This window comes from Clostridium sp., assembly GCF_036569345.1.
GTDB lineage: Bacteria > Bacillota > Clostridia > Clostridiales > Clostridiaceae > Clostridium_AD.
Window position 1 is genome coordinate 1 of record NZ_DATCQT010000070.1, and the last position, 57,671, is coordinate 57,671.

The window sequence follows — 57,671 nt, forward strand, 5'->3', positions numbered from 1 at the left end:
ATTTTATATTTAATTATTTTAAAAAAAATTAATATTTATTAATACGAAGAGGTGAACTTATGAAAAAATGGAATAAATCATTAAAAAATATATTTAGTGTTATTCTAGTTGTTATTATGTTGGTTAGCTTACCATCTTGCAAATCTAATAAAGAAACAAAATCTAATCAAAAGGATTTAAACATATTTATAGATACAACTGATGAATATTCTTCCGAAGTAATTAAGTTTTTGATAGAAGATTTTAAAAAAGACAATCCGGATTTTGAAATAAAACTTAATGATACATTAGGTGATAAAACTGATATTATGGAAAAAATTAATATAGGTACAAAAATTGATGTGATTTTTAGTGATAGGAATACTCTTATTGAACTTAATAAAAGAGGGGTTTTAAGTGATTTGCAAGACACTTATTCCAGTAATGCTATAAGTGATAGATATTATAAAATTATGGGTTCTTATGGAAGAATAGGAGATAAGTATTATGGTATAGGAGTTGTACCATATTCTATAGAGTTACTTTATAATAAAGCAAATCTAGAAAAACTAAAAATATCAAATCCTAAGAATTCAGAGGAATGGTTAAATATATTAAAACAAATTAATGATAAGGGAATAAAAACTCCAGTTGTGCTTACAGAAAATATTGATGCCAATGGATATATATTTTCATTACTTGGGAGCAAAATGATAAACATTCATGAGGTTGAGCAGAGTTATGATAGTGGTGAGGAATCCTATAAAAAATTAACAAATGTGCAGGGAATATTTAATGAATTCAACGACCTTACAAAAAATAATACAATTACTAAAAATAGTTTTGAGTTAGGTAATCAACAAACTATTAGTAACTTTAATAGTAGTGATTCACCGCTTCTAATATGTACTTCTTATTTTAACACTAAGCTCACCGGAAGTAATATTGGTTTAATAGAAAATTATGATAACGGTTCTAATGTGCCTATTATAATCAATTCCATATTAAGTGTTCCTTTAAATGCAAAAAATGCGGATAACGCCAATGCTTTTATTAAATATATATACAATGATGAGGTTCAAGCGAAAATTGTCCAAAAGGGTATTATAAGTGGAAATAAAATTGCAAATAATAAAATATCCGGTATTGGTAAATTAATGGTGCAACATATGTATAAAGCCAATGATAATAGCATGGTTATATTATATAATTTACCTAAAATTATTAAAAATAATGTGCTTATAACTTTGAAGCGAATTTTAGATGGTGGTTATAACTCTAAAGAATGGGAAAATATAATAAAAGAAAGTTATAAATAAACACACAAAAGGAGCATGAATAAATTTCATGCTCCTTTTGTGTTTTAAATATTTTTTAGTAAATTATTTTTTGCACTTTTCACACAAACCATAAAAATATATTTTACTATCTAAAACTTCATAGCTGGTATACTGTTTTACATCTTCATTTATATTTGAAAAACGTATGCCTTCTATGTCATCAACCCTACCACAACTTAAACATTGTATATGAGGGTGAGTTACCATATTTCCATCATATCTAAAATTACCTTCACCTACGTTAAGTTCTATTATTAATTCAACTTCTACAAGTGTTTTTAATGCCTTATAAACTGTAGCCAAACTCATAGTAGGATATGTTGGTTGTAGGGCATTGTAAATTACTTCTGCGCATGGGTGTTCTTTTGTTGACTGAAGATACTTATAAACAGCGATACGCTGAGGTGTAAGTTTTAATTTTTTTTCTTTAAACACTGCCGTAATGTTATTCATATACACCATCCTATAATATTATTAATCTTATAGTTTTTATTATATAATAAAAATTATTACTTGTCAAAAAAATAATTGAACAAAATTAATAAAAATATTAAATTTTTTTTTGTTTTTAATTCATTTATAGATTAAGTTACATATATTAGTATTAGAGAGAGGGGCGCTGATATTTTGAAAAAAACCTACGTATTGGACACCAATGTTATTCTATATTCACCCAGTGCTATATTATCTTTTGGAGATAATGATGTAATAATACCCGAAGTTGTATTAGAGGAATTAGATAGTTTTAAGAAAGATAAAAGTGATTTAGGAGCTAATGCCAGATATGCATCAAGACTTATTGATAAACTTCGCAAGCAAGGGAAACTAAATGAGGGTATTGATTTAGAAAGTGGGGGAAGACTTAGAGTAGAAATGAACCACTATGATACTAAAATTCCTGCTTCTTGGAATAGTGAAAAAGCAGACAATAGAATATTGCAGGTATGTAAAGCGCTTAAAGAGCAAGGCGAAGATGTATGGCTAATAACTAAAGATATATTTCAACGTATAAAGGCAGATGCTTTAGATATAAGTGTTGAAGATTATTATGAAAAATTTGTACCAGAATATGATAATCAGTATACAGGAAGATTGGAGGTATTTGTATCTCCAGAAAAACTTCAGGAGTTTTATAGCAATAGAAGTTTAGAAATTAGTGCCTTACTTAAATATGATGAGGAAACAGGTGAATATACGACTCCGTTTTTATATATAAATCAATTTTTAATAATTCATTCAATGGAAAATTTAAAACAAACCGCATTAGGTAGATATGACGGGAAAAATGTAGTACCACTTTATTATAAAGATAGTAATCCTTTAGGAGTAATGCCAAGAAATGTAGGGCAGAGATTTATGCTGGAAGCTTTAAGTACCAACGCAATAAAAGCTCCACTCGTAATTGTTAAAGGTCCCGCAGGAACAGCTAAAACACTATTTTCACTAGCAGTAGGGCTTCAAAAAATATTACAGGGAAATGATGAACACCACCCTGGTGGTGAGCACCACCTTGGTGGTGAACATTACAGAAGAATTTTAATTTGTAGACCTAATATTACTCTGGATGAGGAGATTGGATTCTTACCTGGGACAGAGCAAGAAAAAATATCACCATTTATGAGGCCGATATTCGATAATTTAGAGATACTTGTGGAATCTGATGAAAAGGAACGTTACAAAAATGAGAAGCAATTATTAGATAAGATAAAAGACTTGTTTGATAGGAGAATTATAACCACTGAAGCTGTTGCTTATCTTAGAGGTAGATCAATAGTGAAAAATTGGGTAATTATAGATGAAGCACAAAATTTGTCGCCAAAACAAGTTAAAGCAATAATAACTAGAGTTGGTGAGGGGACTAAGTTAATTCTTATTGGTGACCCAGAACAAATAGATCATCCTTTCCTTGATTCAAGATCAAATGGATTGTGTTATGCCTCTGAAAAAATGAAGGGCAGTGATTTGTGTTATCAAGTAACACTAAAATATGATGAATGTGAGAGATCTCCTCTGGCATATGAAGCATCAAAAATATTATAAATAACGATTTTAGTCAAGAGAGTATAGAATTTATACTCTCTTTTTCCATATAATTATCATAAAATTGCACTATTCACAAAAATTACATTTAAATTTTGTATTCAAACAATAAGTTTTAATGTACAATGTGATAGTACATAATAAAGAAAAGGATGGGTAACATGAGAAAAATAAAAAAAAGTAAAAGAAACAAAACACGTACAAGCACACTTGTTTTATTATTTATAGTATTTGAAATTACTTTTACAGCAATTACTGGCCCATTTATGGTTTATTATGGTCCCTTTAAAAATGTAAAGACTACTGTAGTAGGTGCAGCAATGACTACCCTCACATTACAGTGGATGGCAACAACATTTTTATCGGCTGATAAAATAAAAGAAATTATGAGTGGACAAACGGTAGCAGCTTTAGTTCAAGATAATTCGAATTCTGCAGTAACCATAGAAAATAAAAATGATAATAGTATTGAAAGATATGAGGTAACAGGAGCTAAATTCAGAGGATATGCACTAATAATTAAGGACCCAACTAGGTTAAAAGTAGGTTATAGTAGTAAACTTGGTCAAGAAGGGCAGATAACTAGTGATATTGCAAAAGACAATAATGCTATTGCGGCCATTAATGGTGGTGGATTTGTAGATCAAGATTCTGGGTCAAAATGGACAGGCACGGGAGCTAACCCAACTGGAATTATAATGACCAATGGAAAAACTATTTTTAATAATATAAAAAATGTAAATGCAAAAACAGCTATTGTAGCATTAACTAAAAAGGGGAATTTGTTAGTTGGTCCTCATAGTCTTAAAGAGATGAAAGCAGCTGGAGTAACTGAAGCTGTATCTTTTGGACCAGCGCTTATAGTTAATGGACAGAAAACTATAACTAATGGTGATGGTGGCTGGGGAATAGCACCTAGAACAGCAATTGCACAAAGAAAAGATGGAGCGATAATATTATTAGTTATTGACGGTAGACAAAGGACCAGTCTAGGGGCTACACTTCGAGAGGTTCAAGATAGATTGTTTGATCTTGGTGCGGTTAATGCTTCGAACTTAGATGGTGGTTCTTCTTCTACATTGTATTATAACGATGAAATTATAAACAGCCCATCAGATAGCCTAGGTGAAAGATCTGTGCCATCAATTATGTATATAGAAAAGAGAGAATAAATTGAAATTTTAGCTCAGGATATTTTAAATTAAAGGAGAAACTTTATGAAATGGTGGAAAAGAATAAGTATATGGATATTAGTATCTTTAACTGTGCAGTGTTTAGGACTCTTTTATATTGATCATTATTTTTTAGCTACTGATTCAAAAGTGGTTACTAAAAAGGTTGTAGAAGATAAAAACGTGCAAGAAAAAAGCATTGATATTACAGTTCCAACAGACGCAGAAAAAACATTAGTGTCGTATGATGCTAAATATTTATCATATTTTCAAGATGAACAATTAAAAATTGTTAATTGTAAGGATGGAAAGGTTAAAACTATAAAGGCGGAGGATGGAGCTAAAATTTGTTTTTCTGAATGGCTTCCAGATAGAAACAGAATGTTATTGGTAGAGAAAAAAAGCAGTGATAATTCTAGTAACTTAATATTATATTCTTATGATGTATCAAAAGATGAAAAAGTAAAGTCAAAAGATCTAGCTTGGGGTGGCACAAACGCTTTGGTAGAAGATATTCAATTATCAACTTTAACGGGAGTTACATACGTAAAGGTTTCAAGTGACAATGAGGGCAGTATTATATATAGAATTGATAGAAATGCAGATATGTCAAAAATTAATACAATACCTAAATTTGTGAGTAATATAGCATTAGTGCGTCATGAAGATAAACTTATTTATGAGGGATCAGTTTATAATAAAATATACGTTACGAGTCGCCAAGAACCTATAAGTATTAATGGCGTAGATAAGCTTAAGTTAATTGGTACTGATAGTGATGATAATGTGTATATTGGGCAATTAAAAGATGATTTGGTAAGCAAAGTTTATTACGGTAAAACATCTCAAGATATTAACAAATGGAAATCAGTTAATCTGAAGATACCTTGTAGTAAAGAGAATTTATTTATATCTTCTGATGATAAAGTCTATCAAAATGATGAGCTTAGAGGTGTATTAAAAGATATTAAATCTGGCTCTCAAACTACTTATAAAGGAAAGCTATTACAGTTATCTACTAAAGGCGTAGTATCCTTAGTAGATAATAAAATATCTTTTATTCCATTTAAGTAAAAGAAATTTTGAACTATGCCTTTGGCATAGTTTTTTATTTGCTAAGAACATTTAAATAATATATTATTTTATTTTAATAATATTAAATTCAAAATAACAATAAACTTTGTTATAATAGGTAATAGACTTCAAAAAAATAAAGATCAAAAATATCTTAGCAGAGAAAGTAACAATAAGTTGTTATATATGAGGCATTAATATGAGGAGGAATAAATATGGATACACAACAAATATTAGATAAGATTTTGATGATACCAGCAATTTTATTAGCATTTACTTTTCATGAGTATGCACATGCAATAACAGCAGATAGGTTAGGCGATAAGACTCCCAGATTTCAAGGAAGACTTACGCTAAATCCAATTGTTCATATAGATCCAATAGGATTTATTTTAATTTTAATAATGGGGTTCGGATGGGCAAAACCTATACAGACAAATCCCAGTGCATTTAAAAATTATTATAAGGATGACTTAAAAGTTTCAGTGGCGGGTCCACTGGCCAATTTAATTCTAGGTTTTATATTTGCGATTTTGACAGTATTATTTTCTAATTTCATGCCAAATAATGAAGGAATATATATGATTATTCAACAGATACTAATGATTACTTCGTATCTAAATTGTATATTATTTTTTCTTAATTTAGTACCAGTTCCAGGCTTTGATGGATTCCATATAATTAGGGATTTGTTCCCAAAGTTTTTTTATAATTTATCAGATTCTATTATTAGATATCAATTTCTTATATTTATGGTGTTAATATTGCCTATATTACCTAATGGACAATCAGTTTTCACTTATCTTGTTCAAGTGCCAGGGTTGTGGTTATTTACTCGCTTTACAGATATTGCAGGAATGTTATAATAATAAAGTGAATTTTATAGAAATTAATATTTTAAATATTTTGAATTAAGGAGAAAATATATGCGTTTAAGAAAAAAATATTGGGCTAGGCCAGAGCTAGAGTCTAGTCATATTGTAATAACAGATCAATATGCTTATACAGGAAAATGGAGTGAAGAATTTAAAAATGGAAATGAAATACATTTAGAACTTGGCTGTGGTAAAGGCAAATTTATAGCGGAAAAGTCTAAAAAAAATCCTAATATTAATTTTATAGGTATGGATTTAAAAGATGAAGTGTTAGTGTTTGCGCTTAGAAAAGTATTAGAAGTAAGAGAAGTTCAAGGAGTGCAGAATATAAATGTACGGCTTATGCCAATAAACATTGCGTTTATTGATGATGTATTCCAAAAGGATGAGATAAGTAGAATCTATATAAATTTCTGCAATCCTTGGCCAAAAGACAGGCATAACAAAAGGAGATTAACTCATACTAAGTTCTTAACGAATTACAAGAAATTCTTAAAACCAGGATCTGAAATATGGTTCAAAACAGATGATGTAGAATTATTTGAAAACTCATTAGAATATTTTAAAGAATCTGGGTTCAAAATATTATTTTCAACCTATGACCTTCATAACAGTGATTTTAAAGATAATGTAGTTACAGAATACGAAGCAAAATTTGCAGGGTTAGGCATGAAAGCTATGTTTTTGCAGGCTAAATTAATTGAAGATAATTAATGCAATCAGTATGAAATTTCTCCTGCTTGACGTGAAATAAAAACTTGAAACGTGAAATCCCATTAAGGAATTCTAATCTTTTACAAATATAAAATTCTCTACCTCTGGGTCGTTCTCTGGGGGACATAACAATTATTAATTGTTATGCGCTCACACTCGACGTCCTGTCTCGGGTTCGCTAGACTGACTTCCTGTCAGTCTTACGAGAATTTTATATTGGTAAAAGAAGAATTTCTAAATAGGATTTCAATTGTTTCTGCGCTTCTTATTTCACGTCACTCCCGGAGAAACTTCATACTATATCGTATTTACGCTAATATGTATCTATTATGGATAGTGACTATAAAAAAAATTATCCACATTGTTTTCCGCATACTTTTTCCTATATAATTAAAAACAATTACAAATATAATTAAAAATAACTACTAAACACTGGAAATTCTTATTTATTGACATAGTTAATATAATGTTATAAACTTAATTGTATAAAACTACATTAAACTAGAGTATATTAGATATTATTAATTTGAATAAATTTTGTTTTATATTAGCATATTATCATAAAATTGAATATATGTTTTTAGGTGCCTTTTATTAATCCAGCTACTTTAGTAGATCAGCTACTTTAGTAGATGAATTGATAGGGTGAAAAGGGAATGTGGTGTAAGTCCACAGCAGCCCCCGCTACTGTAATTGATTTCGACCTTTTATAACACCCGTAAGGGCATGGATAAAAGAGAAGGCAGAAATCAAAAGCCAGGAGACCTGCCTAAAATCAGTAATATTAAGCTTTCGGCGGGAAAGAACTTGTAGAATTAAAGTTAGTGCAATGAAAAATTGTACTTAACAGCAGGTGCTAAAGCCTGCTGTTTTTTATTTTGAAAAAAACATATAAGCAAAAGAATACATAAAGGAAGAAAGGAGAATAAGTAATGGCTAAGATAATGGTTCAAGGAACCGCTTCATCTGTAGGAAAGAGTATATTAGTGACAGCGCTTTGCAGAATTTTTGTTCAAGATGGGTTTTCTGTATGTCCTTTTAAGTCACAGAACATGTCTCTTAATTCCTATATTACATTGGATGGAAAAGAAATGGGACGTGCACAGGTCCTTCAAGCTTATGCAGCTGGCATTGAGCCAGAGGTTTTTATGAACCCAATATTATTAAAACCTACATCAGACAAAAAATGCCAAATTATCGTTAATGGAAAAGTTTTTGGAAATAGTACAGCAATGGAATATCATAATATGAAATTAGAATTTAAAGATATGTTAAAAAAGCAGTTTTCGAAGCTTGAAAAAAACTTTGATATTATAGTAATGGAAGGAGCAGGTAGCCCTGCTGAAATTAATTTAAGAGATAGAGATATAGTAAATATGGGAATGGCAGAACTTATAGATGCTCCTGTAATACTTGCGGGAGATATAGATAAAGGTGGAGTATTTGCATCACTTGCAGGAACTATGCTTTTACTTAGCGATAACGAGAAAAAAAGAGTTAAAGCAACTATTATAAATAAATTTAGAGGTGATGTAGAAATATTAAAGCCAGGGCTTACCATGCTTGAGGACATTATACATATTCCTTGCATTGGTGTAGTACCTTACTTTAGATTGGATTTAGAGGATGAAGACGGTGCAGTAGAATTTAATAAAAAAATAACAGCACCTATTGATGTTGTTGTAATAAAGCTTCCGCATATATCAAATTTCACAGATTTAGATGCCTTAAAGGGTGAAGAGGATGTATCAGTTAGATTTGTTACAAATAAATCAGAACTAGGGAATCCAGACTTACTTATATTACCGGGAACTAAAAATACTATAAATGACTTAATTACTTTAAGAGATTCAGGGCTTGAAGATGCTATAAAGAAATATAGCTTTGATGGCAATATATTAGGCATTTGTGGAGGATATCAAATGCTTGGAAACAGCTTAAGTGATCCAGAAGGTCTTGAGGGAAGTTTTGAAAAAATAGAAGGTATGAAGCTTTTAGACATAGATACTGTATTTGAAAATGAAAAAATAACTACAAGAGTTAAGGCTAAGAGCATTAATATGGGTGTTGAAACCTATGGTTATGAAATTCATATGGGTAAATGTATCTATGGGAATAAGGCAGAGACACTATTTGAGATATATGATAGAAAAGGTGGAAGCCCCTCTCTTGAAGGTGATAATATTTCATCATTTGATGGTGCAATTAATGCAAGTGGAAATGTTATGGGTACATATATTCATGGAGTCTTTGATGGGGTAGAGTTTAGAGAATATATGATTAACAATTTAAGAATAAAAAAAGGATTTGAACCTAAAAAATCTAAGCCCTATGAAAGTATAAGAGAAAAAGAACTAGACAAGTTAGCAGACATAGTTAGAGATAGTATTGACATGGATGCCATCTATAAAATCATTGGATTAAAAAGCAAGAAAAGTTAGGGACACTTAAGAACAATTGTCCTTTTGGAAAAAATTAGAGCAATATAAGATTGTGAGGAATTAATATGGAAATACTATTTAAGGCAAACATAATAGATTTAATATTAGCAGTTATGTTAGATTTATTAATTGGAGACCCATATTGGTTTCCTCATCCAGTGATTTATATAGGAAAACTTATTTCTAAATTAGATAAGTTAGGAAGAAACATATGTAAAACTAATAAGCAGATTAAAGTTTTTGGAGGAGCTATTGTAGTTATAGTAGCATTTTCTAGCTTTTTAGTACCATTTTTAATTTTACAAATTTCTAAAGAGGTTTTTTGGTTATACCATATTCTAAATATAATATTAATTTGGACAACAATAGCGGCGAAATGCCTCCACACGGAAGGTTTAAAGGTATATGATTCTTTGGTTAAAAATGATATTTATGATGCAAGATTAAAATTATCCTACATAGTAGGGAGAGATACAAAAAACCTTAGTGAATATGAAATAATAAGAGCGGATGTAGAAACTATTGCAGAGAATACATCGGATGGGGTTGTTGCTCCGATTCTTTATGCAATACTAGGGGGAGCTCCTTTAGCTATGATGTACAAGGGTATAAATACCATGGATTCAATGCTTGGATATATGAATAAAAAATATAAATATATTGGATTCTTTCCAGCTAAAACGGATGACGTATTTAATTTTGTGCCTGCGAGAATAACAGGTTTTTTAATTTGTTTATCAGCGCCAATTGTAAAGGGAAATATTATGGATAGTTTAAAAGTAATGTTGAGAGATAGAAAAAATCATAAAAGTCCTAATTGTGCCTATCCAGAAGGAGCAGTAGCAGGTGCTATGAAAGTTCAATTAGGGGGTACAAATGTATATTTTGGGGAAAAAATGTATAAACCAACTATAGGAAATAAAATTAAGGATTTGGGTCAAGAGCATATAATAGATACAATAAAATTAATGTATGGGGCAATGTTTTGTTTATTGATAATATATATATTATATGAAATGTGTCTAATTTTAAAATATAAAATATAAAATATAAAAATATACGTAAAAGTTAAGTATTTTGGAGATGATATTATGATACAGCTTATAGGACTAAAACATGATGTAAAGATAGAAATTAGAGAAAAACTTTCTATTATACCAAAACGTCAAGAAAGATGTTTAGAGGCTCTTTTAAATATTTGTGAAGAGGCAGTTATTTTAAGCACCTGTAATAGGACGGAGATTTATTTTAAATCCACTGACGAGGATATTATAAATAAGATTTTTAAAGCGCTAAATTGGGATGAATCTTTAATAAAGTATGTAGTAAGTTATAAGGACGAAAAAGCAATAGAACACCTAATGGAGGTGGTCTGCGGCTTTGATTCACTATTACTTGGAGAGGATCAAATTTTAGGGCAAGTTAGGGATGCTTATGAAATGTCAAAAGCTTTGAAATCAAATAAAAAACAACTTCAAAGACTATTTGAAAGTGCTATCGCTTGTGGCAAGCAATTTAGAACTATATCTAAGATAAGTGAAATTCCTGTTTCATCATCATCAATGGTAGTTAAAAATGCAATAGACAGGGGTCACAAAAATTTTATGATTTTAGGTTATGGAGCGGTAGGGGAATTAACCTCAAAATATATACTAGAAGGTCAAATAGATATATTATATATTGCTGTTAGAGATGCGCTAAAGGTTAATATAGAAGACCCAAGGGTTAAAATAATACCATTTATAGATATAAATAAATATTATGCAAATGTAGATTGTGTTATATCTTGTACCTCGGCTCCCCATACTGTTATTCATTTAAATGAGTTACCTAATAAGTCTTTATTATTATTCGATTTAGCAGTACCAAGGGATATTGAACAAGAGGTAAATGAAAATCCACTCTACGAAGTATATGACATAGATATGCTAGGAGACATCCATGATATAAATTATAAAAGAAGAAAATCCTCAATGAAAAATAATAGGTTCATTGTGGATAAAGCCATAAAAGAATATATAGAGTGGAAAGCTATAGAGGAGTTATCACCTTTTATAAAAAGGATAAAATCAAATGGTGAAGATGTTTATAAAGAAAGACTAGAGACTTTTAAGCATAAGAAAAAGACTAAGGACAATGAAAAATTAGCAGAGGTACTACTAAAAAGCACTTCAAATGCCTTTGTAAACAGAGCTATAGTTGTATTAAAGGAGGAACATTTGAAGGGGAGGTCTAAAGAATGCGAGGACATATTAAGCAGGATTTTCCAGCTTTAAATTATACAATGATTTCACTTCTCTCAAATAAAGTTAATATACTTATTATTGGTGGAGGAGAAGCAGCTTTTATAAAATGTAGAACTTTTTCAAATGGAGGCTGTAATATTACAGTAGTGTCAAAAGAATTCTGCCTAGATTTTGAAAAGCTTAATGATATGCCAAATGTAAAACTAATAAAAGCTGAATATGAAAAGAGTTATGTGGACAATAATCATATTGTTATTATTGCTACAGATAATAAACTTACAAATAAGGCTATAAAAAAATATTGTGATGATAAAAGTAAGTTATATTTAAACTGTGAGGATTATAAACAGGGTCTATTTGTAACCCCTGTTCAAAAGAATACATCTAATATGAAATTTGCATTACATACTAAAAACGGTAGCCCCAAAACTACACTTTTCATGTCTAAAGTTATAGAAGATAAACTTAGAGAATATGAAGATTTTATAGATTATACTTGTAGTATAAGAAACATGGTTAAATTTATGAATTGCAAAAAAGAGATTATGAGTTTTGTATGTAGTGAAGATTTCAACTTTTTTTATATTAAGGGAGCACAAAATGGTATTTTAGAAATGTTTTATGGAACTGAAACTTAGAAAGTTTGGAGTCAAAGGTGATGTTAGCAACAAAGTTGATGGCAGCAACAAAGTTGATATCAGCAACAAAGTTGATCAGCAACAAGGTTGCTGTCAGCAACGAAGTTGATCAGCAACAAGGTTGCTGAGTAAAGGAGTGAGAGGTTTTGAAAATTAATATAGGGACTAGAAGAAGTGAGCTGGCACAGGTTCAAGCGAATACCATTATTGCTTTAATCAAAGAAAAGTTTGATTTAGATGGTGAAAAGGTACTTATTGAAACTAAGGGAGATAAGATTTTAAATGTCACTTTAGATAAAATAGGGGGAAAGGGACTTTTTGTAAAGGAAATAGAAGTTGCAATGTTAGATCAAAAAGCTGATATGGCAGTACATAGCATGAAAGATGTGCCCTATGATGTACCTGAGGAGTTTGAAATAGTGGCTATACCACTTAGAGAAGATGTTCGTGATGCATTTGTTGCATTTAACAACATTAGCTTTTACGACCTACCTAAGGGCGCAAGAATAGGTACTAGTAGTATAAGACGTGCCACTCAAATTAAGCTAATAAGGCCAGATGTAGAAATCGTACCTATAAGGGGTAATGTTCAAACTAGAATATCAAAAATAGAAAAGGAAAATCTTGACGGTATAATACTGGCAGCGGCAGGGCTTAAAAGGCTTGGAATGGAAAAGATAATTACTAATTATTTTGACGTAATGGAGATTGTACCAGCAATAGCCCAAGGAGCTCTCGGAATTGAAATGGTTAAAAGTCATCCGCAAATATCATTAATTAGAAAACTAGATAACTATGATGCTAGAATTTGTGTAGATGCAGAAAGAAGTTTTATGGCGACTCTAAATGGAGATTGTCATGATTGTATAGGCGCATATGCGTATCTTGATAACGACCTTATGCACATGCTTGGAGTGTACAGAGTTAGTGGAAAAATAGTTAAGAAGCAACTATCTGGAGATAAAAATAGCTATATAAAGCTAGGCGAGTTACTAGCTAAAAAGATATTAAAGGATAATTAAAAAACGCAAAACAGAAAGGGGATACCAATGGGAGAGGTTTATTTAATGGGAGTCGGTCCAGGAGATGCAGAACTTATAACCCTAAAAGCAATAAGATTGCTTGGAAAATGTACAGCAGTTATGTATGATAGGTTAGCAAGCACTAGTGTACTTAAATATTTAAAAGAAGATTGTGAAATATATTATTGTGGAAAAGAGCCAGGATGCCATTATAAAACTCAAGAAGAAATAAATGAAATGCTAGTGTTATTAGCTAAAAAAGGGCACGTAGTTGGAAGAATAAAAGGTGGAGATCCCTTTGTATTCGGGCGTGGTGGCGAGGAAGCAATAGCTCTTATAGAAGAAAATATAGAATTTGAAGTTATACCTGGAATAACATCACCAATAGCAGTACTAAATTATGCGGGAATACCTATCACTCACAGAGGTATAGCACAAAGTTTCCACGTTTTTACAGCAATGACGGCAGAAAAACTTAATATAGACTGGGATGCAGTGTCAAGGCTAACCGGAACTTTAGTTTTTATGATGGGTTTTAAAAACTTAGAAAAGATAACAGAAAATCTTATATCTAATGGAAAAAGCCAAGATACCCCCTGCGCGGTAATAATGAGAGGAACTACATCAAAACAAAAAAAAGTAGTAGGTACTCTAGAAGATATTTTAATTAAGGTGCAAAAGTCAGAAATATCATCTCCTTGTATTATTGTAGTTGGAGAAGTAGTTAAATTTAATGATAAATTTAACTGGTACGAGAAGAAACCATTGTTTGGTAAAAATATTTGTATAACTAGGTCCATTGCTCAATCAAAGGAATTAAGGGAAACATTAACAGATCTAGGAGCAGAAGTTCTTGAGATAAATTCCATTGAATTTAAGAATACTACATATAACCTAGATGATTACAGAGCAAAGTTTATGGAATATGATTTTTTAACTTTAACCAGTGTAAATGGAGTGAATTTCTTTTTTGATTATTTAAAAGATATGGAATTTGATTTGAGAGATCTTAAAGTTAAAATTGCAGCCATTGGTCCAGCTACTGCAAAGGCTATTAAAAATCGAGGTGTTATGCCGGCCATCGTAGCTGACCATTTTGTCGCCGAGAGTTTGTTTGATAAAATGAAGACCTTTGTAAAAGCAGGAGACAAAGTGCTTGTACCTAGGTCAAAAGGTTCAAGGCCTTATTTGGTAGAAGCATTAAGAGATTTTGGATGTTATGTTGATGAAGTGTTTACTTATCAAACATTATGTGGCAAATTACAAACTGGAAATGAAATTAAAGATGTGGATTTAATAGTCTTTACTTCACCTTCAACAGTTAAAAACATGATTACATTGGTAGGGCTTGATCTTATAAAATCAAAAACATCACTTGCTATAGGACCTATAACTGCAAAGGAACTTAAAGGTAATGGAATAGATGCAACTATTTGTGATGTTTATAGCGTCCAGGGAGTTATAGAAAAACTTTTGAAAATGTAAAACTAGATTAGTGGATATTTATTAACATTAAAGATGATAATTAATAATAAATTGTGGATAAGTATAAAATATATTTAACTAGGAGTGGATAACTATGTTCAAAAGAAATAGAAGATTAAGAGAAACAAGTAATATAAGAGATTTAGTAAGAGAGACTGTATTAACGTCAGCTGACTTTATATTTCCTATCTTTGTAATGGAAGGTGAAAATATTAAAGAAGAAATATCTTCAATGCCAGGAAATTATCATTTTTCTTTAGATAGGCTTCATGAAATTATCGAAGAAGTTGAAGAAGTGGGTCTACGTGGAGTAATTCTATTTGGACTTCCAGAACATAAAGATGAAGTTGGATGTGGGGCATATGACGCAAACGGGATTGTACAAAAGGCAGTTAGAAAGATACGTGAGATGTCAAAAGATTTAATTATAATAACGGATGTATGTATGTGTGAATATACCAGTCATGGACACTGCGGAATAGTAGAAGATGGGAAAGTAGATAATGATAAGAGTTTAAAATATATAGCAGACATAGCACTATCTCACGCAATGGCTGGCGCGGACATGATAGCACCATCTGACATGATGGATGGACATGTAGAAGCTATAAGAAATATTTTAGATAAAAATGGGTTTAAACATATATCTATAATGGCTTATAGTGCAAAATACTCCTCAGCATTTTATGGTCCATTTAGAGAGGCAGCAAACTCGACTCCACAATTTGGAGATAGGAAAACATATCAAATGGATCCAGCAAATATTAGAGAAGCAATGAGAGAAATAGAAGCTGATATAGAAGAGGGCGCAGATATTGTTATGGTAAAACCAGCTTTATCATATTTAGATGTAATAAGATGGGTTCGTGATAGACATGATGTTCCAATAGCAGCTTACAGTGTTAGTGGAGAATTCGCTATGGTAAAAGCGGCTGCAAAGATGGGTTTAATTGATGAGAGGGCAATAGCTATGGAAATGCATATGTCTATGAAAAGAGCAGGAGCAGATATGATAATTACCTATTATGCACTTGATTTATGTAGATGGCTCAAGGAATATTTATAAATAGCTTGAAAGAGCTGGGACGGTTAACAACTATTTGGAATATAAAACTTTACATTAAGAAAAGAGGGAATTACTATGAGAAATTTAGATATATTTAATGAATCCGAGAAATATATGCCTGGTGGAGTTAATAGCCCCGTTAGAGCATTTAAAGGTGTAGCGGTAAATCCACCAATTATTAAAAAAGGTAAAGGCGCATATATTTACGATGAAGAGGGTAATAAATACATAGATTTTGTATACGCATGGGGACCTATGATACTTGGACATTGTGATGATGATGTAGTAAAAGCTATACAAAACACCGCAGCGGATGCAATTGCCTTCGGTGCACCTACGGAAATAGAACTAAAACTTGCAAGACATATTTGCACTACTGTAGATAATGTAGAAATGGTTAGAATGGTTAACTCAGGTACAGAAGCTACAATGAGCGCGGTTAAGCTTGCAAGAGGGTACACAGGAAAAAATAAGATAGTTAAATTTGCAGGGTGTTACCATGGACATTTTGAAAGCTTTCTAGTTGAGGCTGGTTCAGGAGTAATGACCGCGGGCATAGCTGGCTCTGCTGGTATTCCGAAAGAAAGCATTTTAAACACATTAATTGCAAATTATAATGATATAGATAGTGTAAAAAAATTATTTGAGAAATATGGTGATGATATTGCCTGCATAATTATTGAGCCAGTAGCAGGAAATATGGGAGTTATCCCAGCTGATAAAGAGTTTTTATTGGGACTTAGAGAACTATGTGATAAATATAAAAGCCTACTTATATTTGATGAAGTAATGAGTGGATTTAGAGTAGCATATAAAGGAGCACAAAGTATTTATAAAATAACTCCCGATTTAATAACCTTTGCAAAAATCATGGGAGGGGGACTTCCTTGTGGCGTCTTTGGTGGTAAAAAAGAGATAATGGAGTTATTGTCACCTATGGGACCGGTTTATCAAGCTGGTACTATGTCTGGAAACCCTGTAGTAATGGCGGCCGGTTATGCAACCTTAACTAAACTTTATAATAACCCTAATCTTTATGAACATCTTGAGAGATTAGCCGCAAAACTTCAAAAGGGATTAATTGATATTGCTAAAGAAAAAGGTATACCTATGGTAGTTAATAGGTGTGGTTCAATGCTTACTGCTTTCTTTACAGATAAATTGGAAGTTAAAAATTATTCAGATGCTAAAAGTTGCGATACACTTATGTATGCAAAATATTTTGAGCATATGATAAAAAGTGGAATAAATATTTCACCATCTCAATTTGAAGCAGTATTTTTATGCGTTAAACATACAGATGAGGACATTGAGAAATTCTTAGAAGCATTTAAAGGGTTTACTTTATAAAAATCCAGCATGTAAAAAGTAATCTTTTTTCTTATAGGATGCTATAACTAAAAGTATATATCACTAGAGATGCGTTCGCGTCGCCAAGTAATTCTAAAATTTATTTTATATTCAGCTGCTAAAAAACACAAACTCGCTATCGCTCAAACATGTGTTTTTCGTAACGCATCTGAAAATAAAATAAATTAAGAATTTCTAAAGCTTGCTCAAACGCATCTTACGCGATATATACTTTTGTTAGCATCCTATGAGAAAAATAAATAGATTATCATATGTTTTATCACAACAGATTAATAAACATCAATGAACCTACGGATATGCTAGATCTTATTATGAGGGAAATTAAAATGAACTTTCAACAGTGTTAGAATTGTTTCTACTTTATATGAGGATAAGCATGCAGAAAGTGAAAGATAGTATATAGGAAGTTTACAGTGTCTTAGTCTATGGAGTATAAAATTCCCGTAAGCGGACCACGGATGGGGAGCGCGGAACCCTGAGACAGGACGTCGAATGGTTCCCATAGGGAATTTTATATGGAATAAACTTAGACACTGTTAACGAACGCTCTACTATCCTAACTTTCTACATGCTGGCGTTTATAAAGTAGAATCACATTTGAAAACCGTTATATTAGAAGAAAATTACATAAGGAGGTGCGAAATATGAGATTTATAAAGGATCACGAATTTATAAGGGGTAATTGCCCAATGACTAAGGAAGAAGTAAGAATATTAAGTGTTGTAAAACTAGAACTTGAAGAGGATTATAGGGTACTAGATATCGGAGCTGGAACTGGATCTGTAAGCATTCAGATGGCTGAGATATGTAAAAATGGAGAAGTAATAGCTATAGAAAAAGATATTGATGCTTTAGAGATTATAAAACAAAACAAAGAAAAATTTAAGACAAGTAACTTAGAAATAATAGATGCAGAAGCAATAGAAATAGAGCCAAAAATAGTAGGAGAATTTGATGCTATATTTGTAGGTGGAAGTGGCGGGAATATAGCTGATATTATTATGAGTTATGGGAAAAAACTTAAAAAAGGTAAATATATTGTTCTAAACTTTATAACCATAAATAATGTATATAAAGCAATGGAAGGTTTAAAAGGATTAAAATATGAAGTAGAATGTGTACAAATTCAAGTAAGCAAAACCAAAGGTCAAAGTTATATGTTAATGGCTAATAATCCTATATTTATAGTTAGCGCAAAAAAACAGTGAAAAAAGTATATATTACGCGTATTGCAATACGACTAATGCTTCATCTTCGCTAAGAACTCCTAAATTTATTTTTAATTAATCTGCTAAAAAACATAAACTCGCTACAAGCGTAGGATATAAATTCGCTAGCGCTCAAGCATATGTTTTTCTTAACGCAAATTAATTAAAAATAAATATGGAGTTCTAAAGCTTGATTCAATGCATTATACGTAATATATACTTTTTTTTGCGCTTAATGGGTACTATATTTTATAGTTCATTAAAAATATAATGACAATTTTTCATAGAAATAAAAAATAAGACTATTTAAAGAATAATGTTAATTTCGAATGGAGGTATAATATGATAAACAAAAATGTAATTAAATTAACTAAAGAGAAAAAGGAAGAAATGATTTCTGAAATAAAGAACTATTTTTTAAACGAAAGGGAAGAAGAATTGGGTGATTTATCTTCAAATCTGATGTTAAATTTTATAATAGAAGAATTAGCACCAGAATTTTATAATCAAGGAGTTTATGATTCTTATAAATATATGTGTGATAGAAATGAAGATCTATTGTCGATTCAAAAATATTAACTTATAATTATTTTAAATTTCATAATTAACACCTTCTTCCTCATTTTTTTCATTAATTTTTTAATTTACAGGGAGATTATAACATTTAGTACTGTGTTTGTATAATTTAATTTCTAGAGAATGCGGATATTTCGTACATTAATAAAATTAAAACTCAATAAATGTAAACGTTACTTGCTAAGTAAAGGAAATAATGTTACAATTAAACAAATGTTAAATAATTAACAAATGACTATATATTGGCATACCTTATATGGATAAAATAAAAATAAAATTGATCAATAGTGATAAAATCTTTTTAATCGCTTATATGCTTATTTAGAAAAAAGATTAATAAAATTATAACTCCATAAATGTAAACGTTACTTGTTAAGCAAAGGTAATAATGTTATAATTAAACAAATGTTAAATAATTAACAAAAGATGGTATATTGGCATACTGTATATGAATAGAATAAAAGTGAAATTGATTAAAATAACAAAGGATATTCTTTGTTAATGTGGAATAAGAGAAAGGAAGTGATAATGATGAATATTAAGGTGATTATGAACAACGGAACAGAATATTGTCAATCACAAAATAATTATTTGGATATAAGAAATTTTATTGAAGACAATTTGATTGGAAAAAATTTTGATAATGGAATGACGAAAGTTGATTTTAATGGTAAAACTGTATATTTAAATCCAGCTAATGTAAGTAGTGTTGTAGAAGTATAAATTTAAAAAAGATAATCAATTTGTATTTCCTGGATTATCTTTAAAGTACTATAAGGGATAGCATACGCAAAAATGATATTTCGTACATTAATGAAATTAAAACCCCATAAATGCAATTACGTGCTTGTTAAATAACGGCAATAATGTTTTTTAAAAACAAATGTTAAATAATTAACAAAAGATTGCATATTGGCATACTGTGTATGCATAGAATAAAAGTGAAATTGATTAAAATAATAAAGGATATTCTTTATTAATGTGGAATAAAAGAAAGGAAGTGATAATGATGAATATTAAGGTGATTATGAACAACGGAACAGAATACTGTCAATCACAAAATAATTATTTGGATATAAGAAGTTTTATTGAAGACAATTTGATTGGAACAAATTTTGATAATGGAATGACGAAAGTTGATTTTGATGGTAAAACTGTATATCTAAATCCAATTAATGTAAGCAGTATTGTAGAATTATAAATTTGAAGAAGATTAGTGATAAGCTTTTTTTAAAATACAAAGGCATTTAAGATAATTATATTATATATTATCTTGAATGCCTTTGTATTGCTTATGTAAGATGTCATTAAAGTCTATTTCCACGTAATTTATTAATAAAAAGCAGCTTAATTACTTTAGGGAGGCCTATATGAAGATTATAAATAATCCTAATTCCGTAATCATAGTGTTACATGAAATATATGGTATTAATCAACATATTAAGTTGGTCTGTAAGAAGTTTTCTATGGCTGGATATGATATTATTTGCCCTAATTTAATTAATCTAAATCATCCTTTTAATTACGATCAACAAGATGAAGCCTATCATCATTTCATAAATAAGGTCGGGTTTGATTTAGCATTTAAGCAAGTAAAACAGCTAATAATACAAGCAAAAAAGCAATATAGGCACGTGTATTTATTAGGTTATAGTATAGGTGCAACAATTGCATGGTTATGTAGCGGTGAAGATATTATGTGTGATGGTATCATAGGGTACTATGGTTCACGGATTAGAGACTATATGAGTATTACTCCCAAATGTCCAGTTTTACTGATTTTTCCTACTGAAGAGAAATCATTCAATGTGAAAGAACTAGTTATTTCTTTGAAAAAATGGAACGTCACTGTTCATATGTTAAGAGGTAAACATGGGTTTAGTGACCCATTTTCTAAGAACTATTGTACACAGTCATTTGAAGAAGCCGAAATATTAGTAAATAGCTTTTTAAAGAAGATAAATTATATTTCTACATAGGGCTTGTTGCTTCACAATTTTTATATATGTCGTCGCAACTACTAAATAACAGAAAAGAACTAAGAATAAAAAAGATAAGCAGAGGCTATGTTCAAACCTCCTGCTTATCTTTTATATTGTTAAAATATATACCTTAAGGGATGTAATATTAATCTGAGCCGAAAGGCCTCAGTTTTTCCCTACCATTGTTTTTAAAAATATTTGGGTTTACCCCCGCTCTTCGATTTCATTTCCAAGAAATGAAGAGCTCTTCCCTTCAATGATATTTATACATAGCAGAATGAACTTTCTCCGGAAGTGGCTTGAAATAAGAAGAGCAGAACCATTGAAATTCCATTTAGAAATTCTTGTTTTGCTTATATAAAATTCTCGTAAGCCTGCCAGGACGGCTATAATCTGAGCCGAAAGGCCTCAGATCTTCCCTACCATTGTTTTTAAGAATTTATGTCTTTACCCCGCCCTCCCGATTTCATTTCCACGAAATGAAGAGCCCTTCTCTTCAATGATATCTATACATAGCAGAATGAACTTTCTCCGGAAGTGGCTTGAAATAAGAAGAGCAGAAACATTGAAATTCCATCTAGAAATTCTTGTTTTGTAAATGTAAAATTCTCGTGAGCCTCACAGGAAGTGAGGCTAGCGAACCTGAAGCAGGACGCCGAATGTGAGCGGCAGAGAATTTTATATTTTCAAAATATTAGAATTCTAAATGGAATTTCACGTTTCAATCTCTTATTTCAAGTCCACGCAGGAGAAAGTTCATAGATTGCACTTTTTTATTTTGAAGTTAAGAACCCTTCTTTGAATAGAAGTTCAGCTGATAACACAGCTCCACCGGCTGCACCACGAAGTGTATTATGTGATAAACAAACAAACTTATAGTCAAATATTTTATCCTCGCGAAGTCTACCAAGTGATATTCCCATTCCTTTTTCAATATTTCTATCAAGTTTAGTTTGAGGTCTATCATTTTGCTCGAAGTAGGTTAAAAATTGCTTAGGAGCATTTGGAAGTTCTAATTCTTGTGGTTTGCCTTTATAATTTGCCCAATGTTCTAAGATAGCTTCTTTTGATGGTTTTTTCTCAAAGGAAACAAACACTGCAGCTAAGTGACCATCTGCTACTGGAACACGTATGCATTGAGTTGAAATTATAGGAAGCTTAGCGTTAACTATTTTATCGTCTTCAATATGGCCCCAAATTTTTAGAGGTTCCTGTTCACTCTTTTCCTCTTCTCCACCTATATATGGTATAACATTATCAATAATTTCTGGCCAATCAGAAAATATTTTACCTGATCCAGATATAGCTTGATATGTGCAAACCAATATCTTAGTAGGTTTATATTCTAGTAGAGCACTCATAGCAGGAACATAACTTTGAATTGAACAGTTGGGTTTAACTGCAATAAATCCTCTTTTAGTGCCAAGGCGTTTACGTTGTGCGTTAATTAATTGAAAATGATCAGCATTTATTTCTGGAATAACCATTGGTACATCAGGAGTTCCACGGTTTGCAGAGTTATTTGAAACTACAGGAGTTTCAGCTTTTGCATACTTTTCTTCAATTTTTCTTATTTCATCTGCACTCATATTAACGGCGCAGAAGACAAAATCCACCAGACTGCTTATTACGTCTATTTCATCAATATTTTTTATTACCATGTTTTTGACGTTTTCAGGCATAGGTACGTCTAATTTCCATCTATTATTTACTGCCTCAAAATAAGTTTTACCCACAGAGTTCTCACTAGCAGCAATAACAGCTATTTCAAAATAAGGGTGATTTTCAAGTAGTGTAACAAGACGTTGTCCAACAAATCCTGTTCCACCTAATAATCCGACTTTTAGTTTTTTATCCATTGTATTAATACCTCCAATTCTAATGATATCCTTTTGTGGAATAATATAAATATTATACTTAAATATATTTATATTAAGGCTACAAAGAGAATAGTAATAATAAACATAAAACTGTGTATGTTACTATTGTAAGTAATTATAATGTTAAAGAGTACATACTTCAAGCTATATATTATATAATATGATAAGGGGTCGTAAAAATACGTCTTGACATTGGTACGGTAAGTTATATAATTTTTTATGAGAAGTATATGAGAAGTATATAGAAGTATATGAGAAATGGGGAATCAAGTTGGCTAAAAATGACAAAAATAAAATAAAACTATATGGATTTAACAACTTAACAAAATCATTAAGTTTTAATATTTATGATATTTGCTACACAAAAACTAAAGAAGATCGCGAAAAATATATTGAGTATATTGATGAGCAATATAATGCTGAGAGGTTAACAAAAATTCTTACAAATGTTACGCAGATGATAGGGGCTTGTGTGCTAAATATTGCAAAGCAGGACTATGATCCCCAAGGAGCAAGCGTAACGTTGCTTATTTCAGAAGAAGAAATTCCTTTATATGTGGTAGATCCTTCTTGCAATAGAGGAATCCTAACACCAGTACGCGAGAATATTGTTGGACATTTGGATAAGAGCCATGTAACAGTACATACCTATCCTGAAAGTCATCCAGAAAATGACATAAGCACATTTAGGGTAGATATAGATGTAGCAACTTGTGGAACTATATCTCCATTAAAAGCTCTAAATTATTTAATAGGTAGCTTTGATTCTGATGTTATTACTATTGATTATAGGGTTAGAGGATTTACTAGAGATATGGATGGTAAAAAACATTTTATAGATCATGATATTAGTTCTATACAAAATTACATTGCTGAAAAAACTATAAATAGATACAATTTAATTGATATGAATATATATCAATCTAATATATTCCATACAAAAATGAAATTAAACGATTTTGAGCTTGATAACTATTTATTTGAAATTAAACAAGAAGATTTAAATGAAGATGAGAAATGCAGTATTATACAAAAACTAGAAAAAGAAATGGAAGAAATATTTTATGGAATGGATATTTATAGTGAGTAGAATTAAAGTTTGTTAATATTGTTATTTATTAAAGTAGGCCTAAGAATAATTATTATTCTTAGGCCTACTTTTTATAACGTTTTTAACTATAAAAAAGAGTTTACAAATACTATAAATAAAATTTATTTTTACATTTTATTCCTCATTTTTATTGGATAATATGATATAATTTAATATATGAAGTAATTATAAAATTAACAATATTATAACAAATGATATAAAAATAAAGTTATTTCCCATTTTCAATAAATGTTTGAAATTCTAAAATATAATTAGCTGAATAGTGATAAGAACTAGTATAGTTAACAATTAATTTATAGTTAGACGAAAAAGATATAATGAAATTATAAAGATATAATGAAATTATAAAAATATAATGAAATTATTAAGGTATAGAAAGGGGAGACCAAGAATGATAAAAAAAGAAATGATAGCTATGATACTCGCAGGAGGACAAGGTTCAAGGTTAAAACAACTGACGAAAACGATAGCAAAACCTGCAGTACCTTTTGGTGGAAAGTATAAAATTATAGATTTTTCTTTAAGTAATTGTTCTAATTCAGATTTGGATACAGTAGGGGTTCTTACTCAATATCAGCCATTGTCTTTAAACTCTCATATAGGTATCGGTGCTCCATGGGATTTAGATAGGAGAAATGCAGGTGTGAGTTTGCTTCCACCTTACCAAAGTGAAGACGGAGGGAATTGGTATAATGGCACAGCAGATGCTATATATCAAAATACCAATTATATAGATAGTTATGATCCGGAATATGTGCTTATTTTATCAGGAGACCATATTTATAAAATGGATTATTCTAAAATGCTGGATTATCACAAAGAAAAAGGCGGAGATGTTACTATTGCGGTAATTGAAGTGCCAAGGGAAGAAGCTAGTAGATTTGGAATAATGAACACTCGCGAAGATGACAGCATATTTGAATTTGAAGAAAAGCCAGAAGATCCTAAAAGTAATTTAGCATCTATGGGAGTTTATATTTTTAACTGGTCAACCCTTAAACATCTATTAAAAGAGGACAACCTAGATAAGAAATCAAGTAATGATTTCGGAAAAAATATAATACCAAAAATGCTTCAGAATAGCAATAAATTATTTGCATATCCTTTTAAAGGTTATTGGAGAGATGTTGGTACTATTGAAAGTTTGTGGGAAGCTAATATGGATTTACTTTCCGATGATAATGAACTAAATATATATGATACTAATTGGAGAATATATACAGTTAATCCTATGTTGCCACCACAATATATAGGGCCGGAGGCGAGTATTAACAATGCAATGCTCAATGAGGGGTGTACTGTTTTTGGAGAGGTAAACAATTGTGTACTTTTCAATGGAGTACATGTAGGGAAAAATTCTAAAATAACTAATTCAGTTATTCTGCCAAATACTAAAATAGGGAACAATGTAATTATAGATAAAGCTATTATAGGAAGCGATGTTGTTATAAGACGTAATTCTGTAATTGGTAATGGACGGGATATTATTGTTGTAGAAAAAGGACGCGATATTAAAGTTGATTCAGAGATATCCACTAAACTATAAAATAGGAGGGGTCATAATATGCTTAAAAATTATATAGGAATATTAATGCTTAATGAGCAAGAAGATAACATTAAAAGTCTCACAAAATCAAGAACTATAGCGTCTATTCCTATAGGTGGAAGATACAGAATAATTGATTTCGTGCTTTCTAATATGGTCAATTCTGGTATTCATAATATAGGTATATTTACTAACACAAAATCTAGGTCCTTAGTAGATCATGTAGGCTCAGGTAAACCTTGGGATTTAGATAGAAAAATAAATGGATTATTTTTATTTAATCTGACTTCAGAAAGAGCACATTTAAGGGATATAGATGTATTAAGTGGTAATATGGAATATATATATAGAACAAAGCAAGATTATGTAATAATCGCTCCATCATATATGTTATGTAACATGGATTTCAATGAGGCTGCTAAATATCACGAGGAATCTGGTAGTGATATAACTTTATTATATAAAAAAACAAACAATGGTAAGAGGCATTATCGAGATTGTAGTACTTTATATATAGATGAAGAAAATAAAGTAAAAAGTATTGGAAAAAACATAGGAGCAGAGGATAAATTAAATATATCTATGGAAATGTTTATAATGAAAAAAACAACTCTTATAAGTATTGTGAATAAATGCGTCCAGACAGGTTATGATAATTCATTAAATGCAGCTATTTATAATCACGTTTCACAACTTAATGTAAATGCATTTGAATTTAAGGGATATCTTCAATGCATAAATTCTATTAAAAATTATTATAAAACCAGTATGGATATGCTTAATGGTAAAGTAACCAAGGAATTATTCTTTAGTAATGGGTTAATTTTTACTAAAAGTAAAGATGAGGCTCCAACTAAATACGTTAATGGATCAAAGGTAAAGAATTCTTTGATTTCCAATGGATGTATTTTGAAAGGAAGCATTGAGAGGAGCGTAATTTCAAGAAGAGTATTGGTAGATGAAGGTGCAGAAATTAAGAATTGCATAATATTTCAAAATTGTGAAATCAAAAAAGGATGCAAACTTACTAATGTTATAATTGATAAAAATACTATTATAAATGAAAATACAGTACTCGAGGGAGATGTAGAGTTCCCAGTGGTTATAGAAAAAAAATTAAGAACATAATTAAGGAGGTTAGTATGAAAGTATTATTTGTAGCTTCTGAAGCTTATCCTTTTATAAAAACTGGAGGACTTGGGGATGTGGCATATGCGTTACCTAAAGCATTAAGAAAGTTGGGAATAGACGCAAGGGTCATTATACCAAAATACAGTGGTATCCCATTGTCTTTTAGAAATTGTATGGAGAATGTAGCAACTTTCAATGTGAAAGTTGGATGGAGAGATCAATATTGTGGACTAGAATATTTAACTTATGATGATGTGCCTTATTATTTTGTAGATAATGAATATTATTTTAAAAGACCTGAAATATATGGATCTTATGATGATGGAGAGAGATTTTCTTTTTTCTCAAAAGCAGTGCTTGAATCAATAAAATACATTGGAGATTTTGCGCCAGATATAATTCACTGTAATGATTGGTTTTGTGGCATGATACCAGTTTTGCTTAAAGAAAACTATAGTGATGATGATAGGTTTAATAAAATAAAGAGTGTATTCACTATACACAATTTACAATATCAAGGAATATTCTCAAAAGAAGTACTAGGTAATTTATTGAATTTAGATGACAAGTATTTTAATGATGATGCACTAAAATTTTATGATGCTGTATCCTTTATGAAGGGTGGAATTGTTTTCTCAGATGCTGTAACTACTGTAAGTAATACTTATGCAAGGGAAATTCAAACTCCATTTTATGGAGAAAAACTAGATGGATTATTATCTGCGAAAGCAGGTAATTTACATGGAATAGTAAATGGTATAGATTATGAACTCTATAATCCCTTAGTTGATAAAAAAATATTTTACAATTACGGTGTTAAAAATATAAAGCAAAAGGTTAAAAATAAATTAAAGCTTCAAGAAAAATTAGGGTTTACTGTAACTGAAGGTATACCAATGATAGGAATTGTAACAAGACTTGTTAAGCAAAAGGGATTAGACCTAATTGTGGAGAAATTACAGGAATTGCTTAGCCTTCCTATTCAAATTGTATTGCTTGGTAATGGCGACGAATATTATGAAGATATATTTCAGTATTATGCATCTATTTATCCAAGTAGAATATCAACAAACATTATTTTTGATGAGGGACTCGCACAACAAATATATGCTGCATCAGATATGTTTTTGATGCCTTCACTTTTTGAACCATGTGGTATTGGTCAGCTTATAGCCTTAAAATATGGAAGCATTCCTATTGTTCGTGAAACTGGAGGGTTAAAAGACACAATTATACCCTATAATAAATATACTGGTAAAGGAAACGGATTTTCTTTTAGTAATTATAGTAGTAAAGAATTACTAGATACAGTAAATAGATCACTCGATTTATACAAAGATAAAAGCTTATGGGATAAATTAGTTCTAAATGCAATGCTCTCAAATAATAGTTGGGAGAATTCTGCTAAAAACTATGTGAGCTTATATAGTGATATTCAAAAATAAGTTTTTAATCATAGTTAATTCTAAAATTGCTAGGTGGGGAATTTATGGTAATTGATAAAGAGATATTTAAAATAGATTATATAGAAAAGTTACAAACGATGTTTGCAGAAGAAGCAATTGATGCGTCGCCGCTTCATCAGTATTATGCTTTAGGGGCATTGATAAAAGATTATTGCGCTAGACCTTGGATAGAAAGCAATAAAGAATATGGAAAAAATAGTGTGAAACAAGTATATTACTTTTCCATGGAATTCTTAGTAGGTAGATTATTAAATAGTAATTTAGTTAATCTAGGTATAAAGGATGTTTGCACAGAGGCCCTTAAGGATTTAGGAATTAGTTTGATTGAGGTAGAGGATATAGAAGTAGATGCAGCACTTGGAAATGGCGGACTTGGAAGATTAGCAGCATGTTTCTTAGATTCCATGGCGTCGACTCAGGTGCCAGGTCATGGTTGTGGAATAAGGTATAAATATGGATTATTTAAACAAAAAATAGAATGCGGATATCAAGTAGAAGTTCCTGATAATTGGTTAAAAAACGGTAATGCCTGGGAAATAAGAAAAGAAAGTAAATCTGTAGAAGTAAGATTTTCAGGAGATGTACATTTAATCGATGAAAATGGGAGAATGAAAGTTATTCATGAAAATTATGAAACAGTGCGAGCGGTGCCTTATGATACCCCTGTAAAAGGATATGACAATAATACAGTGAACACCTTAAGGCTTTGGAGTGCTGAAACTATGGAGGATGATTTCGATTTTTCATCTTTTAGTCAAGGAGATTATGCAAAAGCAGGTGAGAAAAAATATTCAGTGGAAGCTATCTCACAAGTTTTATATCCAGATGATAGCTATGAGAAAGGTAAATTACTAAGGCTTAAGCAGGAATATTTTTTTGTAAGTGCTGGACTTCAAAGTATTCTAAAAGATTACAAAAAAAAGGGGATTTCCATTAGTGAGTTTCATAAATACATTGCGGTTCAAATAAATGATACCCATCCGGCTGTAGCAATAGCGGAGCTAATGAGATTACTAATTGATGAGGAAAATTTATCTTGGGGTGATGCTTGGAATGTTACGACTCTCACAATGGCCTATACTAATCATACAATTATGTCAGAAGCATTAGAAAAATGGCCTGTAGAAATGTTTAAAAAACTACTTCCACGTATTTATATGATTATAGAAGAAATAAATAGGCGTTTTTGTAATGAAGTGTATCATAGGTATAATGGTGATTGGAATAAAGTAAATAGTATGTCCATTATTCAGAATGGATATGTGAGGATGGCATATCTTGCTATTGTAGGAGGTCATTCTGTTAATGGGGTTGCGAAACTTCATACAGAATTATTAAAACATCAAGAACTATCTGATTTCTATGAATTTTTTCCTGAAAAATTTAATAATCAAACAAATGGTATAACTCATAGAAGATGGCTGTTAAATTCTAATGACCAGCTTGCAAAACTTATAACGGAAACTATAAGTGATAAGTGGATAAAACATCCAAATTCGCTCCAAAAACTAATGGAATTTGCAAAGGATACAACTTTTCAAGAAAAAACACATAATATAAAAACAAATAATAAGATAAATTTTTCGAATTATATATCAAGAAATTACGGAACTTCAATTGACCCTAATTCCATATTTGATGTTCATGTAAAAAGAATGCATTCATACAAAAGACAACTTTTAAATGTGCTTAATATAATGAATTTATATAACCAGCTTCGTGAAAATCCAAGTTTAGATATAGTTCCAAGGACGTTTATATTTGGTGCGAAAGCGTCCCCAAGCTATTATATAGCAAAACAAACTATTAAACTTATTAATACAATAGCTTCTAAGATAAATAATGATCCTATAGTTAAAGGAAAAATAAAGATACTATTTATTGAAAACTATGGAGTATCATTAGCTGAGAAAATTATTCCTTGTGCTGATGTTAGTGAGCAAATATCTACTGCATCTAAAGAAGCATCTGGAACTGGTAACATGAAATTCATGATGAATGGCGCTATAACAATAGCTACTTTAGACGGCGCAAATGTAGAAATATTTGATGCTGTAGGAAAAGAAAATATTATCTTATTTGGATTAACATCTAAAGAAGTAATAGAGTATTACAAGAATAGAAGTTATAATTCTTTTGATATATATGATAGTGATCAAAGGATAAAAACCATATTACATCAACTGGTAGATGGATTTTTAGAAACTCCTACAATGGAATTTAGGAGCATTTATGATAGCTTGCTTATGCATAATGATGAATATTTTGTACTTAAAGATTTTGATGCTTATGTAAAGGCTCAGAATGAAGTTGATAGGTTATATAGACAAAAATCTATTTGGCAACAAATGTCCATTATAAATATAGCGAAATCAGGTATATTTTCAAGTGATAACACTATAGGGAAATATGCAAAAGAAATTTGGGCAACTTCACCTATAAATATTAAAATATAAATTATAACTTTATAAAAATGCGGTACTAATAAATTTAGTATCGCATTTTTAAAAATATTTATTGATTAAATAAAAAAAATGTTGTAATATAGCTATATGATGTAAACACGAACAATTATAGCAAAAATAAAACTTAATATTCGCAAACTCATATATGCTTAGAAATATGGTCTAAGTGTTTCTACCAAGTAGCCGTAAAATACTTGACTATGGGCGTTTTAATAAATATAGTGAAATAATTGGAAATCAATTATTTTATTAAAGATTTTTATTATAAGCTCCCTAGTTAACGGTTTAACTCGTTATCTAGGGAGTTTTTCGTTGCGAAGGTATAGCTTAAATACAATTTACAAAGGAGAAGATGGATGTTAGAACTAAAGAATAAAATATTATCAGAAGGCAGAGTAATAGGTGGCGAGATTTTAAAGGTTGATAGTTTCCTTAATCATCAAATTGATATAAAACTTTTAAATGATATTGGTGGAGAGTTCAAAGAAAGATTTGATAACCGTGAAATTACAAAGATATTAACAGTTGAAGCATCTGGTATAGGAATAGCCTGTATTGTAGCACAATACTTTGGTAACATCCCAGTAGTTTTTGCTAAAAAACATGAAGCTACCAATTTGGATAAAGATGCATATGAAACAGATGTGTTTTCTTTTACTAAAAATAAGAATTATAGGATAAGAACTAGTAAAAAATATATAAATAAAGAAGACAAAATTTTAATAATTGATGATTTTTTAGCAAATGGGAATGCAGCATTAGGACTTATAGAAATTGTGCGCCAAGCTGAAGCTTCTGTTGTGGGAGTTGGGATTGTAATTGAAAAAGCATTTCAACATGGACGAGCTTGTATAGAAAAGGAGGGTGTAAAAGTAGAATCATTAGCAATAATAAAGTCCTTGCAAGATAATAAGATAGTTTTCAAATAAGAGTTTAAGAATTACATATAAATAGGGGGGCAATTAATAATGAAGAAAAAATTAGGAAGTATATTAGTAGCATTAACAATGATTATGCCATTAATTCTTACAGGATGTAGCAGCGCAGCAAAAACTCCGACAAAAACAGCTACAAAACCTGTGGCACCAGTAGTAGTAGGGTTTTTATACGTAGGACCTATAGGCGATGAAGGCTATACATATGCACATGATGTGGGAAGGAAATATCTTGAAAAAACAACTGGAGTAAAAACCATATATAAGGAGTCTGTAAAAGAGGACTTAGCAGAAGTTGATAAAGCATGTGAAGAAATGATTAATCAAGGAGCAACGGTTATTGTAGGAACAAGTTTCGGATTTATGGACGGAATGGTAGCATCAGCTGCGAAACATCTTGATGTTAAATATCTACATGCATCTGGATATAAATCTTCAGTAAATATGACTAACTATTATGGACGTATGTACGAAGTAAGATACCTTTCAGGTATAGTTGCTGGATTGAAGACAAAAACTAATAAAATAGGTTATGTAGCAGCTTTTCCAATTCCGGAAGTTATAAGAGGAATAAATGCTTTTACCCTAGGAGTGCAATCTGTTAAACCAGATGCAGTTGTAAAGGTAAGATGGACTAATACTTGGTATGATCCAACTAAAGAAAAAGAAGCAGGAAAAGCACTAATTGCAGAAGGCGTAGATGTAATGGCTCAACACCAAGATACTGCAGGCCCACTACAAGCAGCAGAAGAAGCAGGCATATCAGCTATTGGATATAACACAGATATGGCAGCTAAAGCACCAAAGGCATATATGACAGCACCAATTTGGAATTGGGGACCATATTATGTAGACCAAATAAATGCTATTAAAGCCGGTACTTGGAAATCAGCAAGTTATTGGACAGGAATAGAAACTGGAATAGTTAAACTTGCTCCACTTACAGCTAATGCACCAGCTGGAGCACAAGCAGCCGTAGACAAAGCAAAGGCTGATATACTCTCAGGCAAAAATAAAATATTTGTAGGACCAATAACAGATCAAGCTGGAGCTATTAAAGTAGCAAAAGGTATAGTAATGACGGATAAAGAGTTACTAGCATTTAACTGGTTTGTTAAAGGAGTAGAAGGTACAATACCAAAATAAAAATAGAGCAAATAGCATATTATTAAATATATAGAGTTACTTAAATATAGTAAGTATGATAAATCATACTTACTATATTTGTTAGATTTTGTTTTTAGATTTTGTGTTTAGTTTAAAAAAATATGGTAGAGAGGAGGGTTCATTTATGGATAAAATACCTTATGTATCTATAGAGAATATTAGTAAAACCTTTGGAAAAGTAATAGCTAATAAGAATATGAATTTAACTATATATGGTGGAGAAATCCATGCACTCTTAGGTGAAAATGGAGCAGGTAAAAGTACTCTCATGAATATGTTATCGGGAGTTTACATGCCGGATGGTGGTTCAATTTTTATTCATGGGAAAAGTATGAAATTCACTTCTCCAAAGGATGCTATAAAAGCAGGTATAGGAATGATTTATCAACATTTTAAATTAGTTGAGGAAATGACTGCTAAGCAAAATATATTGTTGGGACAAAACAGAGGGCTATTTTTTAATGATAAATTAGAAACTAAAAATATTAATGATATATGTAAGAAATTCCATATAGATGTGGATGTAAATAAATATGTTTCTGATATGGCAGTAGGTGAGAGGCAAAATTTAGAAATACTTAAGGTACTATATAGGGGTGCTGAAATCTTAGTATTAGATGAACCTACTACTGTGTTTTCGCAAAGCGAAACTGAAAAATTATTCATGATAATGAGAAAGATGAAACAAGAAGGCAAAGCAATTATATTTATAAGTCATAAAATGAATGAAGTAATGGAGATTAGTGATAAAATCACTGTTTTAAGAAAAGGTGAAGCTGTAAAAACACTTCCCAAAGAAGGCACCAATCCAAAACAATTAACAGAACTTATGATGGGGCGAAAAGCCGATTTATCTATAAAAAAGATAGATAAAAAGCCAGGAGAGGTACTTCTTAAAGTATCAGATCTGCTTGTGTTAAATGCTGAAAAAGCAGAGATAGTGAAAAAAATAAGTTTCAGCTTAAGGAGCGGAGAAATACTTGGTATTGCTGGAATTGCTGGTAGCGGACAAAAAGAGTTATGTGAAGCTATTGCTGGAATTACAAAGGTGTCAGGTGGTCAAATTATTCTTGAAGGTGAGAATCTAGTGGGTAAATCTCCTAGAGACATTATTAATAAAGGTATAAGTATGAGTTTTATACCAGAGGATAGATTAGGCATGGGTCTTGTTGCATCATTTGGAATGGTGGATAACATTTTGCTTAAGGATTACCATAAGCAAAAGGGTATGTTTATAGATAGAAAACCGGTAATTGAAAAGGCAAAAGAAATGGTAGAGACATTTGAAATCAAGACACCAGATATATATCATCCTATAAAATATTTATCCGGTGGAAATATTCAAAAAATATTAGTTGGAAGAGAATTAAGCATGTCTCCCAAGATACTTATTATGGCATATGCCGTAAGAGGGCTCGATATTAATACATGTTATACAATCTACGACTTAATAAGTAAAGAAAAGGAAAAAGGAACGGCGATATTATTCATTGGAGAGGACTTGGATGTATTAATTCACTTATGTGATAGAATTATGGTGCTTTGTGATGGTAAGGTTACTGGTATTGTTGATACTACGGATGTTTCAAGAGAGAAAATTGGTATGATGATGGTGGGAAGTATTGAAGGTAAGGAGGAGATTTAGGTGATGCAGATTGTTAAAAAGGCTGAAACTAGCAAAACAGATAATATTAAGATTAGATTTATAGCGATAATCTTATCCTTATTGGTATTAGCTATTTTTTTGTTAGCAATAAAACTTAATCCAATAGACGTATATGCAGCTCTTATAAAGGGAAGCTTTGGCTCTACTTATAGTATTGAGCAAACACTTATTAGGGCAATACCATTGATTATAACTTCGCTTGGAATAGCTATAGCTTTCAAAATGCAATTTTGGAATATTGGTGGAGAAGGACAAATAATAATGGGAGCATTTGCTGCTACCTATTTTGCCTTGAAATATCCTAATATGAATACAATTCCACTGTTATTAATTATGTTTTGTGCAGGTATTTTTGGAGGTGGCATTTGGGCATTAATCGCAGCCGTACTCAAAGGCAGATGGAAGACTAATGAAACTATTGTAACATTAATGTTAAACTATGTCGCACTAAAATTCATAACCTATTTGCAATATGGGCCTTGGAAAGATAAGAATGCAATGGGTTTTCCTAAGATACCAAGTTTCAGTCCGAGTGCTACTCTACCAGATGTTTTTGGTATAAATATGGGATGGATAATTGCAATTATACTTGTAATTATTGTGTATGTTTTCATGAATTATTCCAAAAAAGGTTATGAGATTTCTGTGCTTGGAGAAAGTGAAAAAACAGCAATATATGCAGGAATTAAAATTCGAAAAACCATGTATATTGCTATATTTTTAAGTGGTGCTTTATGTGGAATTGCGGGAGTTATTCAAGCATCAGCTGTAAGTAGAACACTGACTGTAGACATAACAGGTGGAGCTGGTTTTACAGCAATAATTATAGCTTGGCTCTCATCACTCTCTGCACCAATTATATTAATAGTATCTATACTTTTTGCGGCACTACTCGAAGGAGCATCATATATTCAAACAGTTTTTGGAATACCTGAAGCTGCTGCGCAATTAATACAAGCTATCATACTATTTTTTGTATTAGGTAGCGAATTCTTCACTAAATATAAGTTTAAGTTTAAAGAATTACAAAAGGAGGAAAATAAAAATGAATAGTATAACAACATTTTTAGCCGCTGCTGTTGTGGCGGGTACACCTCTACTTTTTGCTACATTAGGTGAATTATTAACTGAAAAGGTAGGTAACCTTAATTTAGGTGTAGAAGGCATGATGCTTATGGGAGCTGTCATTGGATTTATGGCAGGACTCAGTACAGGTAATCCAATTTTAGCAATAATTGCTGCAGCAATGGCAGGAGCCTTTGGAGCTTTGATTTATTCTTTTTTAACTATAACTCTTAGGGCAAACCAAGTTGTTTGTGGCCTTACACTAACTATATTTGGAACAGGATTTTCAAGTATGATAGGTAAAGTATTAATTGGGAAAGTTACCCCAGATAAAGTTAAAGCATTTTTTGTACCTAAACCAATACCCGTACTTTCAGATATTCCTTTTATAGGAGATATATTTTTTAAACATGATGTGTTTGTATATTTGGGATATATTATGACTTTGCTTTTATTTATATATTTATATAAAACTGCCAAGGGATTAAACACCATGGCAGTTGGTGAAAATCCTGCAGCTGCTGATGCAGCTAGTATAAATGTTACTTTATATAAATACGTAAATACATTAATAGGAGGAGCACTTTGTGGTCTTGGAGGAGCATACTTGTCTCTTGTTTATGTACCAGTATGGCAAGAAAATGTAACAGCCGGAAAAGGATGGATTGCAGTTGCATTAGTAATTTTCGCAACTTGGAGACCTCAAAGGGCGATTATAGGCGCATATCTATTTGGAGGCCTGGATATATTAGGATTTAGACTTCAGGGAATACCTAATTTTGCGATATCTCAATACCTAATTGATTTGTTACCATATGTAGCTACAATAGTTATTTTAGTTGTTGTATCAATGAAAAAATCAAGTAAAAATTCACCGCCAGCAGGACTATCAATTCCTTATTTTAGAGAAGAGCGATAACAAACGAATCTATTGGGGACGGTTAACAACTAATTGACTAATGAATGGATTAGTTATTACCCGTCCCCGACTTATTTTCATGTTCAGTTTGTGTTTTGCGCATAATTATAGTATGATGTATAGTGGGAATGGTGACAAAATGAAATATGCAGTTGTTACATTTACAGATAAAGGGGACCAAATAGCTCAAATAATAGCTTCAAAATTTAATATTGATTTATATTCAAAGAAACAGCAAATTGATTTTGATTTTAAAGAAGTTAGTAAAAATATAATGGAAGCTTATAAAGGTATAATTTTTATAAGTTCTACAGGTATTGCGATTAGAGCTATTGCACCATACATAAAAAGCAAGGACACAGATCCTGCAGTGTTAGTTATAGATAATTCATGTAAATATGTTATAAGTCTTTTAAGCGGTCACCTAGGTGGTGCTAATGAGCTTACATTAGAGGTTAGCACACTTCTCGGAGCTTTACCTATAATAACTACGGCTACAGACAATTTAGGTATTTCTGCTCCAGATATGATAGCAAAAGATAATGGACTTATAATAGAAGATTTACAAAAGGCAAAACAAATAGCTGCGCTTTTAGTAGAAGGAAGAAAAATAGGTTTTTTTGATGAAAAAGGAATAATTCAAACACCTGCTGGATATAGTAGTAATTTAGAGGATATTAGTGGATTATTATGTATTTGCAGATTAGAGAGTATTAATATTCAAAATTATGACCATGCAATACCAACTCTTAAGTTAATAAGAAAAAATATAGTACTTGGAATAGGATGCAGGAAAGATTTTTCATCTGAGAAAATGCAGCTAACGGTACTTAATAAACTTAAAGAGTATAATATAGATATTAGGGCAATAAAGTCTATAGCAACAGTTACAGTTAAAAAAGATGAGGTTGCAATAAAATCATTAGCCAATTATTTTAAATGTCAGCTTAATATATTTACTTTAGAAGATATAAGGAAAATACAATATAAGTTCTGTGGTAGTGATTTTGTAGAGAAAACTATTGGAGTTAGAGCTGTTTGTGAACCTTGTGTGGAACTTAGTGGTGCAAGGATTATAAAAAATAAAATGAAATTAGATGGTATGACTTTATGTATAGGGGAAGTATGATATAATAGAGAAGGTATTTTCAAAGAAATAAGTATATTAACAAGTGTATTTAACAAATAAGAAGGATTTCAATGAATATTTATAGAATGCATTAAAGTAGACTATAAAAATTTAAGAATAGAATTAATAATAATTACGTAATAAGAGGAGTGTATTTATATGACAACAGATAATAAAGAAGAAATAATGAAAGATATTACAACAGATGTTGCAGAAGAAGTGACTATGAAAGAAGTGACAACAGATGCAGCAGAAGAAGTTACAATGAAAGACGTTATGGCTGATGAAACAGCAGTACATATTAACAGTGGAGATATCGTACTTGGAACTGTACTTTCTGTAACTGAAGAAGAAGTAACAGTTAACATAGGATATATGGCTGATGGCGTTATATCAAAAGAAGAAATATCAAATGAAAAAAATGTTAATCCTGTAGATATCGTAAAGGTTGGAGACGAAATTTCTGTATACATTATGAAAATTAATAATGGAGAAGGAAATGTTCTTTTATCTAAAAAGAGAGCAGATAGTCTTAAAGTATGGGATAAATTCCAAGAAATTTTAGATGCAAACAAGACTTTAGAAGTAACAGTTAGTGACATAGTAAAAGGTGGAGCTACAGCCTACATTGAAGGAATTAGAGCATTTATACCTGCATCACAAATGTCAAACTCTTATATAGAAAATCTAGAAGACTTTAAAGGTAAAACTTTAGAAGTTAAAATAATAGAGCTTGATAAAGAAAACAAAAATATAGTTCTATCTAGAAGAGTTATAGAAAAAGCAGAAAATGAAGTTAAAAGAGATATAATTTGGAATGAACTTAAAAAAGGTGAAAAGAGAAAAGGTGTCGTTACAAGATTAGCTAAATTTGGTGCTTTTGTAGATTTAGGTGGCATTGATGGTCTTATTCACGTTTCACAATTATCATGGAAAAGAGTTCAAGATCCATCAGAGGTAGTATCAGTTGGAGAAGAAGTAGAAGTTAAAGTTTTAGATTTTGATAAGGAAAAGGGAAGAATATCTCTTGGACTTAAAAACGAAGAAGAAAGTCCTTGGAGTACTATAACTACAAATTACAAATCAGGTTCTATAGTTGAGGGAACAGTAGTAAAATTGATGGATTTCGGTGCTTTTGTACAACTTGAATCAGGAATAGAAGGACTAGTTCATTTATCAGAAATATCAGAAGAACGTATTGCAAAGGTTTCTGACGTATTAAAAGTTGGTCAAGTTGTAAAAGTTAAAATAGGAGAAATAAACGAAAAAGATAGAAGAATAAGCCTAAGTATTAAAGAAGCAGCAAGAGGCAATGAAGACTTTTCTGATTATAAGCAAGAAGAACAAGGTGGAATAACTTTAGGCGATTTATTAGGAGACAAACTTAAAAACTTTAAATTTGAAAAATAATTTAAAATCTTAATAAAATCATAATAAAATCTACGAGGCAAAACGACTACTAGTTGTTTTGCCTCGTAGTAATTTTATAGTAATTAAGGGAGGCTAGGAGATTGCTAATGTGTGAAATCTGTGGAAAGCCTGCAGATAAACATCATATAGTTTATAAAAGCCAAGGTGGTATTGAATTTCCACTTAACTTTAGATATCTATGTTCCCAGCATCATAGAGGAGAAATGGGACCTCATAAAAACAGAGGATTAGATTTAGAATATAAGCTCAATATGCAAAAGCAACTCCAAGAACTCTTAATAAAGGAATTTTATAATCCTTTGGAATTAGAACTTTTACTTAATATAAATAAGGGCATGATAAAAAGGCTTTTTAAGACTTGCAAGCTATATGCTTGTGGCTATAGAAAAGCAGATATTGTTTTTAGACTTATGGGACTAAAAAAATATGATGAAATGGTATAGGCTTTTAAAAAAATATAAACTATGAAAGGTAGCTTAAATGCCTTTCATAGTTTTATTTATTTTGAAGATTTATATTTATTTACTGATTTATCTTTTATTTAAGATAACACTTATAATATAAAGAGAACTTCCTAATTCACTATGAGGAGTTTGCTTTAGATCAACATTATAACCAAGTTCAATTGCTGAATTATATAAATGATTAAGGCCTATGCCCATATCTATGTGATTAGTGTCTTTGAGCATAATTTTAGTTAAGAGATTTTTATTCTCTAGATAAAAGTCAAATTTATTATCGCTGATTAATAATCTCCAAGGCTGAGAATTAATTGCAGAGGGAGCATCAATAAGAGCTTGTATTATAGTTTCATATTGCTTTTCAATAAGCCCAGTTACTACTTTGCTTTTATCTAATCTTTTCCTAGTCTTCACTGGTTTAATCTCTATAGTTGGGTATCCAAAGGCTACTAAAATTATAAAAGTCTGTTTATCTTTAATCTTAAATAGTTTTTTAAACATTCCCGCTTTAATTGTACTACCTAACCAACAAGTTCCAATTCCAAGTTCTGTTAACTTAAGAACTATTTCCTCACCAATGAAACCTATATTTTCTAAATGGCCCTCTGCTATCTCGGAAGTAAAGGCTATATAATGTGGGGCTTTAACTTTTGTATATTTACCTATAATACCCTTAAAAGTAGATGTGATTTTTTCACCGTCTTCTATTAATACTACATCCATAGGTATCTTGTCAAACAGTGGTTTAGCCTCATTTATAATAGTTTTAATTTTTTCGAAATGCTCCGCAGACACTTTTGTATCTTTATAATTTCTTATAGATTTCCTTGAATTTATAGCTAACATCATAATAAAGTCCTCCATTTTAATTAAATTTATAAAATATCATTTGATAATTCAGTATACCAGAATAATTGTAATAACATTTCAGATAATAATTAAATCTTAGACAATATTTTTTTCATTCCAATTACAATTACTAAGACAAAAACAGAAGTTAGAGCTATACTTCCTCCTGGAGCACAGTTTATGTAATAAGATATAACAAGTCCTAAAATTATGTCAATAAAGCCGAACATTATAGAATAAATTAGAGTATGCTTAAAACCTTTATTTAGCTGAAGGGCTGTTGCTACAGGCAAGGCTATCATTGAGGACATAACAAGTATTCCAAGTATTCTAAGAGATACTGAAATAGTAGCACCCACAAGTAGAGCAAAAATATAGTTGATTATTTTGACTTTAACGCCAGAAACCTTAGCGCCTTCTTCATCGAAAGTAATATATAATAATTGATTATATAAAGAAAATAAAGTTATTATAGAAATAATACTAAGTACAACCATTATGTATAAATCTGTTTTTGTAACAGTTAATATGCTCCCAAATAGAAATGAATTAACATTTGCTCCTGCTTGACCTGTACTTACTAAAGTTATTCCAATACCTACACTAAAGGTAAGTAAAATGGCCAAGATTAATTCTGCATATTTTTTATAATAATCTCTTAAAAATTCAATTGATAAACCACATAGAGATGTAAAAATAAAAGCACAAAGTATAGGATTATAACCAAGAATTAAGCCGATAGCAACTCCGGCGAAGGAGGCATGGGCCATGGTATCTCCCATCATGGAATATCTTTTGAGTACTAGGAAAACTCCTACAATTGGGAATAATATTGAAATTAAAATTGATGCTATTAAAGCATTTTGCATAAAACCATATTCAAACATAAAAGAATATTACCCCCTTTCCTCATTTAATTTTAATGTGTAATTATCAATAGTATAAAGAATTCCATTACCATTATTCATTTCAAAAATATGGGTTGAATTGCTTAGTGCAGCTTCTAGATTATGTTCAACAGAGACAACAGTAATTTTTAAGTCTTCATTTAATTTTTTAATAATTCCATATATATCTTCCATACTTTGAATATCAATACCTGTAGAAGGCTCATCTAAAATTAATAACTCAGGGTTGCCAATCAAACTTCTAGAAATAAATATCTTTTGTTGTTGTCCTCCAGAAAGATTTCCAATAAGCGTACGTGCATGATCTTCCATGCCTACAGCTTTTAGACTTTTTAAAATAAGACTTTTATCTTTAATTTTTAATACTTTTCTGTGGCAATTTAACATCTCATAAACTGTTATAGGAAACTGAGCATTAAAATTTTCAACCTTTTGAGCTACATATGCAATCTTAGATGTAGATATAACAATTTCACCACTGGTAGGTTTTAATAAATTTAATATTAATTTAATTAAAGTACTCTTGGCACTACCGTTTTCACCTAAAATCGAAACATAACTTCCTTTTTCAATTTTAAGATTAACATCGTCTAGTGCGTAAGGCCTTGAGTTTGTATATGTAAAACATAAATTTTTTATGTTAATCATGTAATCCTCCTCATTAATTGTAAGTTAATAACTATTAACTTACACAAAACTAAGTAATAAAATATCCAATAATAAGTTGCTGCGAATAATTACAGCAATAAACATTATACACCCAAATGCGAATAACTTGCAACAACTCTCTCCATATTATTGACAAATAAAATATAAATATATCTCATAAAATTTATATATTTGGTAAAACTATATAAGCTGATACTTTATTTCATAACCTATTTAATATTGCTAAAGTATTTAAGCAGTAAAAATGCATATTTTTATGCAATTAATATAGTAAGAAAGGTAGTGTTATTATGGCTCATGTAATTAGCAGAGTAGCAAAGGACAATAAAGGAGAAATTACAGCCTACGAACTTGAAAATGGAGAAATAATTTCAAAAGATCAAGCTGTGTTACTTGCAAAACAAGGGAATATAAGCGGAGTTTCTATTGGAACTTCAAAAAAAGGTGAAGATTTTTTAAGAAGTCTACCTGATGGAGATAAAGCAAATAACTTAGATAGTCTACCAGTTATAGATGATAATGATATATATTAACTAAAAAGGTAATCACATTAAAACAGGGACATTAATTTGTTCCTGTTTTTTTGTGTTAGCTGATGTTGGGGATTTAATGGGGGACGGTTAACAACTAATGAGATAATGGGTTGGTAAGAGTGGGGACGGTTAACAACTAATAAACTAATGGACAACCAGGGGGGGACAGGTAAGAACTAATGAGCTAAACTAATAAAGTATCTTTGCCGTAAAATTAAGTTGAGAATTTTTGTTGAAAAAGAAATTTATTTGGAATACTATAAAGAGGTACATAATTAAATTTACATTATCGAAAATTATAAGATCCTTATGTTGTGATGATTTTTATTTCTCAATGAGGACGATTAATTAATTAGATAAACAGGGGGATAAACCAATGACAATTCTTGAAAACACCATACATAACATAAAGCCACTAAATAAAGAAGCTATTAAAAAGGCATGGGATAGACTCGATAGTTTATCAAAACCTATAGGAAGTCTTGGTGAAATAGAAAATATTATAGCTAAGATGGCAGGAATTACTGGAGAGATACATAATAAAATTAATAAAAAGAATGTAGTTATAATGTGTGGAGATAACGGAGTGGTGGATGAGGATGTGTCTAACTGCCCTAAAAGTGTAACTGCTACTGTTACTAATAATTTTACTAAAAAAATAACTGGCGTATATGTATTATCTAAATTTGCTGGAAGTGATATTACAGTTGTAGATGTAGGTGTAGATGCTGATTTAAACAATCCTAAAGTTATAGATAGAAAAATTGCATACGGTACAATGAACATGATGAAAGGGCCTGCAATGACTAGGGAGCAAACAATTAAAGCTATAGAAGTTGGAATTGAGATGATTGATGATTTAGTTATTAAGGGATATGATTTATTTGGAACAGGAGAAATGGGTGTTGGAAATACTACAACAAGTGCGTCAATTTTAAGTGTTTTCTCTGGACTAGAAGTAGAAGATTCAGTAGGTAAAGGGTCTGGAATAACTGAGGAGCAATTTATTAATAAAAAAAGAGTAATTAAAAAATCTATCGAAGTAAATAATCCGGACAAAAATGATGTTATTGATGTACTTTCAAAAGTTGGAGGATTCGATATTGCGGCATTGTGTGGTTGCTTTTTGTCAGCTGCTAAAAATAGAGTTCCTATTGTTATTGATGGTTTTATAGCATCAGCTGCAGCGCTTTGTGCTTATAAATTAAATCCTTTAGTAATGGGGTATATATTTGCATCTCACTTATCTGCAGAACCGGGAGCTGCTTTTATAATGAAGGAAATAGGATTAAAACCTATGCTTAATTTAAATATGAGACTCGGTGAAGGATCAGGTTGCCCCCTTGCTTTTAATATAATTGAGGCGGCTTTGTTTACAATGAATAATATGGGAACCTTTGAAGATGCAGCACTTGACAGAGAAAAATATATTGATATAAGGGAGATTACCGAGGGGTAAAATATAGGTGGTATAATTTATGAATATATATTTATTAAGGCATGGTCAGACTGAGGAAAATAGAAAAGGTTCTTATTATGGTGATTTGGATATAAGTCTAAATGAAATTGGCATAAGTCAAGGAAATAGGGCTAAAGATTTCTTTAATGATATAATACTTGATAAAATATATGTTAGTGATAAAAAAAGAACTTTAGAAATGGCAAAATTAATTTTAGGGCAAAAGGAAATTGAAATTATTCAAGATAATAGAATAAATGAAACTAATTTTGGAGATTTTGAAGGAAAAACCTATGAGGAAATTCTAGAGTTATATCCTGAGGAATGTAAATGTTGGAAGGATAATTGGAAGGAATTTGTACCACCTAGTGGTGAAAGTTATATTAATCTATGTAAGCGCGTGAAGAGTTTTATGGAACATATTAAAAAGTTAGAAAAAGAGAATGTTCTAATATGCGCTCATTCGGGAGTAATAAGAGCTATATATTGTTATATTATGAATGAAAACATAGATTTATTTTGGAAATTTGGTTGTAAAAATGGTGATATAAGTGTTATAAAATATGAATATGGTAATTTATATATTGATTCCATTATGCATATCTAGGAGGCGAGTGTATGAGCAAAATAACTTTAGTAACTGGTGGAAGTCGAAGTGGTAAAAGCAGTTTTGCTGAAAGTTTCTTCAAAAATGTCGATGATGTTTTATATATTGCCACGGCAATAGTTACAGACGTGGAAATGGAAGATAGAATTAAAAAACATATAGATAGTAGAAATTCAAAATGGACAACTTTTGAAGGATTTTTTGATTTAGATAAAGCTATTGAAAAATATGATATAGAAAATATATTGCTTGATTGTGTTACCATTATGACAACTAACTTAATGTTTAAGGAGAAAATAGATTTTGATAATATATCTATGGAAGAAGTAGATGATTTATTTAATGATATAAAAATTCAGTTTGAAAAACTTATATTAAAAGCCAAAGAAACTAATAAAAATTTAATTATGGTAACTAATGAAGTAGGACTTGGACTTGTTCCAGAGAGTAAGCTTAGTAGAATATTTAGGGATATAGCTGGATATGTAAATCAATTTTTAGCAAGTCAAAGTGATGAGGTATATCTAGTTTGTTGTGGATTGCCACTGAAATTAAAATAAACATAACTGTTTAGGAAAGAGGTGAGGTTTGCAAGGATAAGTCTTTGCAAGCAGATAAAATGAGAGAATATTTAAATGATTTTTTGCTTTTTTTTCAGTTTTTCACACGTATACCTATAAATAAAAGTTTAAAGTGTGAAAAAGAAAACTTTAAGCGTGGGTCTATATTTTTCCCTGTGGTAGGATTATTTATAGGAATTATACAATTTTTAGTTTATTATATATTAATAAAAGTGCTGCCAGTGAATATTACTGCGGTATTTGTAGTTATTATACCAATAGTTATCACTGGAGGATTACATGTGGATGGGCTTGGAGATACATGTGATGGCTTCTTTTCATTAAAAGGAGACAAATATAAAATAATAGAAGTTATGAAAGACAGCTCAGTAGGAACCTATGCCACTATTGCTATAGTATTTGACATGTTAGCGCGTTATGCTGCGGTGAGCACTATAATAGAAATGAATTTACCACTCATATTAATTGCAACTCCAATAATTGCAAGATTTACTGTGGTTTTTATATCTTTCATTGGAAAAAATGCTAAAGAAACAGGTTCAGGTAACATATTTATTGGAAATATTGATGTAAAAAGGATAGTAATTGCAGGTACTATTACTATTATACTTGGAACCTCATTAATAGGATTTAATAAAAGTGTTATATTGATAATTGCAGGTTTATGTTTAAGTTTCTTATTTAATAAGTTTTGTGAGAGTAAAATCACTGGGCTTACAGGTGATAGCTTGGGAGCTAATAATGAATTAGTTGAAATTCTAACAATGATTTTATTTATAGCAATGAAATAAGCTAAGGGTTGAGGGGCTAAGCTGGGCATTAGTTGGGACGGTTAATAACTAATGTCTTTTGTTTTGTCATAGTTTGGGACGGTTAACAATTAATTAGCTTTGTCTTGGCTTAAGTTTGGGACGGTTAACAATTAATTACAACTTATATAGGGAGGCTTGTCCACTGTTTATGAATTAAATATAATTTCTATAAACTCAAAAATTTTATGAATTACACTGATACAGGAATTATTTATTATTAAGCATAACATTTAATAAAATCATCAATAATATTTTCATACTCTTCATTTGTTCCAATTAAGTCTATACCAATAGTGCTTAATTTAGATACCCTAGACTGAGTGATGTTTCCAAGCGTGCTGCATATCTCTCTTGATTTAAAATTGCAGAAACTCCTCATTAAAACAACTGTTAAAGCCTTTGCAATTACAAACTTTCTACTGTACTTTGTATAAAGTTGAAGCTTTGATATATTCATTTTTAATGCTATAAATTCTATTATATCTTCTTGCTTAAAGTTGCGTACCAGTATCTTTCTTTCACTTTTATACTCTGTTTTTCCATTTTCTAAGTCATCTTTAAATTCATTTTCTTCTTTTGATTTTTCTTTATTAGCCCTAAAAAGAAGGCCAAAGTAAGTTTTCCTTGCACTTTTAAGGGTATTTCCAAACAGACTCATTACAAACACATAATCTACTAGGTTAAATAAATCTTGTGTTTTACCTAAAAATATTGATAGACTAGAAAAAACATATTTTTCAGGACAATCTTTATATTCAATTATATCTGTAGGATTATTGTGCAAATAAAGAGATAAGGTCTTTAAATACCTATCATTGTGAACTATTTTGCTTTTAAATCTATCTTTAAAAAGAGGACCTTGCCTTTTATATTTTCTATTAAAGTACATTGCATAAGAAAAATTTATTCCATGCATTACTTTTGATATATCAGAACCATTAGCATCAACCATTAAATGTGCATGGTTATCCATTAGGCAGTACCCGTAAATCTTAAAATTATGGAGAGTCTTATATTTCTTTATAAGCAATAAATACCTTTTCTTATCCTCATCATCCTTGAATAAAGGCACTTCGCTGATACTTTTGCACATAATATGAAATACAGACTCATCTGTTTTTACTCTTGCTGTTCTTGGCACAGATAATCACCTCTCCTTATAAACTATTCTTTAAATTATTCCCTGTGGAGTGGGATGATATTCATATACTTCTTTTTTTTGAGTTAATAGTTCAATTAGTCGTTAACCGTCCCACCCTCTTACCACCCTCTTAACCCTTTTTAACCTCCCTCCATTTTTTAAAATATTGACACCGCCACATAATTATAATAAACTAATAGTACAATAGAATAGAATTTTAGGTGCCTAGAATATTAGGTGAAAAGGGAATGCGGTTTAAATCCGCAGCAGCCCCCGCTACTGTAATTGAGAAATCAAAAGCCAGGAGACCTGCCTAAATGATGTTAACAAAGCTTTCGGAGGGAAAGAACTTTTTAATGTAGTTAATTTAATTATGAATTAATTAAAAAGTAGTCGCTATCTTAAGTTGACTATTTTTTTGTTTTTTGAAAATATATTACTAACAGAGATTGTTCTAAATTTTAAAATAATAGATAAGGTGGAAAACAAATGAAGAAGGCAATTTTAGTTGTAAGTTTTGGATCAACATATGAAGATGCAAGAAAAGTAACTATTGATAAAATAGAAGAAAAAATAAAACATACCTTTGCGGATTATGATATAAGAAGAGCATTTACATCCCATATTGTTCTTAAAGTGCTTAAAAACAGGGATAATATTCATATAGATACTCCAGAGGAAGCTTTGGAAAAGTTACAAAATGAAGGGTATAACGAAGTAATAGTTCAGCCTTTGCATGTTATTCCTGGTGTGGAATTCGATTATGTAAATAATGTAGTAAATCAATATAAAAAAGCTAAAACATTTGAAAGTATTGTGGTAGGAAGACCTCTTATATGTTTTAAGGGAGAAGAGGATGGCGTGCCAGATGATTATTCAATAATGTTAGACTCTCTGTCAAATCAGTTGCCACAAAACGACACAGTAATTTTAATGGGACATGGTACAAATCATATTGCAAATGCAGTATATTGCTGCTTTGAAAGTGTTTTAAGAGATAGAGGATTTATTAATGTTCATGTAGCAACAGTTGAGGGATACCCAACTTTAGATAGAGTGATACCTAATGTTAAAGCTCAGGGAAGCAAAGAAGTTACCTTAATGCCACTACTTTTAGTAGCAGGAGATCACGCCAAAAATGACATGGCAGGAGACACGGAAGACTCATGGAAAAGCATTTTAGAGGCAGAAGGTTTTAAAGTTAATATATATCTGCATGGGTTAGGCGAAAATATAGGCGTTCAAGATATTTATATACAACATATTCATGATGTAATTAATGAAAAATTTAAGAATGTAGGAAAAACGCATAAGGGTCTTTAAAAATCTGAATAATACTGGTGGATCCTAGTTTAAGTAGACTAAATTACAGGTGGACCGAAGTTCGAAGTAGAGAGGAAGGTATTCAATGATACATGGTGGAGATGTTTATACTAATGGATTGCTTGAGGGACGAGAATTAATAGATTATAGCTCCAACATAAATCCATTGGGGGTGCCTAAAAGCTTCAGTGATAACATTGGTAAGGCTGTAAGTGCTTTAACAAGGTATCCAGATATTCAATATAGGGATGTATTAAAAGCCTTAAAAAAATACACTGATTGTCCTGAAGGGTATTTTGTTTTAGGGAATGGTGCAGCAGAAATAATTGATTTAGTTATATCTTGTTATAAAAGTTTATTAATTGTGGTACCGTCATTTGTAGAGTATGAAATTAATGCTAAAAAGTGGAATTGTAATATAGAGTATTCATATTTAAAAGAGAAAATTAATGAGACCGGTTTATTAAACCATGAATACGATGAACTTATCCTTGATTATGAAGACATTCTAAATAAATTGAAAAAGGTAGAAGGCCTTATAATAGGCAATCCTAATAATCCTAATGGCAATATTATAGATAAAGCACAGTTTCAAAGAATTCTTGAATATTGTGAGAGTAATGGGAAAGTAATAATAATAGATGAGGCGTTTATAGAATTTACAGGAGATACGTTACATAGTTTCTCATCTAAAGTAAAAACTTACAAATGTTTATTTATAATAAGAGCTTTAACTAAATTCTTTGCAATGCCTGGCATAAGATTTGGATATGGAATAAGTAGTAATGCTAATTTGGTAAAGAATATAAAAGAAAAACAAAATCCTTGGAACATAAATTGTTTTGCAGAACTTGCCGCATGCCATGTGTTAAAGGATGAGGAATACATTAAAAAAAGCAAAGAATGGATAAGTTGCGAAAGGCCAAGATTCCTAAAGTCATTGAAAAATATTTCATTTATAGAAAAAGTATTTTTAACCTATGGAAATTATGTATTGTGCAAATTAAGTGGATCTGCTCTTGAAAAAGGACTGACCTCAGAGGAATTGTACAAACTATGCCTAGCTCAAGGTTTTGTAATAAGAAAAGTAGAAAATTTTAGGGGACTGGATAATCAGTATATAAGACTAGCTATTAAGGATAGTGTTAGAAATGAAAAATTGATAGCGGCTTTTGAAAATCTTAGAGTTGAGAGCTAAAACATGAGGGACAGTTAACAATTAATTAAACTTAAGTAAATCAAAGCCCGAGGGACGGTTAACAATTAATTGAACTTATAGATGCTACTCCACAAAAGGATGTGAATATAAATGAAAAGCATAGTTATAGCTTCAAATTCCAGTGGTGGCGGTAAAACAACAGTAACACTGGGAATTATGAAAGCATTAAAAAATAGAGGCTTCGATGTACAGGGGTATAAAGTTGGCCCTGATTATATAGACTCAGCTTTTCATACAAAGATAACAGGTAAAGATTCAAGGAATTTGGACTTGTTTCTTATGGGAGAGGATGGGGTTAAGGCTAGCTTTTCTAGAGGATGCGGAGATCTAGCAGTAGTTGAAGGCGTTATGGGTTTATATGATGGAAAAGGGATAGATACATCCTATTCTACATATCACATATCAAAGGTTCTAGATTTGCCTATAATACTTGTATTATCCCCAAAGGCCCAAGTAGCAACCTTTTGTGCAGAAATAAATGGGATTGTAAATTTTAAAGACGCTTTGATAAAAGGCATAATACTAAACAACATAACAGAAAGTTATTATAGGTTGCTTAAGGCGGCAATTAATAAAAATTGTAATGTGGAGGTTTTAGGTTATCTTCCGAAAGATGAGAGATTAAGTTTAAAAAGCAGGCATTTAGGGCTAATTCAAAGTAGTGAAATAGAAGACTTAGAGGGAAAAATTGAAATATGCGCTTTGCTATTAGAAAAACATTTGGATATGGAATTATTATTAGAACAGTTTAAGGAAAGTGAAAAGTATGATGATAATTTTCATATTGAGAATAAGGGAAAAAGAATGGCTGTAGCCTATGACAAAGCTTTTAGTTTTTATTATAAAGAAAATTTAGAACTTCTAGGGGAAATGGGCGATGTTATATACTTTAGCCCAATTGCTGATAAAGAACTGCCTAGTAATATTGACTTCCTTTATCTAGGTGGGGGTTACCCTGAAGTATTTATAGAGGAACTAAGTAAAAATAAATCAATGCTTTATAGTATAAATAAAGCTCTTGAAAATGGACTTCACTGTTATGCGGAATGTGGAGGCTTGATGTACCTTACTTTAGGAGAAAAAACTTTAGTGGAAAAACCATTAGGGGATAGAGCATTAGGTGGAAGACTATCAGAACAAACAACTCTTGGGGAAAATCAACAGGAGGAAGATCAATTAGATCATAATACCGTTGGTTTTTTCAATGGGTATTATACCTTAACTAAAAAACTTCAGAATTTTGGATATGCAAAAATAAAAACAGAGATAGAAAATAATATTTTACCCAAAAATATCAGTATAAATTGTCATGAGTTTCATAAATCCTTTGTTAATTTACCAGAAATAAAGGTATTTAAGCTTTCTAAAGAGGTTTATGACGGGAGCCAGAAAAATTGGTTATGTGGATATATTAAAAGAAATACTATAGCGGTATATGGACATGTACACTTTTTTGGAAACTTACAATGGTTCGGGGCAATTTTTAAATAGGGCATTTAGGTTGATTAGTTGTTACCTGTCCCCAGCTTATTCTAGTCTAATTAATTGTTAACCGTCCCAACCCGACTTAGGCTAATTAGGTCAATTAGTTGTTAACCGTCCCCGCTTAATTCCCACTTAATTAAAAAAAGGAGATTAAATTATGGATTATATAAAAATTCCTATGGATATAGAAAAGAAAAGTTTTGAAATTATTGGAGAAGAAATGGGAGAACATAATTTTTCAGATAGAGAGCTTTCAATAATAAAAAGAGTAATACATACTACTGCAGATTTTGATTATAAAAACATAGTTTATATTAGGGATGGAGCAATAGACGCAGCTGTAGAGTTACTTAAAAAAGGAACGACTATATATACTGATACAAAAATGGCATTGGCAGGTATAAATAAAAAAGCTCTTAAAGATTTAAATTGTCAAGCAGTATGTTATGTAAGTGATGAAAAGGTGGCAGAGATAGCAAAGGCAAGGCAGATAACACGTTCTATGGCCGCAGTTGAGAAAGCAGTAGAGGATGGAGTGGAATTCTTCATATTTGGTAATGCACCTACAGCTTTATTTAGATTGAAGGAACTAATTGAACAAGGAAAATGTAATGCTAAATTTATATTGGCAGCACCTATTGGATTTGTTGGAGCTGCAGAATCAAAGAAAGAAATTGAAAAATTGGACCTTCCAATGATTGTTGTGCGAGGAAGAAAAGGTGGAAGCACAGTGGCTGCATCTATTTTAAATGCACTGATGTATATGATAGTAGATAGAAGTTAGCACACAACTGGAGTTTCATAGTTATTAGGTATTTAAAATAAATAAGAAACTTATCAGGAGGTAAATAACTATGCTTGATTTATATATTAATTTTAATGGTAAAAAGCTTAGATGTGGATATACAACTGGATCTTGCGCAGCGGGGGCAGCAAAAGCGGCAACGCAAATTTTGTTTTACGATAATGAAATAGATGAAATAAGGATAGACACCCCAAAAGGTATAGAATTATTACTTCCAATATATAAGGTAGTAATGGGAGAAAACTATGTTGAATGCTGCATTATAAAAGATGCTGGAGACGACCCTGATGCAACTAATGGTATGGAAATCTGGGCAAGGGCTGAGAAATCAGAATCAGGATATACTTTAAAAGGTGGAAAAGGCGTCGGAATAGTTAGAGGAGAAGGATTGTACGTACCTAAAGGTGAATGGGCAATAAATCCAGTACCTAGAAAAATGATAGAGAAAGAAGTAAAAGAGGTGCTCCCGAAAGAGGCCGGGGTTACAATAACTATATTTGTACCCAAGGGGGAAGAGGTAGCCAAGAAAACATTTAATCCTAGATTAGGAATTGAGGGTGGTATATCAATACTCGGAACTACTGGCATTGTGACACCGATGTCAGAGGAAGCTCTCACAGAATCTATTCATTTAGAAATATGTCAAAAGGTTGCTGCAGGCCACAAAAATCTCACCCTAGTTTTTGGTAATATGGGAGAAGATATGGCAAAGAAGATGGGACTTAAAGCTGATAATATAGTAATGATTTCAAACTATATAGGTTTTGCACTTAACAGTTGCATGGAGAAAAAAGTAGAAAAGATTGTGCTGGTAGGGCATATAGGAAAGGCTTGCAAAATAGCAGCGGGATGTTTTCAAACTCACAGCAGAGTATGTGATGTGAGGCTTGAAGTTATAGCTTTAGAGTTAGCATTAATGGGAGCACCTACTGACATTGTAAATAAGGTATATAAGGAAAAAACTACTGAGGGAGCAATAAAGTTATTAGGTGACGATTATAATGATATATATGAAAATATTGCAAATAAGATAAAGAAAAGATTATTCCAGTATACTTATGAAACAATTCCAGCAGAAGTAGTTATGTTTTCTATGAATAAGGGAATTCTGTGGGACACCAGGAAAGAATAAGCTGGGACGGTTAACAACTAATGCTTGAACTAAACAAATAAGCTGGGACGGTTAACAACTATTAGACAAATAATAAAATTATGAAAGTGAGCAAAGTATATGGTTTATATAGTGGGAATTGGGCCTGGTAGCCCTAAATATATTATTTCCTTGGCAATAGAAACTATGGAAAAAGTTGATGTAATCATAGGATTTGAAAGAGCTGTGAAGAGTATACCTAAAATCAATGTTGAAAAGATAATAGTGAAAACGTTAAAGGATATTATGGATTATATAACAGAAAACATAGATAAAGATATCGCCATAATAGCATCAGGTGATCCATGTTTTTATGGTATAACAAATTATATAAATAATAATTTCAAAGGTGAAATAGAGATAGTACCTGGTATTAGCTCTTTTCAATACTTAATGTGTAAGCTCAAAAAACCATGGCAAAATGCCCATTTAGGTAGTATGCATGGAAGGCAGGAAGATTTTATAAAAATTGTTCGAGAATATGAAATATCTGTGTGGCTTACGGATAAAAATAACTCACCACAAGCTTTATGCAGAAAACTCTTTGATAATAATATTAAAGCTACGGTATATGTGGGAGAAGAATTATCATATAAGGATGAAAAAATAATAAAAGGTACAGTTGAAGAAATTAAGGATAAGGTTTTTGAAAATCTTAGTGTGGTTGTTATAGAAAATATAAATTAAGTAGGCAAATACAAAATAAACTAGAGACTCAGTAACATGAATTTGTTTGTGACTAATTAGATATGGAGGATTAAACATGGCGAAATTATATGGTGTAGGGGTAGGACCTGGAGATAAGGAATTACTTACATTGAAAGCAATAAAAACTATTGGAAAATGTGATGTAATAGTAGTTCCAAGTGCTATGAATGGTGGGAAAAGTATAGCCCATGAAATAGCAGAAGAATATATTAATAAGGATTCAGAGGTGTTAGTTAAACATTTCCCTATGGGGGGAGCAGAACAGGAATCTAAAATATATGAAGCATTTAAAGCTATTGAAGAAAAGCTAAAAGCTGGGAAAGATGTGGCTTTCTTAACTATAGGGGATCCATTTGTTTATAGTACATACATTTATCTTATGAATTATATAAAGGAAAGCGGATACGAAGTTGAAACAGTTCCTGGAATAACATCATTTTGTGCAGCGGCTAGCATTGCTAATGAGTATTTAGTAATTGGGAACGAACCACTTTTAATACTTCCAGCATCTAGGCTTGATACTATAAAGGATGAAAAATTCTTAGTAATTATGAAAGTTTATAAAGTAGAAGAAGAGGTATTAGATTGCCTTGAAGCAAAGGGTTATAAATATGTATATGTTAAAAAAGCAGGTAGAGAAGGACAAGAAGTTCTAAGAAATCGCGAAGATATATTGAAAAATAAAGAATATATGAGTTTAATAATTGCTAAGAAAGAATAAGGATAAGTTGGGGACGGGTATCAACTTATAAGAATCAAGCTGAAACAGGTAACAACTAATTCTAAGAAAGGATAGGTGAATTTAATGGTTTATTTTATAGGCGCAGGACCAGGGGATGTAGATTTAATAACAGTTAAAGGAAGAAATATATTATCTAGTGCAGATGTAGTTATCTATGCGGGATCATTAGTAAGTGCGGAGCATATTGACTTTTGCAAAAAAGATGTAGTAGTTCACAATTCAGCTTCCATGACTCTCGAGGATGTTATAGAAGTTATGAGAATAGCACATAGTGAGAATAAAAATGTAGTAAGGTTACATACTGGAGATCCAGCTATATATGGAGCTATAAAAGAGCAGATGGATGAGTTAGATAAATTAAATATAGATTATTCTATAGTGCCAGGAGTAAGTTCATTCTCAGCAGCAGCATCTGTTATAAAAAAAGAATTTACGCTCCCAAGTGTAACTCAAACACTAATTCTTACAAGAGTCGAGGGTAGAACGCCAGTACCTGAAACAGAGGATTTAGAAAAGCTTGCGTCTGTCGGAGCATCTATGGCTATTTTCTTATCTATAAGTATGATAGATAAAGTAGTTGCAAAACTTAAAGCAGGTTACAAAAGAAATGTTTCAATAGCTGTGATTGAAAGAGCTACATGGCCGGATGAAAGAGCTATTATTGGAACTTTGGATGATATAGCAGAGAAGGTAAAGGCAGCTAATATAACAAAATGTGCTCAGATTCTTGTAGGTGATTTTATAGATTGCGAATATGACAAGAGCCTTTTGTATGATAAGACTTTTACTCATATGTTTCGCGAAGGAATAAAATAGATAGTGAAGGGGATGTTAAATTGGGGAAATTATATGTGATAGGAATAGGCCCAGGTGGACTTAAACATATGACAATAAAAGCAATGGAAGCCATTAAAGAAAGTGATATGGTTGTAGGTTATAACAAATATATAGATATGATAAAACCATTATTAGAAGATAAGGAAATATTCTCTACAGGCATGAAGGGTGAAGAAGAAAGATGCAAAAAGGCACTAGAACTCAGCCATAATAAGATAGTTAGTGTAATTAGTACCGGTGATTCTGGAATTTACGGAATGGCAGGGTTAATTCTTCAGCTTCGTGTGGATGAAGAAGTTGAGGTTATTCCAGGAGTTACAGCATCTTCTGCTGCAGCTTCAGTACTCGGAGCACCACTAATGCATGACAATTGTAACATAAGTTTAAGTGATTTAATGACACCATATGAATTGATTCAAAACAGAGTGAATCTAGCTGCAGAAGGTGATTTTGTTATATCATTATACAATCCTAAAAGTAAGGGTAGACCTCATTATTTAAGAGAGTGTATAAATATTATAAAAATGCACAGAGACGGAACTACGCCAATAGCTATAGTTAAAAATGCGCTTAGAGATGGACAAGAAGTAAATATAGCTACATTAGATACCTTTGACGAGAACATGGCTGACATGATGTCGATTGTTATAATAGGAAACAGCCAAAGTTACGTAAAAGATGGTAAGTTTATAACACCAAGGGGTTACAAGGTTTAGGGAACAGAGGAAAGTCTGGGAAGATCGAGGGACGGTTAACAACTAATCAGACAATAAAGTGGGGGGACGGTTAACAACTATTAAGCTTTTAGCATATCCCAAAAGGGGAAAGTTCTTAACTGTCCCCTCAATCACTTGTTATTACAAACGCCACTTAATTGTTAACCGTCCCCAACTAAATCCCCAACTATTTGAAGGATGTGATTGAATAAAGATGATAGGTTTAATTGTAGGTACTTCAGAAGGAAAAAATATTCTCTCAGGATTAAATGAGTTTACGGATGATATCCTTATATCAACAGCTACAGCTTATGGTGTTGAGCTTTTGAAAGATTATAAATATAGAATTTTCAATGAGAAACCATTAGATTTAGTGGGGCTTAAGCAAGTTATAAAAAATAATGATATAAAAATTTTAATCGATGCATCCCATCCTTATGCATTGGAAATTACTAAAAATGCAATTGAAGCATGTAAAATAAACGGAGTACAATATGTTAGGTACGAGAGGCCACCTGTTGTAGAAAAGTTTAAAGATAATAAAAATGTTATTGTAGTAGAAAATTATGGTAGTCTTTATAAACATCTTAAAACAATAGATGGAACTATTTTAAATACCACTGGTAGCAGAAATATAGATAAAATTCTAGATTTCAAGTTGAATAATAGGATAATACATCGGGTTTTACCTTCCGTTAAGGTTTTAGAAGAAATTTTAGAGCTAGGAGTAAATGTTGAAGACATAGTAGCGATGAAGGGCCCAGTAGGATATGAACTTAATAAAGGGTTCATAAAAGAATACAATGCTAAAGCAATACTTATGAAGGATAGCGGAGTTCAAGGTGGAACCGAAGATAAAATAAGAGCAGCTATAGATAATAACATACCAGCTTTTATAATAGGTAGAAAGGCTATGGAATATTCAAAAGTGTTTTATAGTGAGTTAGAACTTGTGAAATATATTTCAAGTTTAATATGATTAGAAGTGCCCATAAGGGGAGGACTGGTTGCAATTAGCCGTTCTTCTCTTTTCTGTCCAATGTTTTTTATGGCTTAATAATAAATATATGGAAAAATGAAACTAAATTGTAATAATAAACGTTATTTAAACATGGTCCTAGCAGTTCTATTAGTTAAAATATAATTATAATAATGGAACATTAAACCATAATTAATAATTGATTAAGTAGAGTTAATAAAAAATATTAAGATATATCTAAACAAATGGAGGGGTAGAAATATATGAACAAGAAAATCATAAGTTCAATTCTTACTGCATTAATGATAGCAGGATCAACATCTTTAACGGCTTTTGCAGCAATGAATAAAGGTACTGTTGTAATAGGACACAATGCTTTTGATTTAGAGTATGCTAATGACCCATCGAATTTTAATGAAATAACTGATGCGATAGTTGCAGGTGGGGAAGTTTATGTTAAAGGTTTCGACGGTATTTGGAGTGACAATAATACAGGATTAGAAGTATCTGCAAGCATTATACCAGCAGTAGTTTATAAGAGTGCTAC

At 31.0% G+C, this 57,671-nt stretch carries 54 protein-coding genes and 3 riboswitches (1 of these 57 running past the window's edge); of the genes, 48 read left to right on the forward strand and 6 right to left on the reverse strand.

Going from position 1 to position 57,671, the window contains the following annotated elements; translation table 11 throughout:
• Positions 1-59 precede the first annotated feature (59 nt).
• A complete protein-coding gene (locus VIM70_RS07185) occupies positions 60-1,298 on the forward strand; it encodes an ABC transporter substrate-binding protein (RefSeq protein ID WP_331945064.1) in 1,239 nt (412 codons plus the stop codon).
• 63 nt (positions 1,299-1,361) lie between these two features.
• Here the strand turns inward: VIM70_RS07185 and VIM70_RS07190 are convergent, their stop codons facing one another.
• On the reverse strand, positions 1,362-1,772 hold the full coding sequence (locus VIM70_RS07190) for a Fur family transcriptional regulator (protein WP_331945065.1): 411 nt from the start codon (positions 1,770-1,772) through the stop codon (positions 1,362-1,364).
• Positions 1,773-1,946: 174 nt separating this feature from the next.
• On the opposite strand from VIM70_RS07190, the gene VIM70_RS07195 reads away from it, so the two are divergent.
• From VIM70_RS07195 to VIM70_RS07280, 18 genes are all read left to right on the forward strand, one after another.
• Positions 1,947-3,359: a PhoH family protein gene (locus VIM70_RS07195; RefSeq protein ID WP_331945066.1), complete on the forward strand. Its 1,413-nt coding sequence runs from the start codon at positions 1,947-1,949 to the stop codon at positions 3,357-3,359.
• 161 nt (positions 3,360-3,520) lie between these two features.
• Complete coding sequence (locus VIM70_RS07200; RefSeq protein WP_331945067.1) at positions 3,521-4,531, forward strand: phosphodiester glycosidase family protein; 1,011 nt, start codon at positions 3,521-3,523, stop codon at positions 4,529-4,531.
• A gap of 45 nt (positions 4,532-4,576) precedes the next feature.
• On the forward strand, positions 4,577-5,605 hold the full coding sequence (locus VIM70_RS07205; protein ID WP_331945068.1) for a hypothetical protein: 1,029 nt from the start codon (positions 4,577-4,579) through the stop codon (positions 5,603-5,605).
• A 215-nt stretch (positions 5,606-5,820) separates the two neighbouring features.
• Positions 5,821-6,471 (forward strand): site-2 protease family protein, encoded by a 651-nt coding sequence (locus tag VIM70_RS07210; RefSeq protein ID WP_331945069.1) that lies wholly within the window; start codon positions 5,821-5,823, stop codon positions 6,469-6,471.
• Between the two features lie 60 nt (positions 6,472-6,531).
• The gene (gene trmB / locus VIM70_RS07215) at positions 6,532-7,194 is read left to right on the forward strand and encodes a tRNA (guanosine(46)-N7)-methyltransferase TrmB (protein WP_331945070.1); all 663 of its coding nucleotides are present in this window, start codon (positions 6,532-6,534) and stop codon (positions 7,192-7,194) included.
• A 578-nt stretch (positions 7,195-7,772) separates the two neighbouring features.
• A riboswitch (cobalamin riboswitch) is annotated at positions 7,773-7,970 on the forward strand.
• A 156-nt stretch (positions 7,971-8,126) separates the two neighbouring features.
• Positions 8,127-9,635: a cobyric acid synthase gene (locus VIM70_RS07220; protein WP_331945071.1), complete on the forward strand. Its 1,509-nt coding sequence runs from the start codon at positions 8,127-8,129 to the stop codon at positions 9,633-9,635.
• A gap of 89 nt (positions 9,636-9,724) precedes the next feature.
• Positions 9,725-10,681: an adenosylcobinamide-phosphate synthase CbiB gene (cbiB, locus tag VIM70_RS07225; protein ID WP_331945148.1), complete on the forward strand. Its 957-nt coding sequence runs from the start codon at positions 9,725-9,727 to the stop codon at positions 10,679-10,681.
• A gap of 45 nt (positions 10,682-10,726) precedes the next feature.
• Positions 10,727-11,911 (forward strand): glutamyl-tRNA reductase, encoded by a 1,185-nt coding sequence (hemA, locus tag VIM70_RS07230; protein WP_331945072.1) that lies wholly within the window; start codon positions 10,727-10,729, stop codon positions 11,909-11,911.
• Entirely contained in the window at positions 11,875-12,519 is a 645-nt protein-coding gene (locus VIM70_RS07235; protein ID WP_331945073.1) for an NAD(P)-dependent oxidoreductase, read from the forward strand. Before hemA ends, VIM70_RS07235 begins: the two co-directional genes overlap by 37 nt.
• 146 nt (positions 12,520-12,665) lie before the next feature.
• Positions 12,666-13,541 (forward strand): hydroxymethylbilane synthase, encoded by an 876-nt coding sequence (hemC, locus tag VIM70_RS07240; protein WP_331945074.1) that lies wholly within the window; start codon positions 12,666-12,668, stop codon positions 13,539-13,541.
• Positions 13,542-13,568: 27 nt separating this feature from the next.
• Positions 13,569-15,026, forward strand: coding sequence for a uroporphyrinogen-III C-methyltransferase (gene cobA, locus VIM70_RS07245; RefSeq protein WP_331945075.1), 1,458 nt, complete (start codon positions 13,569-13,571; stop codon positions 15,024-15,026).
• A gap of 94 nt (positions 15,027-15,120) precedes the next feature.
• Positions 15,121-16,092 carry a porphobilinogen synthase gene (gene hemB, locus VIM70_RS07250; protein WP_331945076.1) on the forward strand — a complete coding sequence of 324 codons (972 nt, stop codon included), beginning with the start codon at positions 15,121-15,123 and terminating at the stop codon, positions 16,090-16,092.
• Positions 16,093-16,167: 75 nt separating this feature from the next.
• Entirely contained in the window at positions 16,168-17,442 is a 1,275-nt protein-coding gene (hemL, locus tag VIM70_RS07255) for a glutamate-1-semialdehyde 2,1-aminomutase (RefSeq protein WP_331945077.1), read from the forward strand.
• A gap of 665 nt (positions 17,443-18,107) precedes the next feature.
• Positions 18,108-18,671, forward strand: coding sequence for a precorrin-6Y C5,15-methyltransferase (decarboxylating) subunit CbiT (gene cbiT / locus VIM70_RS07260; protein ID WP_331945078.1), 564 nt, complete (start codon positions 18,108-18,110; stop codon positions 18,669-18,671).
• 342 nt (positions 18,672-19,013) lie between these two features.
• A complete protein-coding gene (locus VIM70_RS07265; RefSeq protein WP_331945079.1) occupies positions 19,014-19,250 on the forward strand; it encodes a DUF2164 domain-containing protein in 237 nt (78 codons plus the stop codon).
• Between the two features lie 525 nt (positions 19,251-19,775).
• Positions 19,776-19,970 carry a hypothetical protein gene (locus tag VIM70_RS07270; RefSeq protein ID WP_331945080.1) on the forward strand — a complete coding sequence of 65 codons (195 nt, stop codon included), beginning with the start codon at positions 19,776-19,778 and terminating at the stop codon, positions 19,968-19,970.
• A 283-nt stretch (positions 19,971-20,253) separates the two neighbouring features.
• Positions 20,254-20,448 (forward strand): hypothetical protein, encoded by a 195-nt coding sequence (locus tag VIM70_RS07275; protein ID WP_331945081.1) that lies wholly within the window; start codon positions 20,254-20,256, stop codon positions 20,446-20,448.
• A gap of 169 nt (positions 20,449-20,617) precedes the next feature.
• Positions 20,618-21,226 (forward strand): dienelactone hydrolase family protein, encoded by a 609-nt coding sequence (locus VIM70_RS07280; protein ID WP_331945082.1) that lies wholly within the window; start codon positions 20,618-20,620, stop codon positions 21,224-21,226.
• 776 nt (positions 21,227-22,002) lie between these two features.
• On the opposite strand, the gene asd is transcribed toward VIM70_RS07280, so the two are convergent.
• Positions 22,003-23,088 (reverse strand): aspartate-semialdehyde dehydrogenase, encoded by a 1,086-nt coding sequence (gene asd / locus VIM70_RS07285; protein ID WP_331945083.1) that lies wholly within the window; start codon positions 23,086-23,088, stop codon positions 22,003-22,005.
• 292 nt (positions 23,089-23,380) lie between these two features.
• Here asd and speD point away from each other — a divergent pair, with 292 nt between their 5' ends.
• The 13 genes from speD (at position 23,381) to VIM70_RS07350 (ending at position 39,583) form a co-directional block, all read left to right on the forward strand.
• Positions 23,381-24,199 carry an adenosylmethionine decarboxylase gene (speD, locus tag VIM70_RS07290; RefSeq protein WP_331945084.1) on the forward strand — a complete coding sequence of 273 codons (819 nt, stop codon included), beginning with the start codon at positions 23,381-23,383 and terminating at the stop codon, positions 24,197-24,199.
• 412 nt (positions 24,200-24,611) lie between these two features.
• Entirely contained in the window at positions 24,612-25,766 is a 1,155-nt protein-coding gene (locus tag VIM70_RS07295; protein ID WP_331945085.1) for a glucose-1-phosphate adenylyltransferase, read from the forward strand.
• An 18-nt stretch (positions 25,767-25,784) separates the two neighbouring features.
• The gene (glgD, locus tag VIM70_RS07300) at positions 25,785-26,894 is read left to right on the forward strand and encodes a glucose-1-phosphate adenylyltransferase subunit GlgD (protein WP_331945086.1); all 1,110 of its coding nucleotides are present in this window, start codon (positions 25,785-25,787) and stop codon (positions 26,892-26,894) included.
• 14 nt (positions 26,895-26,908) lie between these two features.
• Entirely contained in the window at positions 26,909-28,342 is a 1,434-nt protein-coding gene (gene glgA, locus VIM70_RS07305; protein WP_331945087.1) for a glycogen synthase GlgA, read from the forward strand.
• A gap of 44 nt (positions 28,343-28,386) precedes the next feature.
• Positions 28,387-30,819 (forward strand): glycogen/starch/alpha-glucan phosphorylase, encoded by a 2,433-nt coding sequence (locus tag VIM70_RS07310; protein ID WP_331945088.1) that lies wholly within the window; start codon positions 28,387-28,389, stop codon positions 30,817-30,819.
• Positions 30,820-30,947: 128 nt separating this feature from the next.
• A riboswitch (purine riboswitch) is annotated at positions 30,948-31,049 on the forward strand.
• Between the two features lie 135 nt (positions 31,050-31,184).
• Entirely contained in the window at positions 31,185-31,757 is a 573-nt protein-coding gene (locus tag VIM70_RS07315; RefSeq protein ID WP_331945089.1) for a xanthine phosphoribosyltransferase, read from the forward strand.
• A gap of 39 nt (positions 31,758-31,796) precedes the next feature.
• A complete protein-coding gene (locus VIM70_RS07320) occupies positions 31,797-32,909 on the forward strand; it encodes a BMP family ABC transporter substrate-binding protein (protein ID WP_331945090.1) in 1,113 nt (370 codons plus the stop codon).
• Between the two features lie 145 nt (positions 32,910-33,054).
• The gene (locus VIM70_RS07325) at positions 33,055-34,575 is read left to right on the forward strand and encodes an ABC transporter ATP-binding protein (RefSeq protein ID WP_331945091.1); all 1,521 of its coding nucleotides are present in this window, start codon (positions 33,055-33,057) and stop codon (positions 34,573-34,575) included.
• Complete coding sequence (locus tag VIM70_RS07330) at positions 34,576-35,649, forward strand: ABC transporter permease (protein WP_331945092.1); 1,074 nt, start codon at positions 34,576-34,578, stop codon at positions 35,647-35,649.
• Complete coding sequence (locus tag VIM70_RS07335; protein WP_331945093.1) at positions 35,642-36,580, forward strand: ABC transporter permease; 939 nt, start codon at positions 35,642-35,644, stop codon at positions 36,578-36,580. The genes VIM70_RS07330 and VIM70_RS07335 overlap by 8 nt, the downstream gene beginning before the upstream one ends.
• Before the next feature lie 139 nt (positions 36,581-36,719).
• Positions 36,720-37,709 (forward strand): cobalt-precorrin 5A hydrolase, encoded by a 990-nt coding sequence (gene cbiG / locus VIM70_RS07340; RefSeq protein ID WP_331945094.1) that lies wholly within the window; start codon positions 36,720-36,722, stop codon positions 37,707-37,709.
• A gap of 225 nt (positions 37,710-37,934) precedes the next feature.
• Positions 37,935-39,119 (forward strand): 30S ribosomal protein S1, encoded by a 1,185-nt coding sequence (gene rpsA / locus VIM70_RS07345; RefSeq protein WP_414648681.1) that lies wholly within the window; start codon positions 37,935-37,937, stop codon positions 39,117-39,119.
• 101 nt (positions 39,120-39,220) lie between these two features.
• Positions 39,221-39,583 carry an HNH endonuclease gene (locus tag VIM70_RS07350; protein WP_331945096.1) on the forward strand — a complete coding sequence of 121 codons (363 nt, stop codon included), beginning with the start codon at positions 39,221-39,223 and terminating at the stop codon, positions 39,581-39,583.
• Between the two features lie 87 nt (positions 39,584-39,670).
• On the opposite strand, the gene VIM70_RS07355 is transcribed toward VIM70_RS07350, so the two are convergent.
• The 3 genes from VIM70_RS07355 to VIM70_RS07365 form a co-directional block, all read right to left on the reverse strand.
• A complete protein-coding gene (locus tag VIM70_RS07355; RefSeq protein WP_331945097.1) occupies positions 39,671-40,450 on the reverse strand; it encodes a nitroreductase family protein in 780 nt (259 codons plus the stop codon).
• 89 nt (positions 40,451-40,539) lie between these two features.
• Complete coding sequence (locus tag VIM70_RS07360) at positions 40,540-41,337, reverse strand: metal ABC transporter permease (protein WP_331945098.1); 798 nt, start codon at positions 41,335-41,337, stop codon at positions 40,540-40,542.
• Positions 41,338-41,346: 9 nt separating this feature from the next.
• Positions 41,347-42,006 carry a metal ABC transporter ATP-binding protein gene (locus VIM70_RS07365; protein ID WP_331945099.1) on the reverse strand — a complete coding sequence of 220 codons (660 nt, stop codon included), beginning with the start codon at positions 42,004-42,006 and terminating at the stop codon, positions 41,347-41,349.
• 311 nt (positions 42,007-42,317) lie between these two features.
• On the opposite strand from VIM70_RS07365, the gene VIM70_RS07370 reads away from it, so the two are divergent.
• The 5 genes from VIM70_RS07370 to cobS all read left to right on the forward strand — a co-directional run bounded on the left by VIM70_RS07370 (position 42,318) and on the right by cobS (position 45,998).
• Entirely contained in the window at positions 42,318-42,560 is a 243-nt protein-coding gene (locus VIM70_RS07370; RefSeq protein ID WP_331945100.1) for a DUF3892 domain-containing protein, read from the forward strand.
• A gap of 376 nt (positions 42,561-42,936) precedes the next feature.
• Entirely contained in the window at positions 42,937-44,019 is a 1,083-nt protein-coding gene (cobT, locus tag VIM70_RS07375; protein ID WP_331945101.1) for a nicotinate-nucleotide--dimethylbenzimidazole phosphoribosyltransferase, read from the forward strand.
• Positions 44,020-44,038: 19 nt separating this feature from the next.
• Complete coding sequence (gene cobC / locus VIM70_RS07380) at positions 44,039-44,626, forward strand: alpha-ribazole phosphatase (RefSeq protein ID WP_331945102.1); 588 nt, start codon at positions 44,039-44,041, stop codon at positions 44,624-44,626.
• An 11-nt stretch (positions 44,627-44,637) separates the two neighbouring features.
• A complete protein-coding gene (cobU, locus tag VIM70_RS07385) occupies positions 44,638-45,186 on the forward strand; it encodes a bifunctional adenosylcobinamide kinase/adenosylcobinamide-phosphate guanylyltransferase (RefSeq protein ID WP_331945103.1) in 549 nt (182 codons plus the stop codon).
• Between the two features lie 59 nt (positions 45,187-45,245).
• Positions 45,246-45,998: an adenosylcobinamide-GDP ribazoletransferase gene (cobS, locus tag VIM70_RS07390; protein WP_331945149.1), complete on the forward strand. Its 753-nt coding sequence runs from the start codon at positions 45,246-45,248 to the stop codon at positions 45,996-45,998.
• A gap of 238 nt (positions 45,999-46,236) precedes the next feature.
• Here cobS and VIM70_RS07395 read toward each other — a convergent pair whose 3' ends face one another.
• Positions 46,237-47,160, reverse strand: coding sequence for a transposase (locus tag VIM70_RS07395; protein ID WP_331945104.1), 924 nt, complete (start codon positions 47,158-47,160; stop codon positions 46,237-46,239).
• A gap of 202 nt (positions 47,161-47,362) precedes the next feature.
• A riboswitch (cobalamin riboswitch) is annotated at positions 47,363-47,491 on the forward strand.
• Between the two features lie 158 nt (positions 47,492-47,649).
• Here VIM70_RS07395 and VIM70_RS07400 point away from each other — a divergent pair.
• From VIM70_RS07400 to VIM70_RS07450, 11 genes are all read left to right on the forward strand, one after another.
• A complete protein-coding gene (locus tag VIM70_RS07400) occupies positions 47,650-48,483 on the forward strand; it encodes a sirohydrochlorin cobaltochelatase (protein ID WP_331945105.1) in 834 nt (277 codons plus the stop codon).
• Between the two features lie 85 nt (positions 48,484-48,568).
• The gene (locus VIM70_RS07405) at positions 48,569-49,681 is read left to right on the forward strand and encodes a histidinol-phosphate transaminase (RefSeq protein WP_331945106.1); all 1,113 of its coding nucleotides are present in this window, start codon (positions 48,569-48,571) and stop codon (positions 49,679-49,681) included.
• Between the two features lie 111 nt (positions 49,682-49,792).
• A complete protein-coding gene (locus tag VIM70_RS07410) occupies positions 49,793-51,193 on the forward strand; it encodes a cobyrinate a,c-diamide synthase (RefSeq protein WP_331945107.1) in 1,401 nt (466 codons plus the stop codon).
• A 151-nt stretch (positions 51,194-51,344) separates the two neighbouring features.
• The gene (locus VIM70_RS07415) at positions 51,345-51,971 is read left to right on the forward strand and encodes a precorrin-8X methylmutase (RefSeq protein WP_331945108.1); all 627 of its coding nucleotides are present in this window, start codon (positions 51,345-51,347) and stop codon (positions 51,969-51,971) included.
• Between the two features lie 70 nt (positions 51,972-52,041).
• Positions 52,042-53,124 carry a cobalt-precorrin-5B (C(1))-methyltransferase CbiD gene (gene cbiD / locus VIM70_RS07420; RefSeq protein ID WP_331945109.1) on the forward strand — a complete coding sequence of 361 codons (1,083 nt, stop codon included), beginning with the start codon at positions 52,042-52,044 and terminating at the stop codon, positions 53,122-53,124.
• A gap of 99 nt (positions 53,125-53,223) precedes the next feature.
• A complete protein-coding gene (cbiE, locus tag VIM70_RS07425; RefSeq protein WP_331945110.1) occupies positions 53,224-53,829 on the forward strand; it encodes a precorrin-6y C5,15-methyltransferase (decarboxylating) subunit CbiE in 606 nt (201 codons plus the stop codon).
• 76 nt (positions 53,830-53,905) lie between these two features.
• Positions 53,906-54,571 carry a cobalt-factor II C(20)-methyltransferase gene (locus VIM70_RS07430; RefSeq protein ID WP_331945111.1) on the forward strand — a complete coding sequence of 222 codons (666 nt, stop codon included), beginning with the start codon at positions 53,906-53,908 and terminating at the stop codon, positions 54,569-54,571.
• A 75-nt stretch (positions 54,572-54,646) separates the two neighbouring features.
• Positions 54,647-55,408 carry a precorrin-4 C(11)-methyltransferase gene (gene cobM / locus VIM70_RS07435; RefSeq protein ID WP_331945112.1) on the forward strand — a complete coding sequence of 254 codons (762 nt, stop codon included), beginning with the start codon at positions 54,647-54,649 and terminating at the stop codon, positions 55,406-55,408.
• 20 nt (positions 55,409-55,428) lie between these two features.
• On the forward strand, positions 55,429-56,145 hold the full coding sequence (gene cobJ, locus VIM70_RS07440; protein ID WP_331945113.1) for a precorrin-3B C(17)-methyltransferase: 717 nt from the start codon (positions 55,429-55,431) through the stop codon (positions 56,143-56,145).
• A 214-nt stretch (positions 56,146-56,359) separates the two neighbouring features.
• On the forward strand, positions 56,360-57,124 hold the full coding sequence (locus tag VIM70_RS07445) for a cobalt-precorrin-6A reductase (RefSeq protein ID WP_331945114.1): 765 nt from the start codon (positions 56,360-56,362) through the stop codon (positions 57,122-57,124).
• A gap of 263 nt (positions 57,125-57,387) precedes the next feature.
• A protein-coding gene (locus VIM70_RS07450; protein ID WP_331945115.1) for an Ig-like domain-containing protein crosses the window boundary here: on the forward strand, positions 57,388-57,671 show its beginning. It continues 1,465 nt past the right edge of the window; 284 of the gene's 1,749 nt are visible here — the first part of the coding sequence; the start codon lies at positions 57,388-57,390; its stop codon lies off the right edge, out of view.

Bases quoted from the DNA above. Each gene is read 5' to 3' on its own strand.
- VIM70_RS07405 (WP_331945106.1), top strand. From the start codon at position 48,569: ATGATACATGGTGGAGATGTTTATACTAATGGATTGCTTGAGGGACGA.
- VIM70_RS07220 (WP_331945071.1), top strand. From the start codon at position 8,127: ATGGCTAAGATAATGGTTCAAGGAACCGCTTCATCTGTAGGAAAGAGT.
- VIM70_RS07355 (WP_331945097.1), bottom strand. From the start codon at position 40,450: ATGATGTTAGCTATAAATTCAAGGAAATCTATAAGAAATTATAAAGAT.
- VIM70_RS07410 (WP_331945107.1), top strand. From the start codon at position 49,793: ATGAAAAGCATAGTTATAGCTTCAAATTCCAGTGGTGGCGGTAAAACA.
- VIM70_RS07200 (WP_331945067.1), top strand. From the start codon at position 3,521: ATGAGAAAAATAAAAAAAAGTAAAAGAAACAAAACACGTACAAGCACA.
- VIM70_RS07310 (WP_331945088.1), top strand. From the start codon at position 28,387: ATGGTAATTGATAAAGAGATATTTAAAATAGATTATATAGAAAAGTTA.
- VIM70_RS07315 (WP_331945089.1), top strand. From the start codon at position 31,185: ATGTTAGAACTAAAGAATAAAATATTATCAGAAGGCAGAGTAATAGGT.
- asd (WP_331945083.1), bottom strand. From the start codon at position 23,088: ATGGATAAAAAACTAAAAGTCGGATTATTAGGTGGAACAGGATTTGTT.
- cobA (WP_331945075.1), top strand. From the start codon at position 13,569: ATGGGAGAGGTTTATTTAATGGGAGTCGGTCCAGGAGATGCAGAACTT.
- VIM70_RS07400 (WP_331945105.1), top strand. From the start codon at position 47,650: ATGAAGAAGGCAATTTTAGTTGTAAGTTTTGGATCAACATATGAAGAT.
- VIM70_RS07295 (WP_331945085.1), top strand. From the start codon at position 24,612: ATGATAAAAAAAGAAATGATAGCTATGATACTCGCAGGAGGACAAGGT.
- VIM70_RS07415 (WP_331945108.1), top strand. From the start codon at position 51,345: ATGGATTATATAAAAATTCCTATGGATATAGAAAAGAAAAGTTTTGAA.
- VIM70_RS07325 (WP_331945091.1), top strand. From the start codon at position 33,055: ATGGATAAAATACCTTATGTATCTATAGAGAATATTAGTAAAACCTTT.
- trmB (WP_331945070.1), top strand. From the start codon at position 6,532: ATGCGTTTAAGAAAAAAATATTGGGCTAGGCCAGAGCTAGAGTCTAGT.
- rpsA (WP_414648681.1), top strand. From the start codon at position 37,935: ATGAAAGAAGTGACAACAGATGCAGCAGAAGAAGTTACAATGAAAGAC.
- VIM70_RS07335 (WP_331945093.1), top strand. From the start codon at position 35,642: ATGAATAGTATAACAACATTTTTAGCCGCTGCTGTTGTGGCGGGTACA.
- VIM70_RS07210 (WP_331945069.1), top strand. From the start codon at position 5,821: ATGGATACACAACAAATATTAGATAAGATTTTGATGATACCAGCAATT.
- VIM70_RS07370 (WP_331945100.1), top strand. From the start codon at position 42,318: ATGGCTCATGTAATTAGCAGAGTAGCAAAGGACAATAAAGGAGAAATT.
- VIM70_RS07445 (WP_331945114.1), top strand. From the start codon at position 56,360: ATGATAGGTTTAATTGTAGGTACTTCAGAAGGAAAAAATATTCTCTCA.
- hemB (WP_331945076.1), top strand. From the start codon at position 15,121: ATGTTCAAAAGAAATAGAAGATTAAGAGAAACAAGTAATATAAGAGAT.
- cbiG (WP_331945094.1), top strand. From the start codon at position 36,720: ATGAAATATGCAGTTGTTACATTTACAGATAAAGGGGACCAAATAGCT.
- VIM70_RS07275 (WP_331945081.1), top strand. From the start codon at position 20,254: ATGATGAATATTAAGGTGATTATGAACAACGGAACAGAATACTGTCAA.
- VIM70_RS07270 (WP_331945080.1), top strand. From the start codon at position 19,776: ATGATGAATATTAAGGTGATTATGAACAACGGAACAGAATATTGTCAA.
- cbiD (WP_331945109.1), top strand. From the start codon at position 52,042: ATGCTTGATTTATATATTAATTTTAATGGTAAAAAGCTTAGATGTGGA.
- hemA (WP_331945072.1), top strand. From the start codon at position 10,727: ATGATACAGCTTATAGGACTAAAACATGATGTAAAGATAGAAATTAGA.
- VIM70_RS07205 (WP_331945068.1), top strand. From the start codon at position 4,577: ATGAAATGGTGGAAAAGAATAAGTATATGGATATTAGTATCTTTAACT.
- VIM70_RS07365 (WP_331945099.1), bottom strand. From the start codon at position 42,006: ATGATTAACATAAAAAATTTATGTTTTACATATACAAACTCAAGGCCT.
- VIM70_RS07360 (WP_331945098.1), bottom strand. From the start codon at position 41,337: ATGTTTGAATATGGTTTTATGCAAAATGCTTTAATAGCATCAATTTTA.
- VIM70_RS07430 (WP_331945111.1), top strand. From the start codon at position 53,906: ATGGCGAAATTATATGGTGTAGGGGTAGGACCTGGAGATAAGGAATTA.
- VIM70_RS07280 (WP_331945082.1), top strand. From the start codon at position 20,618: ATGAAGATTATAAATAATCCTAATTCCGTAATCATAGTGTTACATGAA.
- cobS (WP_331945149.1), top strand. From the start codon at position 45,246: ATGAGAGAATATTTAAATGATTTTTTGCTTTTTTTTCAGTTTTTCACA.
- VIM70_RS07265 (WP_331945079.1), top strand. From the start codon at position 19,014: ATGATAAACAAAAATGTAATTAAATTAACTAAAGAGAAAAAGGAAGAA.
- glgA (WP_331945087.1), top strand. From the start codon at position 26,909: ATGAAAGTATTATTTGTAGCTTCTGAAGCTTATCCTTTTATAAAAACT.
- VIM70_RS07190 (WP_331945065.1), bottom strand. From the start codon at position 1,772: ATGAATAACATTACGGCAGTGTTTAAAGAAAAAAAATTAAAACTTACA.
- glgD (WP_331945086.1), top strand. From the start codon at position 25,785: ATGCTTAAAAATTATATAGGAATATTAATGCTTAATGAGCAAGAAGAT.
- VIM70_RS07235 (WP_331945073.1), top strand. From the start codon at position 11,875: ATGCGAGGACATATTAAGCAGGATTTTCCAGCTTTAAATTATACAATG.
- VIM70_RS07185 (WP_331945064.1), top strand. From the start codon at position 60: ATGAAAAAATGGAATAAATCATTAAAAAATATATTTAGTGTTATTCTA.
- hemL (WP_331945077.1), top strand. From the start codon at position 16,168: ATGAGAAATTTAGATATATTTAATGAATCCGAGAAATATATGCCTGGT.
- VIM70_RS07320 (WP_331945090.1), top strand. From the start codon at position 31,797: ATGAAGAAAAAATTAGGAAGTATATTAGTAGCATTAACAATGATTATG.
- cobU (WP_331945103.1), top strand. From the start codon at position 44,638: ATGAGCAAAATAACTTTAGTAACTGGTGGAAGTCGAAGTGGTAAAAGC.
- cbiT (WP_331945078.1), top strand. From the start codon at position 18,108: ATGAGATTTATAAAGGATCACGAATTTATAAGGGGTAATTGCCCAATG.
- cobT (WP_331945101.1), top strand. From the start codon at position 42,937: ATGACAATTCTTGAAAACACCATACATAACATAAAGCCACTAAATAAA.
- cobC (WP_331945102.1), top strand. From the start codon at position 44,039: ATGAATATATATTTATTAAGGCATGGTCAGACTGAGGAAAATAGAAAA.
- cbiE (WP_331945110.1), top strand. From the start codon at position 53,224: ATGGTTTATATAGTGGGAATTGGGCCTGGTAGCCCTAAATATATTATT.